The organism is Aeromonas sp. 600282 (genome assembly GCF_049175755.1).
Lineage (GTDB): Bacteria > Pseudomonadota > Gammaproteobacteria > Enterobacterales > Aeromonadaceae > Aeromonas > Aeromonas veronii_A.
This window is the reverse complement of the sequence record NZ_JAAKVR010000026.1, coordinates 1-53,598: the sequence shown is the minus strand read 5'-3', so window position 1 is coordinate 53,598 and position 53,598 is coordinate 1. Positions and strand designations below refer to the sequence as shown.

Below are 53,598 nucleotides of genomic sequence, written 5' to 3'. Positions count from 1 at the left end.
GGAGAAGGATTCGAACCTTCGAAGGCAGAGCCGTCAGATTTACAGTCTGATCCCTTTGGCCGCTCGGGAACCCCTCCCCAAGTGCGAGGCGCATACTATCAGATCCAGAGGCTTTGTGAACCCCTTGATGAGGCATCTGGCAGTAAAAAATGACTGTTCGTCGATTTTTTGATACATCAAGCTCAAAATTCAAGCTTATCAGCAAGTTGTGCGCTGCTTTTCTGCACAAAACAGCATCTGTGCAAGTTGGCGATCGCGCTGAAGACAAGGCAGATAGCAGAAGACCGCCAGCGTCGGCGGTCTTCTCGGGCATCACATCTAGCGCTGGAACGGGTAGATCGAACCCAGTTTCAGGATCTGGGTCAGCTCGTCCAGCGCACTGCGGGACTCCTGCACCAGTGCTGGGTCCCGCAGGTCATCGAGGGTCAGGCGGTCACGGTAGTGGCTATCGACCCAGCCATCGAGGCGGGCAAACTGGCTGTCGTTGATAAGGCAGGCCTGATTGACTGCGGCGAGTTCCTGATCGTTCATGGCAACCCGCAGTCGCAGGCAGGCGGGGCCGCCACCATTGCGCATGCTCTGTTTCACATCCATATAGTGCACCGTCTTGATCGGGGTCTCCTGCGTCAGCAGCTTGTTCAGGTACGCTGACACTGCCGGATTATCGCGGCACTCGGTGGGGGCGATGATTGCCATCTCACCGCTCGGCAGGGTGAGGATCTGGGTGTTGAACAGGTAGGATTTCACCGCATCCAGCACCGACACCTCGGCGGTCGGCACTTCGATAAAGTGCAAATCCCCCTCGCCAAACTTGCCGCTGATCTCAGTCAGTACCGCTTCGGTGTTGAGGAACGCTTGCTGGTGGAAGAAGAGCAGGTTCTGGTTGCCCACCGCGATCACGTCGTTATGGAATACCCCCTGATCGATCACCTCCGGGTTTTGCTGAATAAACACCACGCTCTCCTCGCCAAGGCCATGCAGGCGGGCGATGGCCTGGCTTGCCTCCAGAGTCTGGCGGGCCGGATAGCGCTTCGGCGCCGGGCGGGAGTAGTCAAAGGCGCTGCGGCCATAGACAAACAGCTCGACCCCCGCCTCGCCATAGGCACGGCAGAGCCGGGTGTGGTTGGCAGCCCCCTCGTCGCCGAAGTGGTCATTCTCTGGCAGATGGAGGTGGTGGCTGAAGTGGCGATCATTGTTGAACACGGCTCGCAGGATACGGCCCGTGACGTCCGGCTCCAGAGAGCGGTGAAACTTGTTGGTCAGGTTGGCGGGGGTGAAGTGAATGCGGCCATCCTGGGTATCGGCACTGGGAGAGACGGTGGCGGCGTTGGCGGTCCACATGCTGGAGGCCGAATAGCACGCGGCCAGTACGGCAGGAGCCTGTTTGGCGGCCTGCTCCAGCACCCGGGCATCGTTGCCGGTGAAGCCTAGGCGGCGCAGGGTGGCGAGATCGGGACGCTCTTGTGGCGCCAGTACCCCCTGGGTCATGCCAAGCTCGGTCAGCGCCTTCATCTTGCGCAGTCCCTGTTTGGCGGCCTCTTTCGGATTGGAAGCCTCCTGGGCATTGCTCTGGGAGGCAACGTTGCCGTAGGAGAGGCCAGCATAGTTATGAGTCGGGCCGACCAGACCGTCGAAATTGACCTCGAAGTGCTTCATTGAGTACATCCTTTCGATTTTTATGATGGGTAGCGGTTCCTTCCGCGCACAATGCGTCGGGGTTGGGCCATTATAAAGAGATTTTATGTTTTTGTAACAAGCCGGTAACCAGCAGACGTTTTTATGTCGTTTCAGATATAAAAAGAGGGGCGGTATGGCAGAAAATTGAAAAAGCGGTTGCGTCCGGCCTGTTGCCTTCGCATTAATAAATAAAGAAGCAATAAAAGAAGCCGTGTGGTTCGGGCTGGTCAGGCAAATTTGCTCACAAGATTGCTTTTTCGCGCCAAATCTCTTATACAGCCCCACAAAACCGCACACCAACCCCGTCGGGTGCAATGAGGATAATAGTTACAGCATGGGCAAATCACTGGTCATAGTGGAGTCTCCGGCCAAGGCCAAGACGATCAACAAATATCTGGGCAAGGACTACGTGGTGAAATCCAGCGTTGGTCATGTTCGCGATCTGCCCACCAGCGGCAGCGCCAGCACCGAGCCCAAGAAACCTGTCATTCGCGGCATCAAGTTGAGCGAAACCGAGAAGGCTGCCAAGGATCGCAAGGCCCTGTTTGCCCGGATGGGTATCAATCCGACCGCTGGCTGGCAGGCTAACTACCAGATTTTGCCCGGCAAGGAGAAGGTGGTCAGCGAGTTGCAAAGTCTGGCCGAGAAAGCCGACACCATCTATCTCGCAACCGACTTGGATAGAGAAGGAGAGGCGATCGCCTGGCACCTGCGCGAGATCATCGGTGGCGACGACAGCCGCTATAAGCGCGTGGTGTTTAACGAAATCACCAAGAGCGCCATCAAGGAGGCGTTCGCCCAGCCGTCCGAACTCAATATTGACCGCGTCAATGCCCAGCAGGCCCGTCGTTTCCTCGACCGCGTGGTGGGTTACATGGTCTCCCCGCTGCTGTGGAAAAAGCTGGCTCGTGGCCTCTCTGCCGGTCGAGTGCAGTCCGTTGCGGTGCGTCTCATCGTCGATAAAGAGCGCGAAATCAAGGCGTTCGTTCCGGTCGAGTTCTGGGATCTCAATGCCGATCTGCTGACCGGTGACAAGGCTGAGCTGCGGATGGAAGTGGTCAGCCGCAACGGGGCTGACTTCAAGCCGGTGACCCAGGCCGAGACCTTTGCCGCTGTCGCAGCCCTGGAAGGGGTCGACTACAAGGTGGTGAACCGGGAAGACAAGCCGACCGGCTCCAAACCGTCCGCGCCGTTTATCACCTCCACCCTGCAGCAGGCGGCCTCTACCCGGCTGAGCTTCGGGGTCAAGAAGACCATGATGATGGCCCAGCGTCTCTATGAAGCGGGTTACATCACCTATATGCGTACCGATTCCACCAACCTCAGCAAAGAGGCGGTTGAGGCGGTGCGTGAATATATCGGCGAGCAGTATGGCGCGGCCTATCTGCCAGCCGAGCCGAATTTGTATGGCGCCAAGGCCAATGCCCAGGAAGCGCACGAAGCGATCCGTCCCTCCAACGTACAGGTGACTGCCGAGATGCTGGAAGGGATGGAGCCGGATGCCATGCGTCTGTACGATCTCATCTGGCGTCAGTTCGTTGCTTGCCAGATGACCCCGGCTCAGTACGACTCCTCCACCCTGACCGTCAAGGCGGGTGAGTTCGAGCTCAAGGCCCGTGGCCGTACCCTGCGTTTCGCCGGTTGGACCAAGGCACTGCCGCCGATGGGTCGCAAGGGCGAAGATAGCCAGCTGCCGGCGGTGACCGTTGGCGAGGTGCTGAAACTGGTCAAGCTGGATCCGCGCCAGCACTTCACCAAGCCGCCTGCTCGTTTCACCGAAGCGGCGCTGGTGCGTGAGCTGGAAAAACGCGGCATCGGCCGTCCGTCTACCTACGCCTCCATCATCTCCACCATCGTTGATCGCGGTTATGTGCGGGTCGAGAGCCGCCGTTTCTTCGCCGAGAAGATGGGCGAGATTGTCACCGATCGTCTGGTGGAGAACTTTGTCGAGCTGATGAACTACGAGTTCACCGCCAAGATGGAAGACAAGCTCGATGGCATCGCCGAAGGGAGCCTGGAGTGGAAGAAGGTGCTGGACGCCTTCTACGCCGAGTTTACCCAGGAGCTGGAGAAGGCTGACAAGGCGCCCGAAGAGGGTGGCATGCGTGCCAACCAGATGGTGATGACTGACATCGATTGCCCGGATTGCGGCCGCAAGATGGGTATTCGTACTGCCACCACCGGCGTGTTCCTTGGTTGCTCCGGCTATGCCTTGCCGCCGAAAGAGCGCTGCAAGAAGACCATCAACCTGGTCTCTGCCGACGAGTTTGTCTCCGCCACTGACGGTGAAGAGGCGGAAACCGAAGCGCTGCGCGCCAAGCACCGCTGCGGCGTCTGTGGTACAGCGATGGATGCCTACATCATCGACGACAGCCGCAAGCTGCACGTCTGTGGTCGCAACCCGGACTGCGATGGCTACGAGATCGAGAAGGGCCAGTTCAAGCTCAAGGGTTACGAAGGGCCGAGCATCGAGTGCGACCGTTGCGGAGCCGAGATGCAGCTCAAGAATGGCCGTTTCGGCAAGTACATGGGTTGTACCAACGAGACCTGCAAGAACACCCGCAAGATCCTGAAAAACGGTGATATCGCGCCACCGAAGGAGGATCCGGTGCCGCTGCCGGAGCTCAAGTGCACCCAGTCCGATGCTCACTTTGTGCTGCGTGACGGGGCTGCCGGTCTGTTCCTGGCGGCCAGCAACTTCCCCAAATCCCGCGAGACCCGCGCGCCGCTGGTGGAAGAGCTCAAGCGCTTCAAGGATCGCATCTCCGCCAAGCACAAATATCTGGCGGGAGCCCCGCTCACTGATCCGGACGGCAACCCCGCCATCGTACGCTTCAGTCGCAAGACCAAGGAGCAGTACGTGATGAGCGAGGTCAACGGCAAGGCGACCGGTTGGACCGCTCACTACGACAACGGTACCTGGCAAGAGAGTTTGCCAAAGGCTAAAAAAGCCTGATGAAAAGAGGCCCCGACAAGGGGCCTCTTTGCTTATGGATAGCGGTATACTGAGACAGCTGCAAGGAGTGCAGCTGTCATCAATCGCGAAGTAGACAAGGAGGTTGAGATGGAGATTAACGAGATCCGGCCGGGCATGAGCTGTATGACCCGGGAAGGGGCGGCCTATGTGCTGGAGGTGGACCGGCAGAGCCTGCTGGTGCTGCTGCAGCGTGCGGATGAGACCATACCGGTGCAGGTGCGCAGCGACGAGATCCTGGCGCCGCTTGAGTGATCCGGCTGTGATCCCCTCAAAACGGCAGTAGAAAAAGCAGCTCGGCCAGATCGGGCTGCCATTGCCATTCCTTCATTCTGACCCGTCCACCGATCACCACGACCCCCTCCTGCTGCAGGCGTCCCGTCTGTTCGGCAAAGCCTGGCGATCCTTTCGGTAACGAGATGGTGCCCGCGGCGCCCAGTACCCGATGCCACGGCAGTACCTTGTCGGTTTCCCGCAGCACCTTGCCCACCAGTCTTGCCCGTCCGGGCAACCCCGCCAGATCGGCCACCTGACCGTAACTGACCACCCGGCCTGCCGGGATCAGGGCGATGATCGCTTCGATACGGGCTGTTTTGTTCAATGGGGATGGACTTGGTTCAATGGGGATGGACTTGGTTCAATGCTCATAGACCCGATTCGTCAAAAACAACAGAAGCGCCATTGTGGCGCTTCTGTCATGGGGCTGGCAATGATTCAGCCGAAGGTCTGGCTAAGCCCCTTCAGTTGCTTGGCCCGTTCCAGCAGAGCCTGACTTGAGTGATCGACATCCAGCATCTTCTGACTGTTGGCGTGGGAGTACTCGGAGATCTGGTGGATGCTGCGGCTGATCTCCTCCACGACCGCTTGTTGCTGCTCTGCAGCGGTGGCTATCTGGGTGGAGTGTTCGGTGACCAGCTCTATCTCTGCCAGCACGGTATGGAGGCTGCTGGCGCCCTGGCGGGTCATCTCGGCACATGCGCGGGTCTGTTGCAGGTTCTCCTGCATCATCCCCTTCCAGCGTCCCAGAGTGTGCTGGATCTGCTTGATGCTGACCTGGATCTGCTCGGTCGCCTTGTGGGTGCGGGTCGATAGAGTTCGCACCTCGTCTGCGACCACCGCAAAACCACGGCCCTGCTCCCCGGCGCGAGCCGCTTCGATGGCGGCGTTGAGGGCGAGCAGGTTAGTCTGCTCGGCGATGCCCTGGATCTCGCCCATGACACTGCCAATCCGTTCGGATTCGCTGGCGAGCTCCACTGCCGAGTTGAACGCCAGCTCAGCCTGTTTGGCGAGCTGTTCGATCTGCTGCTCGGTCTGGTTCAACTGCTGGTTGGTTTGTTCACAACGATTGCGAGCTTCGTTGACCTGACCGTTGGAGTCCTGAATGTTGCGGGCGATCTCGTGAGCTGTGTTGGCCATCTGAGTCATAGCCGTAGCCATCTGCTGGGTCTGGGCATCTTGCTCGTTGATATCGAGACAGGCTTGATGAGAGGCCTGCTTCAGATTGATGGCCAGGGTTTGCAGAGGTGCCGTGGCATCGTTGATCCGTCCCAACACGGTTCGGATGCGGGCTTGAAGCATCTTGATATGAAAATCGGCAATGGCGCCGGGGTTGTCACCGGAGTAGACCAGCCGGGTCAGACTGTCATATTCACGGCCCAGTTTCTGCAGATAGTGGGGCAGGGCAAAGAGCTCGCGCCAGTAGGCTCCGCCAATAAGCAACAGGGGCAGCAGCATCAGCAGGACGGTCATGGCCCCTTGACTGGCGAAGGTCCAGCCCATCAGGCCGAGCAGCAGCAGGGTAATGGCCGGGGTGCGTACTTTGGCAAGAGAGGGGAGGTTGCTGCTGTTGCCGCGCTCGGCCTTGAGCAGTGCCTGGTAGGTCTGAGCGGCGATGCGCTTGAATTGGGGTTCGGGCTTGCAGCGTACCGACTGGTAGCCGCTGATCCTGTTGCCTTCATAGATGGGGGTCACATAGGCATCTACCCAGTAGTAACGGCCATCCTTGCAGCGGTTTTTTACCATACCGCGCCAGGGTTTGCCCTCCTTGAGGCGGGCCCAGAGATCGGCGAAGGCGGCCTTGGGCATGTCGGGGTGGCGTACCAGATTGTGGTTGTGTCCCACCAGTTCATCGACCGTGTAGCCTGCGATGTCGCAAAAGGCCGGGTTGGCGTAGGTGATCACCCCGCGCAGGTCAGTGGTGGAGACCAGTTGTACGTCGGCAGGAAACTCCACTTCGCTATCTAGGGTATGGACGTCTCTGCGGGCCATAGGAATACGCTCCGATGTTCTTGTTGATAATGTTGTCGTTGTTATTGTGGCAGATCTGGAGGTGGCCGCAGGCTCGCGCCAGCAGGAGGCAGACCAGCTTCATTGGGGGCTGGATTTTGCCAATAATGGCGGATGAATGGTAGGGGGGAAGTTGATGTTTTGTTGGCTAATCGTAAAAAAGGCGGCCAATTGGCCGCCAAAGTAGAGACAACATTACCTCTGTGGCATCCGGTAGCGCACCTGCAACTGATCGAGGATCTGCAGCTGACCCGGCAGGCGGGCGGCGAAGTGCTCCCAGCCCTTGTGGGCGGGATCGCTCCAGGCCACCTCGGCCGTGGCCAGCATACGCGGGAACAACATGTAGTCGAGACGATCACGGCTGGTGATCAATTCTGACCACAAGGGGCTCAGCACCCCGAGGATGTTATCGTTGGCATGGAAATCGGCTGGGGCAGGATCGCAAGCATAAACCTGCTCCAGATTGAGGGTACCCGCCCAGTAGAGGCCGGGTTCATGAATATCGGCGCTCCAGGCGAGATCGAGATAGAGGAACTGGGCGGGCGCCATCACCACCGGATAACCGGCCGCGGCAGCATCCAGCCCCGCCTGAAAGCTGGTCCAGGCACAGATGGCCGCTTTGCGGCTCACCTTGTCGCCATGCAGGATCTCCTCCCAGCCGATCATCTGTTTGCCTCTGGCGGCCAGATAGCGCTGGCAGTGGCGCAGCAGATGGCCCTGCAACTCTCGGCAGTCGGCGTAGCCCTGCTCGACCATCAGCTGTTGGCATGCGGGGCTGTCGGTCCAGACCCCGGTCGGCACCTCGTCACCCCCCATGTGGATCTGCGGGCCGGGGAAGAGCTCGCATACATCGTCCAGCACCGCCTCCAGAAAGCGGTAGGTGCCGGGCAGGGCGGGGTTGAGCACGTTGTCATCGAAATGCTGAACCGAGCGGTAGCGGGAGTGATCCGCCGTTTCGATCAGCAACTCGGGCAGCGCCTTGATGGCGGCATGGCAGTGGCCCGGAATGTCGATCTCGGGAATGACGGTGATGCCGAGCTCACCGGCATAGCTCACCAGCTCCTTCACCTCGCTCTGGGTGTAGTAGCCGCCATAGGGTTCGGCACCGCCGCTGAGCTGGGGGCCGATCGCCAGATCGTGGCCGCGCCAGGCTCCCACGTCGGTCAGTGCCGGGAAGGCCTTGATCTCGAGTCGCCACCCCTCGTCATCGGTCAGATGCCAGTGGAAGCGGTTGAACTTGTAGAGGCTCATCAGCTTGAGCAGGCGCTTAATGGTGGCCGGCGTGTGGAAGTGGCGGGCGCAGTCGAGAAAAATGCCGCGAAAGCCAAAGCGCGGGGCATCCTCCAGGGTGACGCAGGGCAGGCTCTCGCCATGTTGCAGATACCACTGGGCCAGCGTGACCAGCCCGTGGCGCCAGCCCGTTTCGTCGGCGGCGGCAATTACCACCTCCTGCGGCGTGATGGTGAGTTGGTAGGCTTCGGGGGCCAGCTTGGCCTCGGTCAGCCGGATTTCAGCGTCGTGATCCTGCTCCAGCGCCAGCGACGTCAGCTCGTTAAAGTGGGCCAGCAATTTCGGTACATCGCGGGGAGCGCTGACATGAGCCCGCTCGGCCAGCCGGAAGTTCCCCTCCAGCAGTACCAGATGGGCCGGTTGCGGCACTATGCCGGGCAGGGACTCGACATCCGGCAGGTCGGGGCGGGTTACCGGCGGGTTCTCCAGTCCGAGATCCTGCGCCGCCAGCGTCACCGGTAGCAGCTGGGCACCCGTGGTCGCCTCCGGCAAGCTGAGGAAAAAGCCCTGCGGCATGTCGGAGAGCTTCTTGATGGGGGTCTGGCGGCAGCAAAAGCGCAGCTCGCAGCTGCCAGCGTTCGGGACAATCACCTTGTAGCTGCCGCTTTGGCGCTCCAGCTCCCCCCCTTGCAAGGAGTCGGGGTCGATATGGCGAGCCAGACAGAAGTGCAGCTTCCACTTGGTATCAGGCATGCGGGAGAGGGTGAAAGTGAACCAGACATCCTCGCCGTCACGTCGGGCTACCTGGGTGTGGATCAGGGGTGTAGACATGGAAAATCCTCTGATTGGGCAAACAGGATGGCGCCATCGAGCGCATCTGCCTGGGGGGGGATCAGGTTGAGCTGGCCGAGACGGGGAGCGAGGCGGGTGCCAATCCCACCCAGCAGGGCGATCTGTCTGGCACCCAGCTGGGTCATTCCCTCCAGCAGGATCCGCAGTTGTTCGCAAGTTTCGTCCAGCAGCTGATTGGCTAGCTCGTCGCCATCGCTGGCTGCATCAAATACCCAGGGGGCGAAGTGGCCATAGTCCGCCGGAATGGCGCGGGCGGCCCAGCGTACCACCTCGGCCTGATCCCGCTTGAAGCGGTCCATCAAGCGGATGGCGAGGGTGCTGGGGGGCAGAATGCCATCGTGGCAGAGCAGGGATTGCTGGATGGCGCGCAGCCCCAGCCAGGCGCCGCTGCCTATGTCTGAAATGGGGAAGCCGCGGCCGGAGCAGGTGCGGATCTGCCCCTCCTGATAGACCAGCCCCACCGAGCCGGTACCTGCGATCAGAATGGCCCCCTCACGGCCGCCAAAGGCGCCGAGGCAGGCACCGAAGGCATCGGAGGTGAGCCTGACGCTGGCAAAGGGGAAGGGCATCTCGAGCAGGGCGTGATAGCAGTCGGCCAGCTCGGCGGAGGCGAGCGCCAGCCCGACCCCCATCTGCTGTTCACTCTCGATAGCGATCCCGGCGGCAAGGCGGGCGCTGGCGATGGCAGCCAGCACATTGGCGTGGGCATGGGGGATGCCCAGCTCCAGATTGGATCCGGCTGCGCGCCCCTCTCCGAGCAGCTTGCCCGCCCGATCTCGAATGCGGGCGCGGGTGTGGGTGCCCCCACCATCGACGCCGACCCAGAACTCAATCATGGCGACCTCCATTTCCCTGCGCATTCAGCCAGGTGATGGCCAGGGCAAACCAGGCAGCGTGGGGGATCCACTGCTCGCCCCAGCGCCAGTTCTGATCCAGCCGATCCTTGTACTCCTCCGGAATAAAGGCCACCTCATTTTCGTCATCAAACCCTGAGGTGATGCCGTTGCAGATGCCCCCCTGCGCATTGGGATACCCGGCGGTATAGGCGGGGTTGTTGATGCCGTGGCCCGCCAGCATGCAGGCGTTGAAGGGGTTTTGCCCGAGGATCCAGTCGAGTTGGCGCTGACCGTAAGTGATGAGCGGCTGGCTCTGGCGGGGGAAGTGGCGGGCGCCAGCAAAGGCCATGGTCGCCAGCGAGGCCAAGCGGGCGTTCTCCCCCTGCCACCAGTAACCGGATTCGTTGTTGTGGGGCATAAAGAAGCTGACGTGCGGCGCTTCATCCACCCCTTTGACATATTGGCGGGCGAGGGAGAAGGGGTTGCCCGCCCGTGCGCAGAGCGCCAGCTCGGCGGCCAGCGCCTGCTCCACCACGGTTTGTACCCTAGCCTTGTATTCCTGATCCGGCTCTACGCCCAGATATTCCAGCAGCGCCAGCACCGGCAGACCCGCCTCAGCGGCGTGGTAGTAGGGGCGCGAGCCATCCTCGTTGGCCGACCAGTAGTGGCCCAGCTCAGGATGAGGGCGCTGGCGGGCGCAAAGCTTGCTGGCGCGAGCTCTCGCCTCATTCAGCCACTCGGCGCCGAAGGTGCCGGTCAGCTCTACCGCTGCCAGCAGGGCGCAGTAGTCGTCGATGATGTTCTCGACCCCGTCATCCAGATAGGAGAGGTTGTGTTCACGCAGATGCAGGTAGCCGCGTTTGGCGGCCTCGGCGTAGCGGCTGGCATCGAAGTCGCCGCTGACGCTCTCGCGGGCGGCGCGGGCCAGCGCGGCGATGGCCATGCCGCCCCCTTGGCGAAAACCTGCCTGCCAGTTGGCGGACTTGAGCCCCTGCTGGGTGGCATAGGCGCATAGCTCGCGCTGCTCCGGGTCCTTGCTCCACTTGTCGAACAGGGTCATGTAGAAGAAGCCCGACTCATCCTGCATCCGGCAGAGGAAATCGGCGCCGTGCAGCGCCTCGTCATTGAGCCGCTTGCAGAGGTTCACCCCGTCGATATCGCGGCGCGGGGCCAGCAGTTCCCGGCACTTGAGCAGAGCCCACACCACCATGGGGGTCTGCTGGGGGTTGAGGTAGTTGGCGTAGGAGAGGTGGCTCAGGTACTTGCTCATGTCGCCGCTGGCATCGAACCAGCCGCCGTGAACATCTTTGTGCTGGTCGGTGCCAAACAGGCGGGCGTTGCGGTCGGCCCGATCGAAGGTGCCGCTGGCGCGCTGCCCCTTGAAGTAGTGGATGACATCGGAGAGGCAGCGGCTGGCCAGCAGATCCTGGCCGATGGCAAAGCGGGTCGAGCGGACAATGCCTTGGGCAGTGATCGCCTCCAGCCGATAGTCGCCGGGCTCCTTGAAGGCGGAGAAGTCGGCACGCCAGTAAGCGCGCCCTTGCCAGCCTGGGACGCTGCCAGCCGGTTGCAGCGGGGTTTCAAACAGGATCTGGCCATCATCGAGGCGTTGCAGCCTGACATAGCCGCCGAGATCAGGGGCGGGGGAGGTTTGCAACAGGGCGATCTTGTGTCCGTCGCACTCGTAGCCCACCTGATTGATCAAGAGTTCCATCAAGGTATTACTCCTGTGGTTCACCGCCGGGCGGTGAGGCACATCACGGGGCTGTGGCCGCCCCGTATCGAGGCATGGCCGGACAGGGTTGTCCGGCCGGTATCGGGTTCACCTTCACTCGTAGAGATAGCAGCGCACGAAGTGGTTGTCGGCAAGCCTGGTGATGGGGGGCAGCGCCTCCTTGCAGCGGGGCATCGCCTGATTGCAGCGCCCGGCAAAGGGGCAACCGCAGGATTCCGGCGTCCAGAGCGGGATCTCCCCCTTGCGGCCCCCCTCCAGCTCGGCGTGGATACTCTTCTCGGGGTCGGGCACAGCCGAGATGAGCAGCTGGGTGTAGGGGTGCTGCGGGTGGTGCAGGATCTCATCCACCTCGCCCCACTCCACCATGTGTCCCACATACATGACTGCCAGATCTTCCGCCACATAGCGGGCGGTGGCGATGTCGTGGGTGATGTAGAGCATGGAGACGCCGAGCTCGTTCTTCATCTGCTCCATCAAGTTGAGGATGCCGATGCGAATGGAGACGTCGAGCATGGAGGTGGGTTCGTCCGCCAGCACCACTTCCGCCTCCACCGCCAGATTGCGGGCGATGTTGACCCGCTGGCGCTGGCCGCCGGAGAGCTGGTGCGGATACTTGGCCGCGGTCGCCTTGGCAGGAGTCAGGCCGACCTTCTCCAGCAGGGCGTAGACCATGTCGGGCAGCTCTTTCTTGTCGATCACCTTGCTGTGCAGCAGCAGGGGGCGGGCGATGTGGTGATAGATGGTGTGGGTCGGGTTGAGCGAACCGAACGGGTCTTGCCACACCATCTGCACGCTCTGGCGATAGTCCAGCAGGGCGGTGCCCTTGTTGAACTCCTCCAGATCGTGGCCGCGATAGAGAATGCGCCCGGCACTGAGCTTGTACATCTTGGCGATGATCTTGGCGATGGTGCTCTTGCCGGAGCCCGACTCCCCGACCACCGCCAGGGCGCGGCCCCGGTGCAGGTTGAAGGTGATGTCGGAGAGCGCCCGCATCTTGCCACTCTTGATGGCATTGGAGTTGATGGGGAAGTCCTTGTAGAGGTGCTGGACTTCGATGATGGGTGCATCGGTTTTGGCGATTTGCATGACAGACATCCTTAACAGCCAGCGGCCTTGTCCAGATAGATCACGGAATCTTGTTGCAGCCCCTGCTCCTCATAGAGGTGGCAGGCGGTCTGTTGCCCGGGGCGGATCTCGGCCAATTTGGTGTACTCCTGACGGCAGCGATCGTGCACCTTGCCGCAGCGGGCCTGAAAGCGGCAGCCGACCGGCACCTCCAGCAGGTTGAGCGGTGTGCCCGGGATCCCCTCCAGCACCTTCTTCGGCCCGTGCAGGGGCGGGAAGGAGTTGCCGAGCCCTCTGGTATAGGGGTGCAGCGGCGCGGTCAGGATCGCCTTGGAGGGGGCGACTTCCACCAGTTCACCGGCATACATGATGCCGATGCGATCGCAGAACTCCACCATCAGGGAGAGGTCGTGGGTGATGAACAGAATGGAGAAGTTGAACTTCTCTTTCAGGGCATAGACCTTCTGCAGGATCTCCCGCTGTACCACCACATCGAGCGCCGTGGTCGGCTCATCCATGATGAGCAGCTCGGGGTTGAGCGCCATGGCGATGGCAATCACCAGCCGCTGGCGCATGCCGCCGGAGAACTGGTGCGGGTAGTCCTTGAGCCGGCTCGGGTGGATATCGACGATGGTGAGCAGCTCCTGGGCGCGCTTGATCGCCTCGTAACGGGTCAGGCCGGGGTTGTGGGCCAGCAGCACGTCGCAGAACTGCTCCTCCATCCGCAGCACAGGGTTCAGGGCGTTCATGGCGGACTGGAACACCACCGACACCTGTTGCCAGCGATAGGAGCGCAGCCGCTCGTCGTTGTAATGGAGGATGTTCTCCCCCTTGAACAGGATCTCGCCACCGCTGATGTAGGCGGGCGGCTTGTGCAGCCGGGCCACCGAGAAGGCGACGGTGGATTTGCCGCAGCCTGACTCACCGGCGAGGCCGAAGATCTCGCCCTGTCTGATATCGAAGCTCACCGAGTTGACGGCGCGCACGTCGCCATTTTCGGTGATGTAGTCGACGCAAAGATTGCGTACTGACAGCAGGGGATGCTTGTTCATGCTGTCTTCTCCTGTGCTGTGGCAACCGGAGTGGTGACCGGCGCCGCGAGTTTCTTCCAGCGGCTCAGCCCTTTGTGGGAGCGCAGCTGCGGGTTGGCAATTTCGTCGATGGCGAAGTTGAGCAGGGCCAGACCGGCACCCAGAGTGGCGATGGCAAAGCAGGGAGCCAGGATCTCCCACCAGGCGCCGACCAGAATGGCACTGGAGGTCTGGGCGTTGTAGAGCATGATGCCCCAGCTCACCACGGTCGGGTCGCCAAGCCCCAGGAACTCCAGGGTCGCTTCGGTGACGATGGCGTAGATGATGGAGCCGATGAAGCTCACTCCGATGATGGAGATGAGGTTGGGCAGGATCTCCACCAGAATGATGCGCCAGGCCGGCTCGCCCAGCACTTCTGCGGCGATGACGAACTCCTTCTCGCGCAGGGCCAGGGTCTGGGCACGAATAACCCGCGCGCCATAGGCCCACGAGGTCAACCCTATTATCACGGCAATCACCGCCGGTGACGCCTCCCCGATAAAGCTTGCCAGCACCAGTAGCAAGGGGAGGTTGGGGATCACCAGAACCACGTTCATCAGGAAGGTGAGGCACTCATCCACCAGACCCCCGAAGTAACCGGCGGTGATGCCGATGGCGACGGCCAGGGTGCAGACCAGCAGGCCTGCGCTGAAGCCCACCAGCAGCGAGATACGGGCGCCGTTGGTGAACTGGGCCCAGATGTCGTGGCCCATGCGGGTTGAACCCATCACGAACTCGGCACTGGGCGGCTGATGCGGGCGAGCCACCCGTTTGGTCGGCTCGTTGCTGGCCAGAATGGGGGCAAAGAGGGCCATCAGTACGAAGGCAACCACGATGGCGAGGCCACAGGCAGCCTTCTTGTTGCCCAGCAGGATTTTGAGAATGGTCGGCATACGCATCTTATTTGCCTCCTGTACGCAGACGGGGATCCAGGAAGACGTAGAGCACGTCGGCCAGGAAGTTGAAGCTGAGCATGGTGATGGTCATGATGAGCAGCTGCCCCTGAATGAGCGGGTAGTCGCGGGCCAGAATGCCCTGATAGAGGGTCAGGCCCAGGCCGGGGTAGTTGAAGATCACCTCGGTGATGAGAGAGCCACCGATGACGAAACCGAGCGCCATGGAGAGGGCGGTGACGCTGGGCAGAATGGCGTTGCGTGCACCGTAGTTGAAGATCACCCGGTTGCTGGAGAGCCCCTTGGCCTTGGCCATGGTGATGTAATCCTCGCCCAGCAGGTTGATCATGTTGTTGCGCATGGTGATGAGAAAGCCCCCCACCTGTACCACGGCCAGGGTCAGCACCGGCATGATGGCGTGAGTCATGATGCTCTTGATGTGCTCCCAGCCCCAGTCAGCCTTGATCTCCGGGCTGTAGGCGTAGCCGATGGGCAGCCACTCGAGGCTGACTCCGAACAGGAACAGGGCGAGCAGGGAGACCACCACAGGCGGAATGGCCTGCATCACCAGGGTGAGCGGGGAGAGAATGCTGTCCATCCGGCCGCCGCGATACCAGGCGGCGAAGATGCCGACGATGGAACCGATGGAGAAGCTCAGGATGGTGGAGGTGCCGACCAGAAACAGGGTCCAGCCGATGGCACGGCCCAGCACGTCAGAGACCTGCTGCGGGTAGAAGCGCACCGAGGTGCCGAGATCCCAGGTGAAGACACTCTTCACATAGGTGAGAAACTGGGTGCCGATGGGGCCGTCGACAAAGCCGAAGGTGGCTTTGAGGGCTTCCAGGGCGGCGGGTTCCATCATGGCGCCAGCGCGGGCAAACATCACGGAGACAGGATCCCCTGGCATGGCACGGGGTAACAGGAAGTTGATGGTGGCGGCTACCAGAAAGGCAACCAGATAGAAGGAAAAGCGTCTCAGTATGAATCCCATGATAGTACCTTTTACTGCAAGTCTGCCCCGCGTCGGGTATAGCTACCCCAACCCCGGCAAAGCCGGGCAAGAAGGGGATTAACGGGGAAGATGGCCCCCCGCAGGGGGCCGGGATTGTTTAGCTGTTTGGCTTGAGGGACAACACGTGCAGCAGACGCTCAGGGGTGTCCGGGTGGAGCTGAGGTTTGGCTACCGGGTTATCAGCGCTGAACCAGCCGTTGAAGCGCTTGGTGCTGTACTCATACCAGGTCGGGTTGTTGAAGACCGGAATGATGGTCTGGTTGGCACCAACACGATCCTGGATGGCGAACATGATCTCCTTCTGCTTGGCCGCATCGGCGGTCTGGGTGAAGTCATCGATCAGCTTGTCGAGCTCGGGATCCTTGTAACGGGGTGCGGCGAAGCGGTTGCCGCGCTCACCCATGTTGCGGGAGTGGAATGCAGTCTCGAAGTACTTGTGCGGGTTGGCACCGGCAAAGTAACCCTGCAGGGCGACATCGAAGTCACCGGTGATCAGGTTCTCGGTCCAGACGGTTGCTTCCGGGGTGGCGGTCTTGGCGTTCAGGCCCAGTGCCTGCAGCCCTTCTACACCGATCTGTACTGTGTTGACCCAGTCGGTCCAGCCGTTCGGCACCAGAACCTTGAACTCGATCTTTTTGCAGCTCGGGGTGTCGAGGAACTTGTCGCCGTCACAATCCTTGTAGCCTGCCTCTTTCAGCAGGGCCTTGGCCCCTTCCAGATCGAACTTGTTGTACTTGCCGTACTTCTTATCCACTTCCGGGTTGTTCCAGGAGTCAAAGGCTTTGCCCAGACCTGACGGGTACTCGTTGACGGTGGGGTAGCCGTAGCCTGCGATATCCACCATGGACTGGCGGTCCATCGCCATGGAGAAGGCGCGGCGGAAGTTGATGTCGTTGAAGGCTTCGTTATTGCCCGGGTTCTTGGTCTGGAAGTTGACGTTGAACGCCACGGTACCGGAGGCCGGGAACCAGTATTTGTTGTTCTTCGGATCGTTGCCGACGTAGAGGCGCTCGATATCCGGCACGAAGGAGCCGAACCAGTCGATGTCACCCTTCATGACAGCCGCCAGCACCTGGTCGTTGGTGGCCATCTGCGGCATGCGGATACAGTCGATAGCGAGGTTGGCGTTATCCCAATAGTGCGGGTTGCGGCACTGGGTGTAGAGCTGGGCGGAGAAGTTGTCCACTTCGGTGAAGGGGCCAGTACCAACCGGCTTGTCGTTGGTGAAGGCAACCGGATCTTTCACCGATTTCCACTGATGCTCCGGCACTATAGGTACCAGCACCAGATCGTTCACCACGTTGGTGTTGACCTCGGTCAGGTCGAATTTGACCTTGTTGGGGGCCAGCTTCTCGACGCTCTTGATCTGGGTCCAGATTGAGCGCTCATCCAGCGCCTTGTTGGCCTTGACCAGATTGAAGGAGAAGATGATGTCATCGGCATCAAAGGCTTCGCCGTCAGACCACTTCACGCCGTCACGCAGATCGAAGGTGACGGATTTCAGGTCATCGCTGAACGCATAGTTGGTGGCCAGACGATAGACGGGTTTGCCCCCTTGCATATCGTTGAAGATCACCAGCGGTTCATAGATGAAGTGACGGGTGGTGTGCAGCAAGCCCGCTTGCAGGAAGGGGTTGAAGTTCTTGACCCAGGCAGTTTCCTGCTGTGCGACCATGGTCAGCACGGTTTTATTTTCTGCGGCCATGGCGTTACCGGCGGCACCGGCAAGCATCATGGTTCCCAGCATTACAGCGGTAGAGATTTTGGATACTTTGGCAAGCATATGTTTTCCTTTCTTATTTTTTGGCATTCCCGAGGGTTCGCCTTGTTTTGTGTGAGCACCGGTTTCGCATGCTGATGAAATCGGCCCTCTGTGTTGGTCAGGTGTCTAACCTTTGTCGTTCTGTTTTCCAACGCCCTAAGCAAACCAGAATTAACAGGAAAACAACAACTATTGATTTCGTTGTTTTCGTAAAAATTGACGGTGTTACGTCAATCTCGTCAAAATGATTTTTTATCTGTTTAGAATCATTAGTTTGTGTTATTTGCTTTCGCGTAAAAAGTGGCTGTGAAAATGGCGTATATGACAAATTTGTGAATTGGATCTGCTCTCGGTTTCGTGGTCGGGCGGGGCTTTGTTTTGCATAAAAAGAAACCAGATTGCCAATTGTGATCCGGCGCCCGTTTAGGGCGCCGTGTCACGGCTTGCGGTTGGCGAGTTGACGCAGGGTCTGGGCGCTGTGCTGCAACTGCTGGCGCTGGTGGTCATTGAGCGGGCAGTGGCCCAGCACATACTCGGTGGTGGCCACGACCGTCTTCCAGCGTGGCGACTTGGGCAGGGTGTCCAGACTCAGGTATTTGTCGAGGGTTCGGGTCTGCGGACTGGATCTGTCCATATAGACCCGCCACAGCTTGCTCTTCTCCGCCAGCACGATTTTGCCCTTGCCGGTCCCCTGCTGCCAGGCATCCAGGGTGAGCTGCATGGTCTCTACCAGCGCACGGCGCAGCGGCTCGTCATCCTGCTGGCGAATAAGGTCGTCGGCCAGCGAACGGAACTCGCCACCCAGGCGGCTCAACTCGCCCAGCAGCTGTTCATCTTCGATGATGGCTTGCCGCGAGAGGTTCTTGAGGGCGTTCTCCAGCGCCATTACCCGGTTCTCATCCTGACGCAGCTCGGTACTCAGAGTGAGGGCGAAAGCGGCCTGTCCTCCGAGCGCGATGGGCAGGGCACGGGCGTTGAGCACATCTTTTTGCCCGGCCACCAGAAACTCCAGATTGTGTTCCCGCTCGCTGGCTAGATCGGGCCACTGCTGTTGCAGCGGGGTGGCGAGCCACTCATTGAGGGGCTGCCCCTCCATGGCTTCCGGCTCCTGCCCCAGCAGGCGTGCCAACACCCTGGAGGCAAACAGCACTGTGCCCTGCTCGTCGATAAAGATCATGGGGTCGGCCCCTTCGCCGAGCAGGGCCAGCAGCCGCTGCTGATCCTGATGCAGCCGATCCTGCAGGGTGAGGCGATGTTCGATCTCCTGCTTCAATAGCCGGTTCTCTACCAGCGAGGCGCGTCCGGCCTTGGCTTCCAGCAGTGCCTTGACCCGGGCAAACAGCTCCTCCTTGCAGAAGGGTTTGACCAGATAGTCGTTGGCTCCGGCACCAAAGCCCTCCTCGATATCCTTGGGTTGGTTAAGGGCGGTGAGCAGCAGCACCGGCAGCATATCTTTCGGGTGTTGCTGGCGCAGGCGACGGCAGACGTCAAAACCGGAAAGGGTCGGCATCATCACATCGAGCAGGATGAGGTCCACCGGCTCCTCGGCCAGCTTGGCCAGCGCATCGTGGCCGTCACTGCTGGGCAGGATGCGGTAGCCGCAGGGCTGCAGCAGATGGCGCAGGATGTGCAGGTTGATGGGCTCGTCATCCACCACCAGAATGAGCGGCGCATCCTCGGGGGGAGGGGGCAGATCGTCGCTCTCCCAGTCAGGCAGGATCAGCGGTTGCTGGCGCACCAGCTGATGCTCGATCTGGCGGCTGTCTAGAGTCAGATTTGCCGCTTTGCCGGTGGCAAGGGGCAGGGTAAAGGCGAAGGTAGAGCCGACGCTCGGCTCGCTCTCGACAAACAGCTCGCCCCCCATCAGGTGCACCAGCTGGCGGGTGATGGAGAGGCCAAGGCCGGCCCCCTGCTTGCTTACCTCCGGGCTCATCTGCACCAGCGGCTCGAAGATATGTTCCAGATGGTCGGGGGCGATGCCGATGCCGGTATCCGTGACCTTGATGCGCAGGAAGTTGTTCTCGACGATGGCACTGAGCACCACCTTGCCCTGCGGCGTGTACTTGATGGCGTTGCCCACCAGGTTGTAGAGCACCTGTTCGAGCCGCTGCTCATCGGCCAGTACCGGCGGCAGTTCGGCCGGGCTGATATCCACCAGGGTGAGGGGTTTGGCCTGCACCAGATGCTGGCAGAGGTCCAGCACCAGCCGGATAACCCCCTTGGATGAGACGGGCTGGGAGTGGATCTCCAGCTGGCCGTAGCGCATCTGGTGGTAGTCCAGCAGATCGTCAACCAGACGGGCCAAGCCGTCTGCACTCTTGATGATGAGGCCGAGCTGCTTTTGCTGCCCTTCGGTCAAATCCTGCTGGCTGGCGAGCATCGACTCGGCCATCCCCTTGATGCCGTGAATGGGGGTACGCAGCTCGTGGGAGGTGTTGGCCAGCAGTTCATCCTTGAGCTTGTCCGCTTGCTGCAGGCTGAGGTTCTGCTTGTGGGTCAGCTTGACCTGCTGTTGCAGCTCCTGGGTCTGCTGTTCGATCAGTTCGATCTTGTCCTTCACCGAGCGCTGCATATGGCGAAACGCCTCGGCCAGCCGGTCGATATCATCGCCGGTGCGCTCGATGGCGATGGGGTGATCCAGCGCGCCGTCGGCCACCTGCTCGGCCGCTTCGGTCAGGGAGCGCAGCGGCGCCGTGATGGAGTGGGAGAGCCAGCGGGAGAAGAGGATCAGCAGTAGTACCGAGCCCGCCCCCAGCACAATTACCAGAGTTTCCAGCTGGCGGATCGGGGCATAGGCTTCCCGGGTGGAGATCTCGGCGATAAAGGCCCACTCGGTATCGAACACCTTCACCTGGGTGTAGGCGGCCAGCACCTCGTCATCCTGATAGGAGTGGAACAGCCCGACCCCCTGCTCGCCGGAGAGCGTCTTGGTGATGAGGGGCGTTTGCAGTGGACGGAAGTTGGGGCTGAAGCTGTTCTCGACGCTGAACTCCGGCGCCAGCCAGGCATCGGCGCGCATCCGCTTGTCCGGGCCGATCAGGATGGTCTCGCCGGTCTCGCCCAGCCCCTCCCGCTCCGCCATGATCTGGTTGAGCTTGTCCGGCAGCAGCTCGAAAATCACCACACCGCGCACATAGTCGTACTGCATCACGGGGGCTGCCATGTAGGCGACCACCTGCCCGGTCAGCTCGTTGCGGCCAAAATCGGTGAACTCGAAGATCTGCTGCGGCTTCTGGCCACCATCAAGGCGGCGTTTGATCTTGGCAAAGGTCTGGCCCAAGCCGCTGCCCTGATAAGGTCCTGAGAGCAGATTGGTGGCAAAGTTAGGGTGCTTGGTGACCGAATAGACCACATCACCGTTGAGGTCCACCAGAAAGATGTCGCTGTAGTTGGATTTGCGCACCATGTCGGCGTAGCCGCGATGAAAGCGCTGGTGCACCCGGCCATACATCTCGTCGGCGAGGATAAGCGCCGTGATGGAGGGTTCGATCTCCACCTGACTGTCCGGTTTGCGCAGTTGATCCCAGGAACCGGGCAGATAGCGGGCCTGGGCACGGCTGCGGGCCTCCTGCGGTGTGGTGCCCAACTTCTCGAAGGCGCCGGTAAAGCCATAGAAACGGCCGATACTGTTGCCGGCAAAATCCTGCTGGGAGAAGTTGATGATCTGCTCTTTGAGGTTGTTGAAGTAATCCTCGAGCTGACTCTTCTTGATATTACGGACGGAGACCAGATGGTTGGAGGTCTGGGTGGTGAGATCCTTGCCGTGGCTGTATAGGAAGAAGAGGGTGATGACCAAAAAGGGCACCATGCCCAACATGAAAAAAGCCAGCATTAACTGCGGCCTGAGCCCACGAAGCGTGAAGATCCATTTCATCTTGTGATTTTCAATTGAGAATCCGGTTATTAAGCCGCTCAAGTCTCGAACGAAAGCGTAATCATTTCAACGACTTTATCCCAAATTCGCTTGGTGGGTCACAGCTGGCTGGAGAAAAATGAAGCAAGGCGTTTAAACCATGAGCAAACAGTCTGCATCAGGGTTTAAATTGCGAAAAAGGGGTTGTGCTGGCGCTCGTGGTACGTATAATGCGCCTCGTTGTCAGGCAACTGGCACAAAAGCAGTAACGCGGGAATAGCTCAGTTGGTAGAGCACGACCTTGCCAAGGTCGGGGTCGCGAGTTCGAGTCTCGTTTCCCGCTCCAATTTTCCATCGCACCAACGATGGAACTCACTTTCAAGACAATCAGTCTTGTCAGCATGGCGCGTTAGCAAAGCGGTTATGCAGCGGATTGCAAATCCGTTTAGTCCGGTTCGACTCCGGAACGTGCCTCCATATTTTCTCTGTTTATCTCAATCATCACTCTTCGAGTCTGAGCTTTGGTCAGTATCCTTGCTGTACCAGTAACTGTTCGCAGCCAGCCTGTTTCCACTCGCGCTCGAGATAGTGGCTCACATCCGCCATGTTTTGCCCCCGATATTGAAACTGCACCTCGGCACTGTGCTGGTTGAGATCCGCGATCCGTTGCTTCAGCGTGCCACATTGCCACAGGCTGACGGTGGGCACGCCCCGTTCGGCCAGCACGATGGTATCTTCCCGATTCAGTTGCCATTCCTCCAGTTGTGCCCGTGTCAGGGCAACCATCAGCACCAGCAGTGCCACTTCCGGCAGTTTCATGCGTGTCTCCCTACTGCATGTTTTTCCCCTGATAACTGTGGCAAAGCGCACGATTTTCGCAAGTTTGTTAACTGTTGGTTAATGACGTAACCCGTTTTCAGTATTTCCCGTTTTTCACCATTTTTTTATAAAAAAATGCGTTGGTGATGTAGTAATCCTACATGGAGTGGGGTAATCTTTGCTCAGTGGTCTTACCAGTAAGGAGTTACATCATGTTTCATCCCTTTTCCCTGACTCAGATTATTCTTCGTCGTATTTATGTATTGCTGGTGGGCATTCTGGCTTTCCCCGTGATGCTGTTTCGCAGCGATCGTGCCCGCTTCTACAGCTATCTGCACCGGATCTGGAACAAAACCAGCACCAAACCGGTGTGGCTCAAAATGAGCGAGCGTGGCGAGCGGATCTTCTACTAAACCCCATTCGCACCATGTGCAAAAAGAGACAGCCAAAGCTGTCTCTTTTTTTATCTGTATGCCGCAACTCCTGCCTCCCAACACTACTCAGATTGTTTATTTCTTGTTTCTTTAAAGTTGCATCCAGCCCTGCCTGTTGGCGGGGATTTTTTATGTCTGACACATCTCTTTTGATGGAAGCAGTGAAGAAGATTAACGGGATGAAAGCACCATATGGCACTTTCCTCGTTCATTAATGGGTGGTCGTCGAGAAATTTTCAATGATGAAATAGTTGTTTAAAATCAATTCATTGAGTGTTTTCCTTTGGGTTTTTTAACTCTTTTTATGTTTTTTTTGAAAGGGAATATCCCGTTTGCCGGTTCTATTGCAGGTACCCGGTTGCGACAAATCGGGGATATCAGCAACATCCAACGACATCAAAAGGAACATGAACATGAATGTTAAAAAAAGCACTGCTATCGCCTCCGCCATGACCGGTCTGCTGGCGCTGGGCGCCCAATTTATCGCGGCACCAGCAATGGCTGCCGATGAAAAGGAGAAGTGCTACGGCGTGGTCAAGGCCAGCAAGAATGACTGTGCGACCAAGAGCAGCTCCTGCGCCGGTACCGCCAAGGAAGATGCTCAGGGTGATGCCTTTGTGGTGATGCCCAAAGGGCTGTGCGAGAAGCTGGTCGGCGGTTCGCTGCAACCCAAGTAAGAGACATCGGGCAGGGGATGGCCAATGGGTCGCCCCCTGCATCTTCTCTGATTGGCGAAAGCGAGTCTTGCGATGAACCCTTTGATTGGTATCGGATTACGCACTCCCCATTACGATGAGATCCGGCAAACCCTGCCGGCAGTCGGTTGGCTGGAGGTGCACAGTGAAAATTACTTCGAATGGCACAGTCACGGTTTTCAGGTGCTCGCCGAACTGGCGCAGCACTACCCCGTCAGTCTTCACGGCGTTGGCATGTCCCTCGGTTCTGCCGACCCGCTCGATCCGCACCATCTGCAGCAGTTGTCGACACTGGCCGCGGCGATCAAACCGGTACGGATCTCCGAACATCTCAGCTGGGGCAGCATTGGTGGGCGTTACTTCAACGATCTGCTGCCGGTGCCCTATACCCGAGCCTCCCTGCGCAACATGAGCGACAAGATCCAGCAGGTACAACAGACCCTGGGTTGCCGCATGTTGATTGAAAATCCCTCCTCCTATCTGCAACTGCCCGGGGAGATGAGCGAGTGGGAATTTCTGGCCGAGCTGCAGCAGCGCAGCGAATGTGGCATCCTGCTCGACCTCAACAATCTCTATGTCAGTGCCTTCAATCACGGTTTCTCTTGCGATGAGTATCTGGCGGCGATCGATCTCGCCACCGTCGGGGAGATCCATCTGGCCGGTTATACCGAGAAACAGCTGCCGGAAGGCTCCCTCTATATCGATACCCACAGCGTCCCTGTGGTGGAGCCGGTCTGGGAACTCTATCGCCAGATCTGCCGCAAGCAGGCCATTCCCACCCTGATTGAGTGGGACCTCGAGATCCCGCCGCTGTCGGTCTTGCTGGCAGAGGCGGCGAAGGCCGGCGCCATTCTGGATGAGGCGCGTGCCATGAGTGCACCACGGGAGGTGGCCCATGGCTGAACTGGCACAGCTGCAACAGCACTTTGCCGATGGTCTGCTGGGGGCGCCTGACGCCATTTCCCCTCACATCAGCTCCCGGCTCTTTTCTGCCGAATCTGTGCTGCAGGTCTATCGCAACCACTTCATCCTGAGCCTTGGCGAGGTGCTGGCGAGCAGTTATCCCGCCGTCAAGGCTATGGTCGGGGATGACTTTTTTGCAGCGGCGGCCCGTGGCTTCGTATTGGCCGAGCCGCTCAAGGAAGGGTGCGTCATGCATTATGGCGCCGGATTTGGCCAATGGTTGGCCCGCTTGCCGACTACAACCGGGCTGCCCTGGCTGGAGGCGCTGGCTCAGTTCGAATGGCAGCTTGAGCGTGCCAGTCTGCTGCCGCTGGAATCACGCTGCTGGCCAGCCGAGCGTCTGGCCGCATTATCGCCGCAACAATGGGAGCGGCTGCGGCTGTTGCCAGCCACGGATCTGCTGCTGGTTGCCAGCGATTATCCGGTGCTGGCCCTGTGGCAGATGGCGCTGCACTGTGGTGAAGCGGTGGAGGTGCTTGATGCCCCCGTCTGGTTGGCACTGAAGAAACAGCCGGATTGCCGGGTTGCCCCCTTGCCCCTGACGGCGGGTGAGTGGGCGCTGCTACAGGATTGTCTCGCCGGTACGGCGCTGGTCGATCTGCTTGCGGCCGACCCTGCGGCCAGTGAACATCTCACTCGCCTGATAACCCTTGGTCTGCTGGTGGATATGGAGGTAATGCCATGATGGCAAACAAATGGCTGGCGCTGGCCAGCTCGAGTGGTGATTTGCCGCGCTGGAGCAGTGCTGGTGTGCTGTTGTTGGCACGGCTTTGGGTCGCCTCGGTTTTTATCACTTCAGGCTGGCTCAAGCTGACGGCGTGGGATTCCACCCTCTATCTGTTTGAATCCGAGTATCAGGTGCCCCTGCTGCCCTGGTTGTGGGCTGCTTATCTGGGTACGGCGACCGAGCTGCTGTTGCCGCTCTTCCTGCTGGCGGGGCTTTTTACTCGCCCGGCCGCCTTGCTGCTGTTTGGCTTCAATATCATGGCGGTGATCTCCTACCCGACCCTCTGGGCGGGTGGCTTTTACGATCACCAGCTGTGGGGCTGGATGCTGCTGATCCTTATCATCTGGGGCGGCGGTGTGCTGAGCCTGGATCACTGGCTGACACGTCGCAGCCATTGATTTATCAGTGATTTCCCCAATGACAAAGAGCGCCACAAGGCGCTCTTTGTCATAATGACGGCCGGCGAAATTTCCCATGAGAGAAAAGGAGCAGCCAATGATCATTCGTCAGGCAAGGGCCGCAGATATTCCCACACTGGTGGCGCTGCGCATGGAGCTGTTTTGTGAGGTCGGTGAGTTGGTGACGCCGCAGGCAGACCCGGCCTTGTGGCAGGCCACCCTTGACTACTTTACCCGGGCGATGAGTGAAGAGAGGGCTCTATCCTGGCTGGCTGAGGCCGATACGCAGGAGGGCGGCAAACAGATCGTGGCGGCAGGGACGCTGGCATTGTTTGAACGGCCGCCCTATCCCGGCAATCTGGCGGGGATGGAGGGGTATCTGCTCAACATGTATACGCGGCCACAATGGCGCCAGCAGGGGATCGCCACGGCGCTGCTCGATGCCATAACGGCCTTTGCCAGATCGCGTCAGCTGGGAAAGGTGTGGCTCCATGCCAGCGAGCAGGGGCGTCCACTCTATGAGCGGATCGGCTTTGTCGCCAATCCGGCCTATCTGGAGTGGGATCTGGCACCTTAATCGATGGGACCCCGTTATCCCTCTGCTTTCTCGTCTAAAGTTCATGCAGATGTGATGTAGTTGTAAACAGGTAACAGAGGGGCAGGGCAAGATGTTCAACTTCAAACTCAAAGCGGAATTACAAGCGTGTCAAATGCAGTTGGCCCAGGCCCAGGCATTTATTGATGCAGTAAAAGTCGGTGTCGCTACCATCAGTTTCACACCAAGTGGCGAGATCCTCGAGGCGAACCCGCTGTTTCTGAGTGTGGTGGGCTATAGCGAGCAGGAGGTGATTGGTAAACACCACCGGATCTTTTGTGATGCCCACTACGCCCAGTCATCCTCCTATGCCCAGTTTTGGGAACAGTTGCGTCAGGGGCATTCCCACAGTGGCATCTACCAGCGCATTGACAAACATGGCAGGGAGTTGTGGCTGGAGGCTACCTACTTCCCGGTCAAGGTTGAGGGCAAGGTGGTCAGGGTCGTCAAGATAGCCTCCGATATCACCGAGAGTTATCAGCAGTTGAGTCGTCAGAAAGCGATCATCTCGGCACTCGATCGGGCACTCGCCATTGTCGAGTTCACCCCCAAGGGGGAGATTGTGACGGCCAATCAGAATTTCCTCTCCTGCGTCGGTTACTCCCTTTCGCAGCTCAAGGGGCAGCATCACAGGCTGTTTTGCGATGAGAGCTTCTATCGCGAGCAACCCCACTTCTGGGACGATCTGGCCCACGGCCAGCTCAAGTCGGGGCTGTTCAGTCGTCGTGACAGCCACGGCAACGAGATCTGGCTGGAGGCTACCTACAACCCCATCAAGGATGAGAGCGGCAAGGTGGTCAAGGTGATCAAGTTTGCCAGTGAGGTGACAGAGCGGATCAAGCGCGCCCAGGCAGTGAGCGAGGCGGCCAACATAGCCCAGACCATTTCGCAGGAGACCACCCGCTTTGCCGAAACCGGGTCTGAACTGCTGGCGGCATCGGTTGCCATCTCCAGCGCCATTTCCGAACAGGTGAGCCGCACTTCCGGTCTGATTGGCCAGCTCAATGAGCAGTCGAAAAGCATTGAAGCCATCGTATCTACCATCAGCAGTATTGCCGAGCAGACCAATCTGCTGGCCCTTAACGCCGCCATTGAGGCAGCCCGGGCCGGCGATCAGGGGCGCGGTTTTGCGGTGGTGGCCGACGAAGTACGTCAGCTGGCTGCGCGCACCTCCCTCTCGACCGGCGAGATCGCCAGCGTGGTTCAGAAAAACCGCGAACTGACGGCCCAGATCACCGGCAACATCAATGAGGTGGCCACCAGTGCCCAGCGTGGCAAGGAGCAGATCGGCGAGGTGAGTGGCGTGATGTCACAGATCGAGCAGGGCGCCATCAATGTGACCGAGACAGTCTCCAATCTGGCCATCGGCTCCTGACGGTTATTGGTTGTTGAACGAGGCACCGAATGGATGATTATTCCATCGGTGCTTATTTATTGCTCACTTGGTACGCCAATCTGAACCCCTCCTGTATCGTCCCGCCATTGTGAATTGTCCTCTTCTGGCCCCTTGATTAGGCTTGCCGCCTCATTTATTTCAGAGCAGGAACAGAACAAGATGGCATTACAACAGAAGGGGCGGGCAATGGCCCTGCTGGTTATGGTCGCGAGCATGGGTCTGGGCGGCTGTATGGGGCAGATGGGGCTTTCCGGCATGGTCACCAAGGGCAACCTGAGCGTGGTGGATAACCGCTACGCTCGTGCCGGGGTCTTTATGCTGCTCTCCCCTGTCTACGGTCTGGCCGCGACCGCTGACCTGTTCGTCTTCAATACCATCGAGTTCTGGTCTGGCAAGAACCCCATCACCGGCAAATCTCCGGCTGTGGTGGACATGAAAGCCGATCCGGTGATCAAGGTGAACCAGCATCTGGATCCGGCCCTCAAGACGGTGCCGCTGGCCATGCTGCCGCAAGGGGTACGCGAGGTGGAGATCAGCTACCCGGACGAGCATACCGCCCAGATGGAGGTGCACTATCTGGATGGTCGCAGCAGCATGATGCGCGGAGAAAAGCGTGGTGAGCTGATGGATATCTATTTTGATGGCAAGTTTGTTTCTACCCTGACCCGGTCAGAGCTGGAGCAGATGAGCGAGAACGCCCGCACGGCGACCTGATCATCAGTGCCTATGCCGACAAGAACGCCCCGCAACTGCGGGGCGTTTTGCATTGGGCCTAGTCCGGCTGCTTGCGATGGGGCGGGGTGAGGATCAGTCCCAGCAGGCGGCGCAGGTGGGTGAGCTGTTCGGTCAGCTGGACGTTGAGCCAGAGGTAGCCATTGATGGCTGCCTCTGCGTTGGGCGGCAGCGATACCTGGGTCGCCACCTCGTGCAGGCGGGCGATGGCGGCATCGGCCCCGCGACCGTCACCGGTTTGCATCATCAGGGCAAGCTGGTTGATCGCCTCCTCGGTGGCCAGATGGCAGGCTTGCAGCGCAGCCGTGCTCTGCATCAGGAAGTGGCTCTCCCGATCGTTCCAGTAGGTGTTGGCCAGCATCTCAAGAGTGCAGAGGGTGTTGCGCATGGTGACCTGCACCGCATCAAACAGGGCGACGCTGTGGCGTGTCTCCTTGGCCGCCGGGGCCAGCAGGGCCCGCAGTTTGCCGGTCTGTGCCAGCAGTTGGGAGAGATTGTGCTTGAGGCGCGGGCGCTCCAGCACATTGGGGGATAGGTGGGTGTGATAGAGCCGCCCCGACTGCTGCAAGATCTGGTGCAACTGCAGGCGCCAGTGGCTGTAGGCCCGCTGGGGATAGATGCTGCAAAAGAGCAGCGCCAGCAGGGAGCCCAGTATCACATCGGCACTGCGCCACAGCGCCGTCTCTATATCCCCCGGCATGGCCCCCATGGTGACTCCCAGGGTGATGCCGATCAGCAGCCCCACATAGGGGCGCTTGCCGAGGGCCAGATAGCCGCAGAGGAACATGATGCACCCGCACCAGATCAGGGTAAGTGGTAGCGAGTAGATCTCGAGATAGAGCGCCACCACCCCGCAACTGGCGCCGAAGATGGTGCCCACCACCCGCTGCAGGGCGCGGGAGAGCACATTGCCCCAAAACGAGATGGGGCCCATCACCACCACCAAGGTTATCAGCGGCCAGGTGCTCTCCGGCAGTTTCAGCTCGCGGGTCAGCAGAAAGGTGAGCATAAAGGCGAGCGCAATGCGCAGGCCATGGACGATCCGGTAGCGGCCATAGACCAGCAGATCGAGTCGGGAGAGGGGGGCATCAAGACGCACGGTCTGCCTCCTGTCAGGTGGGTGACGGGGCGCCGTGCATCCGGCCGACGCCCCGTCGGGATTTAGGCCAGTCGTCCCTGCAGGGGGTGGATCCAGACCCGCTCGCCAACGGCGATCCCGGGTTGATCCGGTACGATTTCAATCAGGCAGTTGGCATCGCTCATGGAGCTGAGAATGCCCGAGCCCTGTGGCCCTGTGGTGCGCACCCGCAGCTGGCCGTTACGGTCCTGATGAAAGATGCCGCGCAGAAACTCGGTGCGTCCCGGGCGGCTCTTCATCTTCTCGTCTGCCAGTGCCGAGAGGCGCAGCGGCTGCCACCGCTTGCCTTGCAAGCGGGCGATGGCGGGCTCGACAAACTGCAGCACGCAGATCATCGCCGCCACCGGATTGCCCGGCAGGCCGAAGAAGGGGGTCTGCCCCAGCTTGCCAAAGGCGAGCGGGCGGCCCGGCCGCATCTGGATGCGCCAGAAATCGATCTGGCCGAGCTCCGCCAGCACCAGCTTGATAAAGTCGGCATTGCCCACCGAGACCCCGCCCGAGCTCAGCACCAGATCGGCGCTGGCGGCGGCCTGCTCCAGCTGCTGGCGCAGAATGGTCTTGTCATCGGGAATGATGCCAAGGTCCATCACCTCGCAACCGGCGGCGCGAATAAGGGCCATCAGGGTGAAGCGGTTGCTGTCGAAGATATGGCCGGGGGCGAGCAGTTCGCCCGGGGCCTGTACCTCGTCGCCGGTACTGAACAGCGCCACTTTCAGCGGGGTGCGCACGCAGAGCGATGCCTGACCGAGTGATGCCGCCAGCCCCAGCTGGGGGGCGCCAAGCCAGGTACCGGCCGGGATGGCGACCGCACCTTTGGCGAGATCTTCCCCGGCGAGGCGCACATTCTGTCCCGCCTGGATCGGTGCGGTGACCGTAACCCACTCACCTTCAATCAGCGTCTCTTCACGCATCACCACGGTATCGACACCGGGGGGCAGCGGGGCGCCGGTCATGATCTGCACCGCCTGACCGGCCAGCACAGGCTCGTGGCGCTGCTGGCCTGCCAGCACTTCCCCCACCAGTTGCCAGCGGCCGGCGGCGAGATCGTCGCTACGAAGGCCAATGCCATCCATCGCCGAGTTGGCGTGGGGCGGCACATTGATAGGGCTTATCAGATCGGCGGCCAGCACGGCGCCGTGGCTCTGGGCCAGCGGTTTGTCGCTGCAGGCCGTGCTCGGGGTGAGGGCCGCCAGAATGGCGTTGCGGGCCGCCTCGACCGAGAGAAAGCCCTTGCCCGCCTCCGGCTCCTTGCTCTGGCAGCCGTCAAGCCAGCGGCAGACGAAGTCGGCAATGGCCGCCAGATCGTTGATATCGAGGCGAGGCAGGCTTGTCTGCTGTTGTTCGCCACTCTGTTGGGGCTGATCGCTGGCCAGCGCGATGATGTCGCTGTCTTCGGGGAAGAGCAGCGGCTTGCCAATCTCGGCGCGGTGCAGCTCGATTTTCGGGAAGTGTTCGTGCTTGAACCCCTCGACCAAGAGCAGATCGAGCTCTGTTTGATCGAAGCTGGCCAGCAGCTGGCGAAAGTCCGCTTCGGCCAGCTCGGTCTCGCCGTGCGTTGTTTCAGTAATGCGAGCATGACGACGACGGGAGGCGACCATCATCTGCTGGGCACCCGCCTTGCGCAGACGATAGCTGTCTTTGCCCGGCTGATCGATATCAAAGTCGTGGTGTGCGTGCTTGAGCACCCCGATGCGCAGGCCGCGATCCACCAGCAGGGGGATCAACTGCTCCAGCAAGGTGGTCTTGCCGGTGCCGCTCCAGGCGGCGAAGCCGAGCAGGGGAAGGGTGGGGGCCGGGGTCATGAGGTGACTCCTTGTTGGGGGTCGATAGCCGGGGCGAGCAGACGGGCCTCGTAGGCGGCCAGCTCGGCAGGGCTATTGAGATTGATAAAGGCATCCGGCTGATCGGCAAAGCTCACCACCGCCATATTGTGGCGGGCAAACCAGATATCGATTTTGCGCTCTCCCTCTGCCAACGCAGCGGTGAGGGAGGGGAGCAGGGATTTGTGCAGCAGGGCCACCACGGGTTGCAACCAGTCGCCATCGTGGGCCACTACCAGCTCGGTATCCGGGGTCAGGGCGGCGCGAAAGCGGCTCATCAGATCCAGCGGCAGGGCGGGGCCATCGCAAGGGACAAACAACACCCAGTCGTGACGGGCGGCAGCAAGACCTGCCTGCATGCCCGCCAGCGGGCCGAGATAGTCGTTGTTGTCATCGCTGATGACCGGGGCCAGCGCCTGATAGCGGGCCTGACTGCGGTTGGCGTTGATCAATACCTCATCTACCTGGGGGCGCAGGCGCGCCAAAACATGGTCGATAAGAGGGCGTCCCGCCAGTGCTACCCATCCCTTGTCTTCGCCCCCCATCCGGGTGGCGCGGCCTCCTGCCAGGATCACTGCTGATACGGCAACGGGATCAGAGTGGCTGTCGCTTTTTGAAGTCATGTCGCTCGATGATTTTTAAAGGGGTCGTCTCTTGCAGCTGGCCACGGGCGAGGGTCCATTGCCGCTCGCACAGGTCGGTCAGGGCATTGCTCTGGTGGCTGATGACTACCAGGCCGCTGCCATGTTCCCGTAGATCTTGCGCCAATGCGGCCATCAGGGCAACCGAATGTGTATCCAGATTGGCGGTGGGCTCATCCATCAGCAGAAAGGCCGGTTGCAGTGCCCAGGCACGGGCCATCGCCAGCCGTTGCCGTTCGCCACCGGACAAAATGCTGATGTGCTCCCGCGCCAACCCCTCCAGCTCGACCCGGCGCAGCGCCTCGAACACCCGGATCTCGCTGCCGAGCTGTTTATCGAGCGCCCAGGCCACGTTGTCGTGCACCGTGCGATCGAACAGATAGGGAGTCTGGTGCAGATAGGTAACCCGGCCCGGCCCCAGATCCCGCTTGAGCAACCGGTTGAGCCGCTGTTGCCAGCGCCCCGGCAGATTGGTGTGGCCGCGTGTGGGTGCCAGCAGCCCCGCCAGGATTTTGAGCAAGGTGGTCTTGCCCACCCCGTTGGCTCCATGCAGCCAGATGGCATCCCCCGGTGCGATGGCGAGCCGGTCAATCTCGAACAGCTGGCGTTCGCCAAAGCGCATCGTCAGCTGGTGGGCGGTCAGGGCCATGGGGTACTCCTGTTGGTACACAGTGGGGGCATGGTCAGTTCTTCAGATAGCTGTGGCCGCGACAGGCCGTCAGCAGCAGGTTGAGCAAGAGGGCGAGGGTGAGCAGCACTATGCCGAGCGCCACCCCTTGGGTGAAGGCCCCTTTCTGGGTCTCCAGCGCGATGGCGGTGGGGATATTGCGGGTAAAGTGCAGGATATTGCCCCCCACCATCATGGAGCAGCCCACCTCGGTGACGATGCGGCTGAAGGCGCCGATGATGGCGGCCAGCAGGCCAAAGCGGCACTCGTGCATCAGGCCGATCAGCGCCTTGGGCCAGGAGACCCCCAGGGTCAGGGCGGTCTCCCAGGCGCGCCGGTCGCTCTGGACAAACGCCGCGTGGGCCATGGTAGCGATCACCGGGAAGGCGATCAGCATCTGCCCCACCACCATCGCCTGCTGGGTAAAGAGCAGCTTCCAGTCGCCAAAGGGGCCGGCCCGCGACAGCAGCATGTAGAGCAAGAGGCCAATCACCACAGTCGGCACCGATTGCAGGGTATTGATGCAGGAGAGCCAGAGCCAGCGGCCGGGCAGCGGCAGATAGGCCAGGGCAAAGCCCAGCAGCAAGGCGGGCAGCAGCACCAACAGCAGGGCGATGCAGGAGACGGAGAAGGAGACCCCCACCACCTGCCACAGTTCGGTGTCACCACTGAACAGCAGGGCGAGGGCCGCTAATGTCGTGTCGATCAATGTCGGCATCAGGCGCCTCCCTCAGCGAACCGGGGGAGGGCCATCAATGTCAGTTTAGCGGTCAGCGTTGCCATTATTTCCCGTTGGCATCCGCTACAAACAGCGCCTGACCGGCTACCTTGAAGTCGCCGATCAGCTTCTGGCCATGCTCGGAGATCAGCCAGTTTTTCAGGGTGCGCGCCCCTTCAGTGTTGAGATCCGGGTAGCGCTTGGGGTTGACCAGGATCACCTGATAGGGGTTGAACAGGCGCTTGTCACCCTCCAGCAGTACGGCGAGATCCAGCTTGCTCTGGTAGGCGAGCCAGGTGCCGCGGTCGGTGAGGGTGTAGGCACCCAGCTCGGAGGCCATGGTCAGGGTCGGGCCCATCCCCTGGCCGATGGATTTGTAGCCGGCAAACTCGGGTTTGACGTCAGCGGCTTGCCACAGGGTCTTCTCCTTGATGTGGGTACCGGACTCGTCACCGCGGGAGATAAAGGTCTGGCCCTGCTCCTTGATGGCTTGCAGCCCCTTGGCCGCGTCGTGCAATTTGGCCAGACCCGCCGGGTCGTTGGCCGGGCCGACGATAACGAAGTCGTTGTACATCAGGTGCACTGGCTCGATGCCAAAGCCTGCGTCGACAAACTTCTTCTCGGCAGAGGGGGCGTGGGTCATCACCAGATCCGCGTCGCCGTTCTCACCCATCTTCAGGCTCTGGCCGGTACCGGCCGCCATTACCTGCACCGGATAACCAGTCTCCTTGGTGAACTGGGGCAGCAGCCAGCCCAGCAGACCGGACTGCTCGGTGCTGGTGGTGGTGGCGAGGCGGATCGGCGCTTTTGTGGCATTAGTATCAGCTTCGGCGTGGGCCGCACCGGCGATCAGCAGGCTGGTGGCGAGGGAGAGGGCAAAACGTTTGAGGCTGGTTTTTATCGTCATCGTGATGCAACTTTTTCAGGGTGGCTGAGGAGAGGGCAAGAGTAAGCAAGCAGGGTGCCAAACTGTTCCTTTGCCGCTGTATTCACGGTTTGCCGTTTAAAAACAGAAGCTTATTAGAATCAATTAGGTGAGCTTGTTATCGCTTTTAATAATTGGTGTTGGTGCTTTTGATACGGTAAGGACAAAATGTCCCACTAAGGTTCCGGTTATCGGGACATTCACCGACCGTACGTGCATCCGAGGTACTTTTTTCCATGACACTCCCTCCCAGCCGCTGGTCTGCCCTCTCCCTGCTTATCGTTGACGATGAGCCCGGCATGCGCAGCTTTCTGGCCAAGGCGCTGGCCAAGCGTTTTGCCCAGATTGAGACTGCCGCCAGCGTGGAGGAGGCGGAAGCCCTGCGCTGCCGCCTTCACTTTGACCTTATCATCGCCGACATCCGGCTGCCGGGGCGCTCCGGCATCGAGTGGCATGAGGCCATAGACCCCGCCACCCGCCGCAGCGACATCATCTTCATGACCGGTTTTGGCGATATGGAGACCGCCCTCAAGGCGCTGCGCCTCGGCGCCAGCGACTTTATCCTCAAGCCTTTCAACCTCGATCAGATGGTGCAGGCGGTGGACAGAGTCATCGAGCGCCGCCAGATGGAGCGGGAGAACCTGCTGCTGCGCCGGGAGGTGAGCAAGCTGTTCCCGCCCACCCTGATTGGCGACAGTGCCAAGACCCGCGAGCTCAAGACGCTCATCGCCAGAGTAGCCCCCTCCAATGCCGCCGTATTGGTGGAGGGGGAGTCCGGCACCGGCAAGGAGCTGGTGGCCCGCGCCCTGCATCAACTCTCTGGCCGGATGGGGGCCTTTGTGCCCCTCAACTGCGCCTCCATCGCGCCGGAGCTGCTGGAAAGCGAGCTGTTTGGTCACGTGCAGGGGGCCTTTACCGGCGCCCGCAAGGGGCGCGACGGCCTGTTCCGGGTCGCCCATCAGGGCACCCTGTTTCTCGACGAGATCGGCGAGATGCCGCTCGCCATGCAGGCTTCCCTGTTGCGGGCGTTGGAACAGAAGGCCATCCGCCCGGTGGGGGCCGAGCGCGAATTGGCGGTGGATGTACGCATCGTTGCCGCCACCAACCGCAACCTCAAGGCCGAGGTGGAGGCGGGCCGCTTTCGCGAAGATCTCTTCTATCGCCTTAACGTGGTGGCGCTGCCGGTCGCCCCGTTGCGCGAACGCATCGACGATATCCCCGCGCTGGTACACCACTTCACCCGCCAGCTCACCGCCGAGATGGGGATGGGTTCCTTGAGCTGGACCCACGAGGATGTGGTGGCGATGCAGGCCTACCCCTGGCCCGGCAACGTGCGGGAGCTGCGCAACCTTATCGAGCGCTGCCTGCTGCTGGGCAAGCCCCCGGCGGATTACTGGCAGAGCAGCAAGCCTGCCGAACAGGGCGCGAGCGAGGAGGGCTATCCGCTGGCGTGGCCGCTGGCGGAGGTAGAAAAAGCCCACATCCTGCAAGTGGTGGCCAGCCATGATGGCAACAAGTCGGCCGCCTCCCGGGTGCTCGGGGTGGCGCGCAAGACGCTGGATCGCAAGTTCAAGGAGTGGGCCATCGAATGAGGAAGGCTAACTGGATGGGGGGGCGATGAAACTGACCCTGCTCTCCCGCTGTATGCGCGCCCTGTTGCCCCGTTGCGTCCGCACCAAGGTGCGCTGGCGCCTGCTGCTGCTCACCTCGGTGCCCATCATGCTCACTCTGGTGGGCATGATAGCGCTCACCCTCTACTGGACCCTCACCTACAGCTGGCAGAACCTGCTCACTACGGTGCGCAGCGATCTCGGGGTGGCCCATCACGCCATCACGGTGCAGCAGCAGCGCCAGACCGAGCATCTGGAGCATCTGCGCGATGCCTGGGCCTTTCAGCTGCGGCTGCGGGAATCGCCGGATCAGCTGCATGACTGGGTAATGCCGCTGGCGGCCAGCTATGGCCTCGATTTTCTGCGCTTGCGCCGCGGCCCCGAGCTGGATCAGCTGACGGCGCAGGAGCGCGCCGCCCTCACGGCTGGGCGCAGCGTCAGTCACTTTGTGGTCTGGTCGCAGCAGGAGATGCTCGCCCTCTCCCCGCAACTGGCCAAACGGGCCGTGCTGTGGCAGCGGGATGGCACCAGGGTGGTGGAGGACAGGGGGCTGATCAGCCTGTCACTGACCCCTGTGATGGGCCGCGACGGCTCCCTTTGGGCCGTGCTGGAGGGGGGCGAGCTTGTCAACGGCAGCACCCGGCTGGTGGATGAGCTCAAGGGGCAGGTGTTTGCCAAAAATACCCTGCCGGATGGCAGCGTTGGCACCGTCACCCTGTTTCTCGACGATCTGCGGGTGAGCACCAATGTGCCGGTCAGCAGCAGCCGTCAGGTGGGCCGGGCGGTGGGTACCCGGGTCTCGCCGCCGGTGCGCGAGCAGGTGCTGGGACGGGGGGAGATGTGGGTTGACCGCGCCTTCGTCCACGACGCCTGGTATGTCTCGGGCTACGAGCCGCTGCTGGGAGCCAGGGGCGAGCGGATCGGTATGCTCTATGTCGGTTTTCTCGAGTGGCCCATTATCCGTACCTACCTCACCAATCTGGTGGAGCTGGGGTCCGGCGTAGTGCTGCTGTTGCTGCTCTCCGGCCTGCTGGTCTATCGCGGCGCGCGGGATCTCTTCTCCCCCATCGAGCGGATGCACAAGGTGGTGCGGCAGGTGCAGGCCGGGGAGTCGGCTCGCATCGGCCCGCTGGCCCTCGATCCCGATCACGAGCTGGCCCAGCTCGGTCGCCAGTTTGACGCCATGCTGGACAGGCAAGAAGCGCACCAGCAGCAGATGGCCCGCAGTGCCGACGAGCTGGAGCAGAAGGTGGCCGAGCGTACCCAAAGTCTCGAGCAGAAGACCGCCGAGCTGGAAGATCATATCCATATGCTGACCGAGGCGCGCCAGCAGTTGCTGATCAGCGAGAAGCTGGCAGCCCTCGGCGAGCTCTCCGCCGGGGTGGCCCACGAGATCAACAACCCCTTGGCGGTGATCCTCGGCAATGTGGAGCTGATGAAGCTGGAGCTGGGGGAGGCGGCCGAGCCGGTCAGCGAGGAGCTGGCACTGGTGCTGGCCCAGATCGAGCGCATTCGTGCCATCACCCGCAGCCTGCTGCAATACTCTCGCCCCGGCGACTATGAGACGGCGCCTGTGTGGCAGCACCTCAATCCCATCATCGAGGAGAGCCTGACCCTGGTGCGCTCCGCCCTGCGTCAGCAGCAGGTGGAGCTGGTGGCCGATCTCAGGGCCCAGCAGCCCATTGAGGCGGATCGCCAGCAGCTGTTGCAAGTGCTGATAAACCTCCTGGTCAACGCCAGCCACGCGCTGGGGGAGCAGGGGGAGATCCGGGTCGAGAGCCGCGACTGGGTCGATGAACTGGGTCAGCTGCGCGGGGCCGAGGTACGGGTGATCGACAACGGTAGCGGCATCGAGGCGGCCATTATCGACAAGATCTTCGACCCCTTCTTCACCACCCGCGCTACCGGCACCGGTCTGGGGCTGGCCCTGAGCCACCGCATCATCAGCCGCTGGGGTGGCGAGCTCTTGGTGGACTCTACCCCGGGGCAGGGGAGCTGCTTTACTGTGCGGCTGCGCAGCCACGCCCTGCTACCCAGCGGCAGCGAGCCCGCGAAACTGGAAGGGTGGCGCATCGCCCTCAATGCCGAGGGGCGTGAGACAAGCGATTGAGGCGGTTATAAAAAGGCCCGTGATAAAAACAGCCCGTCAACATGGTTGGCGGGCTGTTTTGTCGGTGGGTGAGTGGTTATTTACTGCGGGCTCCACACCAGCTTGCCGCTTTGGGTCAGGTCATAGCCGCCGAGGCGGGCCGCCAGCTCGCGCCCCTCTGGGGATTGCAGCCAGCCGATCAACTGCTGCAGCAGGGTGCGAAAGAAGACCCCCTGCGGCATCACCAGATCGAAGCACTCCTGCGACAAGGGCATAAAGCCGAGGCCAAACTCGGTGGCGGTGCTCCGGGCGCCGGGCCCGACATCCGCATCGCCGCGGCTGATGGCGGCGGCCAGCTCCCGCTCGCTATTGACCTCGAGGGTGCGCTCCAGCCGGGTCAGCGACTCGCCTTGCGTTTGCAGCCACTCCTGCAGGGCGCGCTGGCTGCCGGCCCCCTCCTGGCGCATGGCCCAGCGCCAGTCGAGCGCCTCTTTCGCCTCCTTGGGTTGCAGCCCTTGCCGCAGCACCAGCCCCTGCACCCGCCGAAATCCATGAACGATCACCCATTGCCGGTGGCCCTGATACTGCTGCACCAGCGCCGGGTGGCGCAGGTGCGCCTCCTCGGCCTGCCCCCAGTGGATGGCGCACAGATCCACATGGCCGCGCGCCAGCATCGCCAGCCCCTGTCGGGTGCCGCACGGGGTGTAGCCCACCAGTGCCTGGGTGCCGAGCTGCTGTGCCAGCCGGCTGCTGGCGTAGTGCAGCAGCACGTCGTCCGAGCCCGCCAGCAGCAGCCGGTCGTTCATCACCCCCTCGTGGCAACTGCCGAGAAGCCAGCGATCTAGCAGGGATCGCGGAAACAGCCACTTGCCGGTCGCCTTGGTGGCGGGGATGCGCGCCTCGTTGGCGAGCTGGTAGACCTTCTTCTCGTTGAGATCGAGGTATTCCGCCACCTGCTTGACGTTCATAAACTCGTTCATGGTTTAATCCCGCATCCCGCGACCAGCCGGACTGGGCGCCAGCACCGGCGGCTTCTCGTCCAGCTCGATATGGTCGTGGCCGCTGAATACCTCGAAATGGCGCCCCTTGGCGCGGGCAATCATGGTTATACCGAGCTGACGGGCCAGATCCAGCCCCATCTGGGTGACACCAGAGCGTGACAGCAGCACCGGAATGCCCATCTGCGCCACCTTGATCACCATCTCCGAGGTGAGCCGCCCGGTGGTGTAGAAGATCTTGTCGTGGCCAGCCTCGCCGCGCATCCAGAGCTCACCCGCCAGGGTATCCACCGCATTGTGGCGCCCCACATCCTCGACAAAGGAGAGGATTTCGCTGCCGCGACAGATGGCGCAGCCATGGACGGCACCGGCCATCTTGTAGGTTTCGTTATGGGCCGACAGCGCTTTGAGCAGGGCGTAGAGGGTGCTCTGTTTAAGCTCGGGCGCCGCCAAAACCACCCCTTCGAGCTTCTTCATCACGCTGCCATACATGGTGCCCTGACCGCAGCCGGAGGTGACCGTCTTCTTCTCCAAGGATTTGTCGAGATCGGCGGCCTGCTGACTGCTCACCACGGCGGCGGCCTCGCTCTCCCAGTCGACGATCACCGATTCTATGGCTGCAATGTCCTCGATAAAGCCCTGATTTTTCAGATAACCCAACACCAGCGCCTCGGGGCGGGCCCCCAGCGTCATCAGGGTTACTATCTCCTTCCAGTTGAGGTAGACCGTCAGTGGCCGCTCACAGGCGATTTGGCGGGTGTTCATTGTGCCCTGCTCATCCATCACCTCGACGGCCATGGTGAGCTGGGCGGCAGCATTGCTTTTGATAAAGGTCGGTGTCATGGGCCCCTCGCGACCGGTTGCCGGGATCTAAGGGGAGGGATACAGCAAGTTTTGTTCCAGATTATGTAAAAATAATGTTTGTAGTTATAAAGTGAGGGAGAGCTCTAAAGTTTTAATTATGAATTTATTGGATTAAAAGTATGCCTTGGACGAGTTGTATGACCTAAATCATAATGCTGACATTATTTCTGTGAGGACATGAGAAATGTCAGATGATGAAATTGAATATGGCGCTATTTTAGTCGATACATCAATTTTTGATGGTAATGGATTAAAACTGGAAAAAGGGTTGTTGGGAAAACTGTCACAATTCAAAAAAAGCCCTATAGAATACATTTTACCCGATGTGGTGAAAAATGAAGTTCAGCGGCACTTAGAAAGTAAAATTAGTGCTTCACGTGCAGCTTTAGAAAAAGCCCTCAATGAGGCTGGTGACCATCTCTTCTTTGATGGTAGTGAATTGAATGATGCAAAGAAAATGCTTGTTGACAGTAAAGAGGTTAATGGACTCGCTGAGAGTCGGATGAATAAATTTATAGATTCCACAGGCGCTTTGGTTCTGGAAACTGGGAGTTACGTTTCAGTTTCTGACTTACTTTCTAAATATTTTTCCAATGAGCCACCATTTGCAGAGACAGGGAAAAAGAAAAATGAATTTCCTGACGCTATAGTTCTTATGGCTGTTGAAGCTTGGGCTGATAAGAATAACAAATATGTTCTAGCTATTGCCAAAGATGGAGATTGGAAAAATTTTTGTCAGAATTCAACGAGAATAAACTATCAAGATGATTTTTCTCGCGGTTTGGAAGTTTTTAACCAAACCAATGCACCATATACGTTGTTAGCAAATCTTGAGACAGCTTTAAATTCAGGTTCAGCCACGAAGTTTCTTGCTGAAATAAATTCTCTTTTAGAATCTGCTTTGGATGGATTTACACCAGATCAAGAAGCTGATTCAGCGTTTTATTGGGAAGCTGATGGTAGTCATGGCTGGTTCAAAGATTTCTCATTGCTTGAGCATGAGTTTCGTATAGTTGATAAGGATGAAGACTGGGTCGTGTTAGAAGCCTCCGCTAATATTGTTGTCGAGGCAGAGGGTGATTTTTCATTATCTGTATATGACTCTATTGATAGAGATCATGTATCGATGGGAGGAGTAACTGTACGAGTGGAGCGTGAGTTCGAGTCGGAAATTTTAATTACAATTTCTGGTGACCTAAATGGCCCGGTTGATGAACTATCTATAGATGAGGTTGAAATTGTAAGTCCTATAAATACCATCGACTTTGGATATATAGAACCAGAGTATGATGATTACGAAGAATAGTTTTGTATCATGGGCCAAATCGTAGGTTGGTGCTGAACGAAGTGAAGCCCAACGTTTACCGTGAACAGCCATATAAAGGCAATAATCGGATAATTCGGCCTTATTTGATTATTGCCATTCCCTCGAACAAGCACTGACGGATTGGTTTTATGTCGCATGTTGGGCTTCGCTGCGCTCTGCACCAACCTACGCCCGCGCCACCCCCATCGGCCACCAAACCGGCCTTGGCCCCACTCTTGCTAAGTCTTATCCCATTGATGGCCGTGGCCGCCCTGAATGTTCCCTCTGTGATCCACCCCGAACGGGGTGGATTACGGGGGAGGGCGGCCCGGCAGAGACCTTCTGATGGGAGCCGTGACAGTGCAAGAGACAACCAATACCTTGCCCCCGCAGCGCTGGCTGCAACTGGAGTTAAAGGCCATCGACAGCCAGGTTGGCCGCTGGCAGAGCCGCCGTTTCGAGATTGCGGCGATCCATCCCGCCGAACCCGAGGCTGCCGGTGCCTTGCCCCTTACCCTGTTTCGTGATGAGCGGGGGGATTATCGCTTCAATTTGAGCTCCGGTTCGCCCCGCCTGTTTGTCACCGGAAGCCGCGTGGACAATGGCTTTGTGGCCGATGGCCTCACCCTGAGCCAGACCGTGGCCGCCGCCTATATGGATGGCGAGCGGCAGGTGCTCTCCTGCCCGCTGCCCGAGGCGCTGCAAGCCTGGGTGGAGGCCTTTATCGGTCGTCACGGCGAGCTGCTGGAGGCCCGTCGCAAGGGCAAGAAGGGCAAGGGGCGGGCGCAGGATCAGCTGGGTGTCGATAGCCAGGATCAAGCCAGCTGCGGCGCCGTTAAAGCCACCTACCCCGATGGCCGCGAGCGTGGCAGTGACGCCGTAACCTGTGCCGTAAACAAGGCCGGAAACAGCGCCCATGAGTGAGTTCCTCAAGCGCTGGTCGTCACGCAAGAGTGAGGCGCGCAAGCATCAGGCATTGCAGCCAAGGGAAGAGGTTAGCCCCGAGGCGGTTGCTGCCCCCATCGAAGGCAGTAGCGAAGCTGAAACTCCAGATGCTGCGCTGGATAGCCCCGTAGTCAGCACTGACAAGGGGAGTAGGGAACCCCTTGCCGTTGAGAGGCTGGAGAGTGGCGAGTCGCAGCTGAAAACTGCTCAGCCGGGCAAGGCCAAACTCCCCGACAGGGAGGCGCTGCGGGCCATGTTTCGCAGCCATAAGCCGGATGGGCTCGACGACTACACCCAGGATTTCAGCCAGCCCGAATTGCTGCCTGCGGCCCTGACCGCCGGGCTGCGCAACTGGCTGGTGGATCAGGTAACCGCCCCGGAGAGCGAATCGACCAATCCGGCCAGCGGATCCGCTGAACCGGTGGCGCTTGTCAGCGAACCTGCCGCCGAGCCGCCCGAGTTGGCTGATAACCATTCTCAAACCCACACCGACGATCGGGACATTTTGGTTTCCTCTGGTGGACAAAATGTCCCAACCAAAGGTGGGGGAATGGAACCCTCAGGATCCTGACTCCCTGTCAGTCACTTTTTTTCCGGGGGAGTTGGCTCGCCTCTTGCTCTCTCGGCTTACCAACAAGCGCCCATCCCATGAGGTGGCGCGCGCAGGAGTGTATGTGAGCACTGAACAAACATTGCCAAATCTGAGCCCAAATCTGGCCTCCAATCTTGCCCATGGGGCGGGGGCGGCCGAGCATAACGCGCGCGCTCGCGCCTATGCCCTGCAGCATACGGTCAAGACCGACAACCTGATCCCGGCCACTGTCTCTTACCAGAGCCAGGGGCGCCTGCTGCTGGTCGGCCCGGAGGATCGGATTCGCCGCGCCGCCAGCCGGCTGCCCGCCGGGGTGAAGCCCACCCTGCTGGTGAGCGAAGCGGTCCACGATGCCGAGGCGGCCGATCTTGAAGCCATTTTCGATGCCACCGTATCCCTCGTGGCCCTGACCCTGCGCGAACCGAGCCTGACAGGGTATCTCGGCCAGTTCCAGCTTACCGGCCTCAATGGGCAGGGTGAGCGGGTTAACCTAGCTGCGCTCTGTTTTCCACAACAAGCGACGGTGGGGAACGAACCGCGCTTTGATCTGGTGGCTGATCTGGGCCGCGCCCCGCTCTTTGCGCTGGAGCGCCCGCCGGTGGGCTATCTGCATCTGGCCGATGACGCTGACTTGGCCGAACGGCTTGCCGAGCTCTGTGCGCTGACCGGTATCTTCGACAAGCCGCGCTATTTTCGCCTCGACCCCGAGGCCTGCGCCTTTACCGCCCGTGGCGTGCCCGGTTGCAGCCGCTGCCTCGATGTTTGCCCGACCGATGCGCTCAAGCCCATCAATGGTCGCATCCAGATCGATCCCCATCTCTGTCAGGGCTTTGGTAGCTGCGCCTCGGCTTGTCCGACCGGGGCGATTGCCTATCACCAGCCTGATGCCAACACCTGCGGCGACTACCTGCTGCGATTGCTCAAGCATTATCGGGAGGCGGGCGGCGACGCGCCTCAGTTGCTGATCGCCGGTGAAAACGAGCGCGAATGGGTGGAAGCCGAACTCACCCGCCTGCCCGCCAACTGGCTGCCGCTCTGGGTGGAGGAGAGCGCGAGTTTGGGTATCGAGAGCTGGTTCGCCGCCCTTGCCTATGGCGCCAGCGCGGTGCGCATCGTGCTGGGCGATGATGCCCCCGCAAGCGTCCGTGCACTGGTTGAGCGGGAACTGGCGAGCGCCGCCGTGCTGCTGGTGGGCGCCGGTCTCGCTGCCGATCGCATCGCCCTGTTTAACCCGGATGCCGAGCAAGATAAGCCGATCTCCGGCCTGCCAACCGTTGCCCTGCTGGACAAGCCGCTGAAAGGGGATAAACGGGAGAATCTGTTTGCCGCCTTCGATGCCCTCTGGCAGGCCAACGAAGGGAGCCGCGAGCCGCTGGCGGTGCCCCACGGCGCCCCTTACGGCAGTGTGGAATTGAAAGAAGCTGACTGCACCCTCTGCATGGGCTGCGTGGCGGTCTGCCCGAGCCGAGCTCTGCATGCGGTGGGGCATGCGCCCGGCCTCAACTTTATCGAGCAGGACTGCATCCAGTGCGGCATGTGCGAAAAGGCGTGCCCCGAGCAGGCCATCGTACTGGTGCCCCGCCTGCAACCCGTGCCCGAGGCACGCCGCGCCGTGCAGAGCCTCAAAGCCGAAGAGGCTGCCTGCTGCATTCGCTGCGGCAAGCCGTTCGCGCCCGCCTCGATGATCCGCCGCATCCAGCAAAAACTGGCCGGTCACTCCCACTTCCAGAACGAGGCCGCCCAGCGGCTGCTGATGTGCGAGGACTGTCGGGTCAAGGATGTGTTTGCGGCGCTGGCGGCGGATCCCGTCTCCCAGCTCAAGTTGTGAGGGCCAGTGATGAGTGAACAACATAACGAAAAGGCTGGCGAACTGACCATGACCGAACTGGAACAGAGCAGCGCCGATCTCTACGCCCTGCTGGCAAGCCTCTGGCGCGCCGCTCCCCGTGGCGAACAGCTTGCCTGGCTGCAAGGGTTGCAGCCGATGCCGGGCCCCTTTGCCAGAGGGCTCGGACTGGTGCAGCTGGCGGCCAGCAGCCACCACGAAAACGAGCTTGCCGAGGAGTATCAGGATCTCTTTATCGGGCTGGGGCGCGGGGAAATCGTGCCGTTTGCCTCCTGGTATCTCACTGGCTCCCTGATGGAGCTGCCGCTGGCGGTGCTGCGCGCAGATCTGCAGTCCCTCGGTTTCGAGCGCCAGAGCGGAGTGTGCGAGCCGGAAGATCATCTCGCCGCCCTCTGTGAGGTGATGGCGGTACTGATTGGCGAGCAACACCCGGAGCGCAACCGCTTCTATGAGCGCCACCTTGCCCCCTGGGTACTCGCCTGCTGCCGCGATCAGCAACAGGCGAAAGGGGGCAGCTTCTACCGGGCGGTCGGCGCCCTTGCCGAAGATTTCTTCAAGCTGGAAAACGAATTGCGCCTGCCGTTTGGCGCCTGCGTGGTGCCGGGCTGAACGCCCTTATCTGCGCATAACAAGAGCTGCGCATAACACAACGAGCAGACGAGATATCCCATTGGACGCGAAGCTGGCGCGCAGGCGCCAGCAAGAACAACAACAGAGGTCACAAGAATGAGCGATGAACAGCTGAAAGACCCGTCCCGCCGCAATCTGATCAAGGGAGTTGGCGTGGTCGCCACCATAGGCGTGCTGGCCGGTGCCACCGGTCGGGTGGTGGGTAAAGAGGTGCTGACCCACGACACCGAGCCTGACAAGGGCTATCGGGAGACCCCCCATGTTCACGACTTTTATCGCACCCTGCGCGGCACCGACTGAGCCGGATCAGTGAAGGAGAACTCATGAAACTGACAAAACGTGCCGAGCAGCCCCAAGTGGGCGAGCAGGGCAATGAGGCCATTCGCGGTCAGGGGCTGACCCGCCGCGCCTTTATGGTCAACTCGGGTCTGGTGGCCGGTGGCGCCGTGGCCGCCGGTTGGCTGGCCCCTGCCATGATGCAGCGGGCCGAGGCCAAAACCGTGGCGGCCGACGTGCCGGTCGAGGTGAAGCGCACCATCTGCTCCCACTGCTCGGTGGGCTGTGGCGTCTATGCCGAGGTGCAGAACGGTGTCTGGACCGGTCAGGAGCCAGCATTCGATCACCCCTTCAACCTTGGCGGTCACTGCGCCAAAGGGGCGGCCCTGCGCGAGCACGGCCACGGTGAGCGTCGCCTCAAGTACCCGATGAAGCTGGTGGGCGGCAAGTGGCAACGCATCAGCTGGGATCAGGCCATCGAAGAGGTAGGCAATGAAGTGCTGCGCCTTCGCAAGGAGTCCGGCCCCGACAGCGTCTACTGGCTCGGTTCCGCCAAGCACTCCAACGAGCAGGCCTACCTGTTTCGCAAGATGGCCTCCCTGTGGGGCACCAACAACGTGGATCACCAGGCGCGGATCTGCCACTCCACCACGGTGGCCGGGGTAGCCAACACCTGGGGCTACGGCGCCATGACCAACAGCCTGAACGACATGCACAACAGCAAGTCGATCATGTTTATCGGCTCCAACCCGGCGGAGGCCCACCCGGTCGCCATGCAGCACATCCTGCTGGCGAAAGAGCGCAATGGCTGCAAGATCCTGGTGGTCGACCCGCGCCGTACCCGCACCGCCGCCAAGGCGGACATGTACCTCTCCCTGCGCCCGGGTACCGACGTCGCCTTTATCTGGGGCATGCTCTGGCACATCTTCAAGAACGGCTGGGAAGACAAAGAGTTCATCCGCACCCGCGTCTATGGCATGGACGAGGTGCAAAAAGAGGTGGCGCGCTGGACTCCGGCGGAAGTTGAGCGGGTTACCGGCCTCAACGAGCAGCAGGTCTATGGCGCAGCCAAGCTGCTGGCCGACAACCGTCCCGGCTGCGTGGTCTGGTGTATGGGCGGTACCCAGCACACCACAGGCAACAACAATACCCGCGCATACTGCATCCTCGAACTGGCCCTCGGCAACGTGGGCAAGAGCGGGGCGGGCACCAACATCTTCCGCGGTCACGACAACGTGCAGGGCGCCACCGACTTTGGCGTCACCTCAGACTCCCTGCCCGGCTACTACGGGCTGGAAGAGGGCTCCTGGAAGCACTGGGCCCGGGTGTGGGATGTGGATTACGAGTGGATCAAGGCGCGCTTCGACAACAAGGCCTACAACGGCAAGTTGCCGATGAACAATAACGGCATTCCGGTCTCCCGCTGGGTGGATGGGGTGCTGGAGAACGCCGATCTGATCGAGCAGGGCTCCAACATCCGCGCCATGTTCTACTGGGGCCATGCGGTCAACTCCCAGACTCGCGGCCCCGAGATGAAGAAGGCGATGCAAAAGCTCGACATGATGGTGATTGTCGACCCATATCCCACAGTCGCTGCCGTCATGAACGATCGTACCGACGGCGTCTACCTGCTGCCGGCCACCACCCAGTTCGAGACCTATGGTTCCGTCACCGCCACCAACCGCTCCATGCAGTGGCGTGACAAGGTGATAGAACCCCTGTTCGAATCCAAGGTCGACCACGAGATCATGTATCTGCTGAGCAAGAAGCTAGGTTTTGCCGACCAGCTGTTCAAGCACATCAAGGTGGAGAACAACCAGCCACTGCTGGAAGACATTACCCGCGAATACAACCGCGGCATGTGGAGTGTGGGCTACACCGGCCAGAGCCCGGAGCGGCTCAAGGCGCACCAGCAGAACTGGCACACCTTCCACAAGACCAACCTCAAGGCCGAAGGGGGCCCGGTCAGTGGCGAAGTGTATGGTCTGCCCTGGCCCTGCTGGGGTACCCCTGAGATGAAGCACCCCGGCAGCCACATTCTCTACGACACCAGCATTCCGGTGTCGGAAGGGGGCGGTGGTTTCCGCGCCCGTTTCGGCATCGAGTATCAGGGCGTCTCGCTGCTCGCCGAAGACTCCTGGCCGAAAGGGAGCGAGGTGGAAGACGGTTATCCCGAGATCACTGCCGACCTGATGAAACAGCTTGGCTGGTGGGATGAGCTGACCGAGGCCGAGAAGAAAGAGGCCGAGGGCAAGAACTGGAAGACCGATCTCTCCGGCGGTATCCAGCGGGTGGCCATCAAGCACGGCTTCGTGCCCTACGGCAACGCCAAGGCGCGCTGCGTGGTGTGGACTTTCCCGGATCAGGTGCCCAAGCACCGCGAGCCGCTCTATACCCCGCGCCGCGACTTGCTGGCTGACTACGCCACCTGGCCTGATTCGAAGAGTCTGTGGCGCTTGCCGACCCAGTATGCCTCGGTGCAGGAGAAGGATGTCAGCAAGGAGTTCCCGATCATCCTCACCTCCGGCCGTCTGGTGGAGTACGAGGGGGGCGGCGACGAGACCCGCTCCAACCCCTGGCTCGCCGAGCTGCAGCAGGAGATGTTCGTCGAGATGAACCCGGCGGATGCCAACGACGTCGGCGTGCGCGACGGTCAGGATGTGTGGGTTGAGGGGCCGGAAGGGGGCCGGGTCAAGGTCAAGGCGCTGGTGACCCCGCGGGTCAAGCCGGGGCTCGCCTTTATGCCGTTCCACTTCGGCGGCCACTTCGAGGGCAAGGATCTGCGATCCAAATATCCGGAAGGGTCTGACCCCTATGTGCTGGGGGAGTCGGTCAACATAGTCACCACCTATGGTTATGACCCGGTCACCCAGATGCAGGAGACCAAGGTCACCCTGTGCCGTTTTCGCAAAGTAGGAGCCTGATCCCATGGCCAGAATGAAATTCATGTGTGACACCAAGCGCTGCATCGAGTGCAACGGCTGTGTGACGGCGTGCAAGAACGAGAACGACGATGCCCTCGAGTGGGGCATCCAGCGCCGCCGGGTGGTGACCCTCAACGACGGCCTGCCGGGGGAGACCTCCATCTCGGTCGCCTGCATGCACTGCACCGACGCCCCCTGCATGGCGGTCTGCCCGGCCGACTGCTTCTATCACACCGACGACGGCATAGTGCTGCACAACAAGGATCTCTGCATCGGTTGCGGCTACTGCCTGTTTGCCTGCCCGTTCGGGGCGCCCCAGTTCCCGAAGACCGCCGCCTTTGGCGATCGGGGCAAGATGGACAAGTGCACCTTCTGCGCCGGTGGCCCGGAAGAGGATCACAGCGAAGCGGAGCGCCAGAAGTACGGTGCCAACCGCATCGCCGAGGGCAAGCTGCCCATGTGTGCCGAGCTCTGCTCCACCAAGGCACTGCTGGCAGGGGATGCGCAGGTGATCTCCGACATCTTCCGCGAGCGGGTTGCCTATCGCGGTGCCAAGGATGCCGCCTGGGGTAACGGCGATGAGCTGTTCCACGACGCCAGCAAGCTGAACAAGCAGGGAGGGGCAGCATGAAAACCTGGCTAATGGCCCTGTTTGCTGCCCTGCTGCTGGTGAGTACCGCAAGTTTCGCCGATGCCGAGAAAGAGACGGTCGGCTTTGCCGGCGCCGATTACTGGCGGGCGGTGAAGGATGGGCAGGAGGGGGTGACCACCTCCCGCTCGCCGGAGCACGGGGTGCTTATCTCGGTGCCGGGCCAGCTCTGGTTCGAGGTGAAGACCAAGTGGGTGTCGCCGCTGGGTGCCATCGCCATCTTCGGATCGCTTGCCATGTGCGGCCTGATGTACTGGGCGGTGGGGCCGACCAAGCTCTCCAAACCGCGTACCGGGCGCAAGCTCAAACGCTGGAGCCGGCTGGATCGGGCGCTGCACTGGACCACGGCGGCCATGTTCCTGACCCTCTCCGGGTCAGGGCTGGCCATCATCTATGGCAAGTACTTCATCAAGCCGGTGGTGAGCATGGGGGTGTGGGAGAACTGGATCTGGTTCGCCAAGGTGTTCCACAACTACGTGGGGCCGCTCTTCTTCCTCTGCTTGCTCGGTGTACTCATCAAGTGGTTCCGCCACAACATCGTCAACATGGTGGATGTGCAGTGGTTTATGAAGGCTGGCGGCATGCTGGGGCCCCACAAGGGGAGTCACCCCTCGGCGGGCTTCTCCAACGGCGGCGAGAAGGCGATCTTCTGGCTACTGATCTGGTTTGGCGGCATCGTCGTGGCGACCGGGCTGTTCCTCGACTTCCCCATCTTCGGCCAGCTGCGCCGTCAGATGGAGTGGGCCAGCTTTATCCATATCGTAGGCGCCTTGATCCTTATCTGCGGCTTTATCTTCCATATCTACATGGGTCTGTTCCAGCTGGAAGGGGCGCTGGAGGGGATGGTGACCGGCGAGGTGGACGAGACCTGGGCCAAGGAGCACCACGACCTCTGGTATGAAGAGGTGAAACACACTCTCGATGAGCCCAAGGCGGGCAAATCAAGCTGATGGTCGACAAAGAGTAAAGAGAAGGGGCGCTGCGGCGCCCCTTTTGATGGCGGGTCGATCGTGATGGTAAATTGATTGAGCGATGCCGCAAACGGCGATGGTTTTTTGGGCCACCTTGAGCAACAGTAACAGGGGTTCCATTCACACAAGGGATGACAAATGATGAGAAAAGCATGGCTGGCAGCGGTATGTGCATCTGCGCTATTCGGTGGTATTGCGGGCGTGGCGCAGGCGGCTGACGGGATCAAGACCCAGCAGGTGCAGTTCAAGAAGGGGGAGTCAGGGGCAACCATCAACGGCACCATTCAAGGTAGCCAGACCCTCGATTACAAGCTGACGGCCAACAAGGGCCAGAGCATGGTGGTGATCCTGACCGGCAAGCCCTACTTCAATATTCTGCCGCCGGGCAGCAAGGGGGAGGCGATGTTTATCGGCTCTACGGAAGGGAACAACTTTGAGGCAACCCTGCCCGCCAAGGGCACTTATACCATTCGGGTCTACCAGATGGGGGCGGCCGAGAGCAGCAAGGCCAAGACGCCGTTCAAGCTGGAAGTGGGCATCAGCGGCTAATGCCAGCAGCTGACAAGCATCACAGAGGTGGCGGCCACAAAGGGCCGCCACCGTTGTTTTATCCCCTCTGTTTTTGCCTCGCCAAGGTTAATAGCCCCCCCGGGCCAGCCGTTCGAAGTAGCGCTTATAACGTCCGCTGGCGATGGCCTGCTGCAACTGCTGATTGAACTGATCCCGCAGTTTGGCTGAATCCGGCATTTTGCGCGGGAACATCACGAAGCTGTCGTTGCGCAGAAAAGGGGTCTGACTGTGGGTGATGAGTGCCGCGCTGGCGGGGTCGAGCTGGCTCTGCAACTCGGCCAGACCGACTCGCAGCTCTTGCGGATAGAGGTCGATCCGCCCGCGCAGCAGCTTGCCGAAATTCTGTTTCACGTCGGTGACTTTCTGTTGGGTTACCTTGCCATCGACCACCATCTTGTCCAGATCTGGCCCGTAGCTATAGGCGATATCGCCCCCCAACCGCATGCCGATGATCTGCTCAAGGCGCTCGGCTTGCAGCTGCCGTGATTTGAGGGAGAAGAAGACAAACTGCTCCTGCAGCACCGCTTCGCTGAACAGAAAATCCTGCTCCCGCTCCGGTTTGTGCATCCAGACGGCGGTGGCGTCGTAGAGCTGGCTGTTGGCCGCCAGCGAATAGACCCGGCCCCAGGGGGCGAAGTGGAACTTCACCTCATAGCCCGCCTCCTTGAACAGATCGCTGATAAGGTGGGCCACGGGACCGTGCTGTTTTGACTGCTCGGAGACGAAAGGGGGCCATTCACCCACGATGATGTTCAGTTCTCTCCCTTGTGCGGCGAGAGCTGACTGGCAGGCAAGCAGTTGTGACAGGGCAAGGAGCAGTATCAGACGCATGGCGAGAGGAGGCAAAAGCTGGCTGAAAAAGTCGAGGGCATCAGGTCACTCCCGGCTGCTGCATGGTGAAACGTTGCGGAATTGATCGCAATGCTAGCATGAGTCTCATTCCTCTCCGTGGATATTTATCACTCGGGGAGCGAGATGAGCGGATTTTGGCCACAGGGTATGCCCAAGCTCACAAAACCGATCGAGTAAACGTCATATGATTGATTTCATTATGAGTCTTGCTCTCCTGCCGAACGGCAATTTCACGTAAATCAAAGAGAATGACTATGGCTACCGGACAATATCTGCTGTGGAAAGATGCACAGGGAGAGGATTTTCGCCCCGTTGCACTGACCGGCACTGATCTGCTTAACAATCGATACCTCAACAAGGGCACGGCCTTTACCGAACAGGAGCGGGCCGATTTTGATCTCGATGGTTTGCTGCCGCCTCAGGTACAAACCTTTGAAGCCCAGCTCGAGCGAGTGTATGAGGGGTTCAAGAGCGCTTGCAGCGATATCGAGAAGTACCAGAACCTGCGTGCTCTGCAGGATCGCAACGAGACTCTCTTCTATGCCCTGTTGTCACGCCATGTGGAGGAGATGACTCCCTACATCTATACCCCGACCGTGGGCAAGGCGTGCCAGGAGTTCAGCCACCGCTTCCAGAAGCCGCGCGGCCTCTACATCACCCCGGACAACGTAGATGATATGGGCAGTCAGGCCCGTCACTTCGATGCCAAATCGATCCGCATCATAGTCGTCACCGACAGCCAGGGCATTCTGGGGATCGGCGACCAGGGTGTTGGTGGCATGGGGATCCCCATCGGCAAGCTGGCGCTCTATACCCTTGGGGCCGGTATTCACCCCGCCTGCTGCATGCCCATCGCGCTGGATGTGGGCACCGACAACCAGAAACTGCTCGATGATCCCATGTATCTGGGCCGCCCCCACAAGCGTATTCGTGGCAAGGAGTACGAAGAGTTCATCGACAAGTTCGTGCAGGGGGTCAAGCGCCACTTCCCCAACGCCGTGCTGCAGTGGGAAGACTTCAGCAAATCCAACGCCTTCAACAATCTGGCCCGCTACCAGCAGGCACTGCCATCATTCAACGATGACATTCAGGGCACCGGTGCCGTGGTGCTGGCCGGTATCATAGGCGCGGTCAAGGTCAAGGGGGAGACCCTGGGCCAGCAGAACTATCTGGTCTATGGCGCTGGCGCTGGCGGGGTTGGTGTCGCGGATCAGGTCTGCGCGGGGATGATCCGTGAGGGGATGGATCCGCAGGCCGCGCGGGATCGCATCTACATCCTGGATACCCAGGGGCTGGTGTGCGACAACCGCGAGGGACTTGACGAGTACAAGCGTCGTTACGCCAAACCGGGGCTGCTGCTGGCAGGCTGGGACACCGAGGTGCCCGGCAAGGCCAATCTTGCCGATGTACTGCGTCATGTGCCCATTACCGTGTTGCTGGGTACCAGTGGCTCGGGCGGTGCCTTCCAGGAAGAACACATCCAGCTGATGCTGCAGCATTGCGAGCGCCCCATGGTGTTCCCGCTCTCCAACCCGACCGCCAACTGTGAAGCGCTGCCGGAGGATATCTACCGCTGGAGCAAGGGCAAGGCGATCGTGGCGACCGGTAGTCCCTTCAAGGACGTGAGCTACGAGGGGCAGGAGTTCCGGGTGGGGCAGGGCAACAACGTCTTTATCTTCCCCGGTGTAGGTCTGGCGGCCATCGTCAGCCAGATCCGCGAGATCAGCCCGGATATCTTCACCACCGCCGCCTTTGCGCTGGCCGAGTGCGTAAGCGAAGAGGATCTGGCCAAGGGAGCCGTCTATCCGCGTATTCGCGAACTGCGCAACATCTCGGTGCATGTGGCCACCGCCGTGCTCAAGGATATCGTGCGTCGGGATCCGTCCCACCCGCTGATCGGGCAGGATCTGCATCAGCATATCCTCAACCACATGTGGGAGCCGGTTTACCTGCCCTATCGTCGGGTATAACCGCGTATTCACCGCCCCGATAAAGGGTCGGTAAAGATGACAAGGGGGTAGCGCTGCTACCCCCTTTCGTTTACCCCGTGGCATTCACTAAGTTCGCAATGGTCGCCAGCGCCCTTGCTGATTGCGACAGGCGGTATCCTGCCACTGCTGACTGGCCTGGCCGATATAGAGTTGCTCGCGATAGTCGCGACACCACTCCCCGCTGGCATGGCGGAAGGTGCGTAGCGGCGTGACGCTGCCCGAGTGACGATTAGCCGGATTGAACCAGGTGAGGCTCTGCCCTTTGGTACGGGTTTCCAGCGCCTTGGCAAGGGCCTGATTGGCCAGTTGAACATCTGCCTTATCCATCTGATGGTAAAGCGGCGGAGTGTCGACCGTGGCGCAGCCAGTGAGGCCGAGCAGGAGGAGTGGTAACAGATATCGCATCATGGTTGCCCCTGTTGGCGAAAACCGTTGTTGAGCAGCACCCGCTCCTGCTCATCGGTAAGCACTTGCTGGCGATCATCGACCGTGCCGTCACCTCTTAGTTTGTTGCCGTTGGCATCGACAGCATCCACACCGTTGTCATCGACCGTGCCATCACCTCTTAGTTT

General features: G+C 60.5%; 46 protein-coding genes and 2 tRNA genes. 25 read left to right on the top strand and 23 right to left on the bottom strand.

Translation table 11 applies throughout. The features are described 5' to 3' along the window. Positions 1–318: 318 nt before the first annotated feature. The gene (gene astB / locus G5137_RS19650) at positions 319–1,656 is read right to left on the bottom strand and encodes an N-succinylarginine dihydrolase (RefSeq protein ID WP_421255848.1); all 1,338 of its coding nucleotides are present in this window, start codon (positions 1,654–1,656) and stop codon (positions 319–321) included. A gap of 355 nt (positions 1,657–2,011) precedes the next feature. Here astB and topA point away from each other — a divergent pair, with 355 nt between their 5' ends. Together topA and G5137_RS19640 are read left to right on the top strand one after the other, a co-directional pair. Then, positions 2,012–4,633 (top strand): type I DNA topoisomerase, encoded by a 2,622-nt coding sequence (gene topA, locus G5137_RS19645; protein WP_421255847.1) that lies wholly within the window; start codon positions 2,012–2,014, stop codon positions 4,631–4,633. A 108-nt stretch (positions 4,634–4,741) separates the two neighbouring features. Beyond that, entirely contained in the window at positions 4,742–4,906 is a 165-nt protein-coding gene (locus G5137_RS19640; protein ID WP_005334891.1) for a hypothetical protein, read from the top strand. Between the two features lie 16 nt (positions 4,907–4,922). Here G5137_RS19640 and G5137_RS19635 read toward each other — a convergent pair whose 3' ends face one another. From G5137_RS19635 to G5137_RS19585, 11 genes are all read right to left on the bottom strand, one after another. Further along, a complete protein-coding gene (locus tag G5137_RS19635) occupies positions 4,923–5,279 on the bottom strand; it encodes an MGMT family protein (RefSeq protein WP_421255850.1) in 357 nt (118 codons plus the stop codon). Positions 5,280–5,365: 86 nt separating this feature from the next. Beyond that, positions 5,366–6,919 (bottom strand): methyl-accepting chemotaxis protein, encoded by a 1,554-nt coding sequence (locus tag G5137_RS19630; protein ID WP_204381343.1) that lies wholly within the window; start codon positions 6,917–6,919, stop codon positions 5,366–5,368. 213 nt (positions 6,920–7,132) lie between these two features. Beyond that, the gene (locus tag G5137_RS19625) at positions 7,133–8,998 is read right to left on the bottom strand and encodes a beta-N-acetylhexosaminidase (protein ID WP_421255846.1); all 1,866 of its coding nucleotides are present in this window, start codon (positions 8,996–8,998) and stop codon (positions 7,133–7,135) included. Continuing rightward, the gene (locus tag G5137_RS19620; protein WP_005347722.1) at positions 8,983–9,855 is read right to left on the bottom strand and encodes a BadF/BadG/BcrA/BcrD ATPase family protein; all 873 of its coding nucleotides are present in this window, start codon (positions 9,853–9,855) and stop codon (positions 8,983–8,985) included. The genes G5137_RS19625 and G5137_RS19620 overlap by 16 nt, the downstream gene beginning before the upstream one ends. Next, positions 9,848–11,569: a glycoside hydrolase family 9 protein gene (locus G5137_RS19615; protein WP_203117187.1), complete on the bottom strand. Its 1,722-nt coding sequence runs from the start codon at positions 11,567–11,569 to the stop codon at positions 9,848–9,850. The genes G5137_RS19620 and G5137_RS19615 overlap by 8 nt, the downstream gene beginning before the upstream one ends. 114 nt (positions 11,570–11,683) lie before the next feature. Beyond that, positions 11,684–12,676 (bottom strand): ABC transporter ATP-binding protein, encoded by a 993-nt coding sequence (locus tag G5137_RS19610; RefSeq protein ID WP_139410701.1) that lies wholly within the window; start codon positions 12,674–12,676, stop codon positions 11,684–11,686. An 11-nt stretch (positions 12,677–12,687) separates the two neighbouring features. Continuing rightward, positions 12,688–13,707: an ABC transporter ATP-binding protein gene (locus G5137_RS19605; RefSeq protein WP_139731703.1), complete on the bottom strand. Its 1,020-nt coding sequence runs from the start codon at positions 13,705–13,707 to the stop codon at positions 12,688–12,690. Continuing rightward, positions 13,704–14,624, bottom strand: coding sequence for an ABC transporter permease (locus tag G5137_RS19600; protein WP_005347708.1), 921 nt, complete (start codon positions 14,622–14,624; stop codon positions 13,704–13,706). The genes G5137_RS19605 and G5137_RS19600 overlap by 4 nt, the downstream gene beginning before the upstream one ends. A 1-nt stretch (position 14,625) precedes the next feature. Then, entirely contained in the window at positions 14,626–15,609 is a 984-nt protein-coding gene (locus G5137_RS19595; RefSeq protein WP_005353818.1) for an ABC transporter permease, read from the bottom strand. Between the two features lie 118 nt (positions 15,610–15,727). Then, complete coding sequence (locus G5137_RS19590) at positions 15,728–17,413, bottom strand: ABC transporter substrate-binding protein (RefSeq protein ID WP_069554043.1); 1,686 nt, start codon at positions 17,411–17,413, stop codon at positions 15,728–15,730. A gap of 415 nt (positions 17,414–17,828) precedes the next feature. After that, positions 17,829–21,266, bottom strand: coding sequence for an ATP-binding protein (locus G5137_RS19585; RefSeq protein ID WP_043822397.1), 3,438 nt, complete (start codon positions 21,264–21,266; stop codon positions 17,829–17,831). Between the two features lie 249 nt (positions 21,267–21,515). On the opposite strand from G5137_RS19585, the gene G5137_RS19580 reads away from it, so the two are divergent. Both G5137_RS19580 and G5137_RS19575 read left to right on the top strand, forming a co-directional pair. Beyond that, a tRNA-Gly gene (locus G5137_RS19580) sits at positions 21,516–21,591 on the top strand. 57 nt (positions 21,592–21,648) lie between these two features. Continuing rightward, positions 21,649–21,722 (top strand) — tRNA-Cys (locus G5137_RS19575). Positions 21,723–21,770: 48 nt separating this feature from the next. On the opposite strand, the gene G5137_RS19570 is transcribed toward G5137_RS19575, so the two are convergent. Beyond that, a complete protein-coding gene (locus G5137_RS19570) occupies positions 21,771–22,064 on the bottom strand; it encodes a hypothetical protein (RefSeq protein ID WP_323911541.1) in 294 nt (97 codons plus the stop codon). 212 nt (positions 22,065–22,276) lie between these two features. Here G5137_RS19570 and G5137_RS19565 point away from each other — a divergent pair, with 212 nt between their 5' ends. The 8 genes from G5137_RS19565 to G5137_RS19530 all read left to right on the top strand — a co-directional run bounded on the left by G5137_RS19565 (position 22,277) and on the right by G5137_RS19530 (position 27,986). After that, on the top strand, positions 22,277–22,477 hold the full coding sequence (locus tag G5137_RS19565; RefSeq protein ID WP_005334863.1) for a YbfA family protein: 201 nt from the start codon (positions 22,277–22,279) through the stop codon (positions 22,475–22,477). A gap of 434 nt (positions 22,478–22,911) precedes the next feature. Next, entirely contained in the window at positions 22,912–23,175 is a 264-nt protein-coding gene (locus G5137_RS19560; protein WP_005334862.1) for a DUF2282 domain-containing protein, read from the top strand. 72 nt (positions 23,176–23,247) lie between these two features. Further along, positions 23,248–24,096 (top strand): DUF692 domain-containing protein, encoded by an 849-nt coding sequence (locus G5137_RS19555; RefSeq protein ID WP_216978272.1) that lies wholly within the window; start codon positions 23,248–23,250, stop codon positions 24,094–24,096. Next, positions 24,089–24,841, top strand: coding sequence for a putative DNA-binding domain-containing protein (locus G5137_RS19550; protein ID WP_421255845.1), 753 nt, complete (start codon positions 24,089–24,091; stop codon positions 24,839–24,841). Before G5137_RS19555 ends, G5137_RS19550 begins: the two co-directional genes overlap by 8 nt. Further along, on the top strand, positions 24,838–25,281 hold the full coding sequence (locus G5137_RS19545; RefSeq protein ID WP_158112124.1) for a DoxX family protein: 444 nt from the start codon (positions 24,838–24,840) through the stop codon (positions 25,279–25,281). The genes G5137_RS19550 and G5137_RS19545 overlap by 4 nt, the downstream gene beginning before the upstream one ends. A 97-nt stretch (positions 25,282–25,378) precedes the next feature. Next, the gene (locus G5137_RS19540; protein ID WP_216978274.1) at positions 25,379–25,858 is read left to right on the top strand and encodes a GNAT family N-acetyltransferase; all 480 of its coding nucleotides are present in this window, start codon (positions 25,379–25,381) and stop codon (positions 25,856–25,858) included. A gap of 91 nt (positions 25,859–25,949) precedes the next feature. Continuing rightward, positions 25,950–27,251 carry a methyl-accepting chemotaxis protein gene (locus G5137_RS19535; protein ID WP_421255844.1) on the top strand — a complete coding sequence of 434 codons (1,302 nt, stop codon included), beginning with the start codon at positions 25,950–25,952 and terminating at the stop codon, positions 27,249–27,251. 180 nt (positions 27,252–27,431) lie between these two features. Then, the gene (locus tag G5137_RS19530) at positions 27,432–27,986 is read left to right on the top strand and encodes a DUF3332 domain-containing protein (protein ID WP_421255843.1); all 555 of its coding nucleotides are present in this window, start codon (positions 27,432–27,434) and stop codon (positions 27,984–27,986) included. Positions 27,987–28,044: 58 nt separating this feature from the next. On the opposite strand, the gene G5137_RS19525 is transcribed toward G5137_RS19530, so the two are convergent. From G5137_RS19525 to G5137_RS19500, 6 genes are all read right to left on the bottom strand, one after another. Further along, positions 28,045–29,103 (bottom strand): FUSC family protein, encoded by a 1,059-nt coding sequence (locus tag G5137_RS19525; RefSeq protein ID WP_042054492.1) that lies wholly within the window; start codon positions 29,101–29,103, stop codon positions 28,045–28,047. Positions 29,104–29,165: 62 nt separating this feature from the next. Then, positions 29,166–30,944 carry a bifunctional molybdopterin-guanine dinucleotide biosynthesis adaptor protein MobB/molybdopterin molybdotransferase MoeA gene (locus G5137_RS19520; RefSeq protein WP_421255842.1) on the bottom strand — a complete coding sequence of 593 codons (1,779 nt, stop codon included), beginning with the start codon at positions 30,942–30,944 and terminating at the stop codon, positions 29,166–29,168. Beyond that, a complete protein-coding gene (gene mobA, locus G5137_RS19515) occupies positions 30,941–31,585 on the bottom strand; it encodes a molybdenum cofactor guanylyltransferase MobA (RefSeq protein ID WP_111900511.1) in 645 nt (214 codons plus the stop codon). The genes G5137_RS19520 and mobA overlap by 4 nt, the downstream gene beginning before the upstream one ends. After that, entirely contained in the window at positions 31,557–32,252 is a 696-nt protein-coding gene (locus G5137_RS19510; RefSeq protein WP_005362120.1) for an energy-coupling factor ABC transporter ATP-binding protein, read from the bottom strand. The genes mobA and G5137_RS19510 overlap by 29 nt, the downstream gene beginning before the upstream one ends. 34 nt (positions 32,253–32,286) lie before the next feature. Beyond that, positions 32,287–32,988, bottom strand: a complete 702-nt coding sequence (locus G5137_RS19505) for an ABC transporter permease (RefSeq protein WP_019446238.1) — start codon at positions 32,986–32,988, stop codon at positions 32,287–32,289. Between the two features lie 64 nt (positions 32,989–33,052). Next, a complete protein-coding gene (locus G5137_RS19500) occupies positions 33,053–33,895 on the bottom strand; it encodes a substrate-binding domain-containing protein (protein ID WP_421255841.1) in 843 nt (280 codons plus the stop codon). A gap of 254 nt (positions 33,896–34,149) precedes the next feature. Here G5137_RS19500 and G5137_RS19495 point away from each other — a divergent pair, with 254 nt between their 5' ends. Together G5137_RS19495 and G5137_RS19490 are read left to right on the top strand one after the other, a co-directional pair. Next, complete coding sequence (locus tag G5137_RS19495) at positions 34,150–35,505, top strand: sigma-54-dependent transcriptional regulator (protein ID WP_058055711.1); 1,356 nt, start codon at positions 34,150–34,152, stop codon at positions 35,503–35,505. A gap of 25 nt (positions 35,506–35,530) precedes the next feature. Next, positions 35,531–37,633: a sensor histidine kinase gene (locus tag G5137_RS19490; RefSeq protein ID WP_421255840.1), complete on the top strand. Its 2,103-nt coding sequence runs from the start codon at positions 35,531–35,533 to the stop codon at positions 37,631–37,633. 80 nt (positions 37,634–37,713) lie between these two features. Here the strand turns inward: G5137_RS19490 and G5137_RS19485 are convergent, their stop codons facing one another. Both G5137_RS19485 and G5137_RS19480 read right to left on the bottom strand, forming a co-directional pair. Beyond that, a complete protein-coding gene (locus G5137_RS19485; RefSeq protein ID WP_421255849.1) occupies positions 37,714–38,580 on the bottom strand; it encodes a substrate-binding domain-containing protein in 867 nt (288 codons plus the stop codon). 15 nt (positions 38,581–38,595) lie between these two features. Then, positions 38,596–39,453, bottom strand: a complete 858-nt coding sequence (locus G5137_RS19480) for a formate dehydrogenase accessory sulfurtransferase FdhD (RefSeq protein ID WP_236271236.1) — start codon at positions 39,451–39,453, stop codon at positions 38,596–38,598. A 205-nt stretch (positions 39,454–39,658) separates the two neighbouring features. Here G5137_RS19480 and G5137_RS19475 point away from each other — a divergent pair, with 205 nt between their 5' ends. The 10 genes from G5137_RS19475 to G5137_RS19430 all read left to right on the top strand — a co-directional run bounded on the left by G5137_RS19475 (position 39,659) and on the right by G5137_RS19430 (position 50,162). Next, on the top strand, positions 39,659–40,780 hold the full coding sequence (locus tag G5137_RS19475; RefSeq protein WP_236271237.1) for a PIN domain-containing protein: 1,122 nt from the start codon (positions 39,659–39,661) through the stop codon (positions 40,778–40,780). A gap of 345 nt (positions 40,781–41,125) precedes the next feature. Further along, complete coding sequence (locus G5137_RS19470) at positions 41,126–41,704, top strand: DUF3305 domain-containing protein (protein ID WP_421255839.1); 579 nt, start codon at positions 41,126–41,128, stop codon at positions 41,702–41,704. Next, positions 41,697–42,296, top strand: coding sequence for a DUF3306 domain-containing protein (locus tag G5137_RS19465; RefSeq protein ID WP_421255838.1), 600 nt, complete (start codon positions 41,697–41,699; stop codon positions 42,294–42,296). The genes G5137_RS19470 and G5137_RS19465 overlap by 8 nt, the downstream gene beginning before the upstream one ends. Before the next feature lie 103 nt (positions 42,297–42,399). Continuing rightward, entirely contained in the window at positions 42,400–44,145 is a 1,746-nt protein-coding gene (locus G5137_RS19460; protein ID WP_216953127.1) for a 4Fe-4S dicluster domain-containing protein, read from the top strand. A gap of 9 nt (positions 44,146–44,154) precedes the next feature. Then, positions 44,155–44,772: a TorD/DmsD family molecular chaperone gene (locus G5137_RS19455; RefSeq protein WP_058058400.1), complete on the top strand. Its 618-nt coding sequence runs from the start codon at positions 44,155–44,157 to the stop codon at positions 44,770–44,772. Positions 44,773–44,889: 117 nt separating this feature from the next. Continuing rightward, the gene (locus tag G5137_RS19450; protein ID WP_005303194.1) at positions 44,890–45,093 is read left to right on the top strand and encodes a transcriptional initiation protein Tat; all 204 of its coding nucleotides are present in this window, start codon (positions 44,890–44,892) and stop codon (positions 45,091–45,093) included. Positions 45,094–45,116: 23 nt separating this feature from the next. Continuing rightward, positions 45,117–47,993, top strand: a complete 2,877-nt coding sequence (locus G5137_RS19445; RefSeq protein WP_421255837.1) for a formate dehydrogenase subunit alpha — start codon at positions 45,117–45,119, stop codon at positions 47,991–47,993. A 4-nt stretch (positions 47,994–47,997) separates the two neighbouring features. Then, positions 47,998–48,624, top strand: a complete 627-nt coding sequence (gene fdh3B / locus G5137_RS19440) for a formate dehydrogenase FDH3 subunit beta (protein ID WP_005334799.1) — start codon at positions 47,998–48,000, stop codon at positions 48,622–48,624. Then, positions 48,621–49,592, top strand: coding sequence for a formate dehydrogenase subunit gamma (locus tag G5137_RS19435; RefSeq protein ID WP_421255836.1), 972 nt, complete (start codon positions 48,621–48,623; stop codon positions 49,590–49,592). The genes fdh3B and G5137_RS19435 overlap by 4 nt, the downstream gene beginning before the upstream one ends. A gap of 159 nt (positions 49,593–49,751) precedes the next feature. Then, positions 49,752–50,162: a hypothetical protein gene (locus G5137_RS19430; protein WP_013723543.1), complete on the top strand. Its 411-nt coding sequence runs from the start codon at positions 49,752–49,754 to the stop codon at positions 50,160–50,162. A gap of 87 nt (positions 50,163–50,249) precedes the next feature. Here G5137_RS19430 and G5137_RS19425 read toward each other — a convergent pair whose 3' ends face one another. Continuing rightward, the gene (locus G5137_RS19425) at positions 50,250–50,927 is read right to left on the bottom strand and encodes a substrate-binding periplasmic protein (RefSeq protein WP_421255835.1); all 678 of its coding nucleotides are present in this window, start codon (positions 50,925–50,927) and stop codon (positions 50,250–50,252) included. Between the two features lie 362 nt (positions 50,928–51,289). Here G5137_RS19425 and G5137_RS19420 point away from each other — a divergent pair, with 362 nt between their 5' ends. Next, the gene (locus G5137_RS19420) at positions 51,290–53,005 is read left to right on the top strand and encodes an NAD-dependent malic enzyme (RefSeq protein ID WP_421255834.1); all 1,716 of its coding nucleotides are present in this window, start codon (positions 51,290–51,292) and stop codon (positions 53,003–53,005) included. 87 nt (positions 53,006–53,092) lie between these two features. Here G5137_RS19420 and G5137_RS19415 read toward each other — a convergent pair whose 3' ends face one another. After that, positions 53,093–53,434: an RT0821/Lpp0805 family surface protein gene (locus G5137_RS19415; protein ID WP_216953134.1), complete on the bottom strand. Its 342-nt coding sequence runs from the start codon at positions 53,432–53,434 to the stop codon at positions 53,093–53,095. Positions 53,435–53,598: the final 164 nt, after the last annotated feature.

What these genes read in the sequence shown, in the direction of transcription:
- G5137_RS19455 (WP_058058400.1), top strand. Translation starts at nt 44,155, where the DNA reads ATGAGTGAACAACATAACGAAAAGGCTGGCGAACTGACCATGACCGAA.
- G5137_RS19500 (WP_421255841.1), bottom strand. Translation starts at nt 33,895, where the DNA reads ATGACGATAAAAACCAGCCTCAAACGTTTTGCCCTCTCCCTCGCCACC.
- G5137_RS19435 (WP_421255836.1), top strand. Translation starts at nt 48,621, where the DNA reads ATGAAAACCTGGCTAATGGCCCTGTTTGCTGCCCTGCTGCTGGTGAGT.
- topA (WP_421255847.1), top strand. Translation starts at nt 2,012, where the DNA reads ATGGGCAAATCACTGGTCATAGTGGAGTCTCCGGCCAAGGCCAAGACG.
- G5137_RS19545 (WP_158112124.1), top strand. Translation starts at nt 24,838, where the DNA reads ATGATGGCAAACAAATGGCTGGCGCTGGCCAGCTCGAGTGGTGATTTG.
- G5137_RS19475 (WP_236271237.1), top strand. Translation starts at nt 39,659, where the DNA reads ATGTCAGATGATGAAATTGAATATGGCGCTATTTTAGTCGATACATCA.
- G5137_RS19640 (WP_005334891.1), top strand. Translation starts at nt 4,742, where the DNA reads ATGGAGATTAACGAGATCCGGCCGGGCATGAGCTGTATGACCCGGGAA.
- G5137_RS19570 (WP_323911541.1), bottom strand. Translation starts at nt 22,064, where the DNA reads ATGAAACTGCCGGAAGTGGCACTGCTGGTGCTGATGGTTGCCCTGACA.
- G5137_RS19565 (WP_005334863.1), top strand. Translation starts at nt 22,277, where the DNA reads ATGTTTCATCCCTTTTCCCTGACTCAGATTATTCTTCGTCGTATTTAT.
- G5137_RS19470 (WP_421255839.1), top strand. Translation starts at nt 41,126, where the DNA reads ATGGGAGCCGTGACAGTGCAAGAGACAACCAATACCTTGCCCCCGCAG.
- G5137_RS19420 (WP_421255834.1), top strand. Translation starts at nt 51,290, where the DNA reads ATGGCTACCGGACAATATCTGCTGTGGAAAGATGCACAGGGAGAGGAT.
- G5137_RS19540 (WP_216978274.1), top strand. Translation starts at nt 25,379, where the DNA reads ATGATCATTCGTCAGGCAAGGGCCGCAGATATTCCCACACTGGTGGCG.
- G5137_RS19530 (WP_421255843.1), top strand. Translation starts at nt 27,432, where the DNA reads ATGGCATTACAACAGAAGGGGCGGGCAATGGCCCTGCTGGTTATGGTC.
- mobA (WP_111900511.1), bottom strand. Translation starts at nt 31,585, where the DNA reads ATGACTTCAAAAAGCGACAGCCACTCTGATCCCGTTGCCGTATCAGCA.
- G5137_RS19615 (WP_203117187.1), bottom strand. Translation starts at nt 11,569, where the DNA reads ATGGAACTCTTGATCAATCAGGTGGGCTACGAGTGCGACGGACACAAG.
- G5137_RS19430 (WP_013723543.1), top strand. Translation starts at nt 49,752, where the DNA reads ATGATGAGAAAAGCATGGCTGGCAGCGGTATGTGCATCTGCGCTATTC.
- G5137_RS19485 (WP_421255849.1), bottom strand. Translation starts at nt 38,580, where the DNA reads ATGAACGTCAAGCAGGTGGCGGAATACCTCGATCTCAACGAGAAGAAG.
- G5137_RS19625 (WP_421255846.1), bottom strand. Translation starts at nt 8,998, where the DNA reads ATGTCTACACCCCTGATCCACACCCAGGTAGCCCGACGTGACGGCGAG.
- G5137_RS19560 (WP_005334862.1), top strand. Translation starts at nt 22,912, where the DNA reads ATGAATGTTAAAAAAAGCACTGCTATCGCCTCCGCCATGACCGGTCTG.
- G5137_RS19450 (WP_005303194.1), top strand. Translation starts at nt 44,890, where the DNA reads ATGAGCGATGAACAGCTGAAAGACCCGTCCCGCCGCAATCTGATCAAG.
- G5137_RS19415 (WP_216953134.1), bottom strand. Translation starts at nt 53,434, where the DNA reads ATGATGCGATATCTGTTACCACTCCTCCTGCTCGGCCTCACTGGCTGC.
- G5137_RS19445 (WP_421255837.1), top strand. Translation starts at nt 45,117, where the DNA reads ATGAAACTGACAAAACGTGCCGAGCAGCCCCAAGTGGGCGAGCAGGGC.
- G5137_RS19465 (WP_421255838.1), top strand. Translation starts at nt 41,697, where the DNA reads ATGAGTGAGTTCCTCAAGCGCTGGTCGTCACGCAAGAGTGAGGCGCGC.
- G5137_RS19595 (WP_005353818.1), bottom strand. Translation starts at nt 15,609, where the DNA reads ATGGGATTCATACTGAGACGCTTTTCCTTCTATCTGGTTGCCTTTCTG.
- G5137_RS19520 (WP_421255842.1), bottom strand. Translation starts at nt 30,944, where the DNA reads ATGACCCCGGCCCCCACCCTTCCCCTGCTCGGCTTCGCCGCCTGGAGC.
- G5137_RS19605 (WP_139731703.1), bottom strand. Translation starts at nt 13,707, where the DNA reads ATGAACAAGCATCCCCTGCTGTCAGTACGCAATCTTTGCGTCGACTAC.
- astB (WP_421255848.1), bottom strand. Translation starts at nt 1,656, where the DNA reads ATGAAGCACTTCGAGGTCAATTTCGACGGTCTGGTCGGCCCGACTCAT.
- G5137_RS19550 (WP_421255845.1), top strand. Translation starts at nt 24,089, where the DNA reads ATGGCTGAACTGGCACAGCTGCAACAGCACTTTGCCGATGGTCTGCTG.
- G5137_RS19505 (WP_019446238.1), bottom strand. Translation starts at nt 32,988, where the DNA reads ATGCCGACATTGATCGACACGACATTAGCGGCCCTCGCCCTGCTGTTC.
- G5137_RS19535 (WP_421255844.1), top strand. Translation starts at nt 25,950, where the DNA reads ATGTTCAACTTCAAACTCAAAGCGGAATTACAAGCGTGTCAAATGCAG.
- G5137_RS19620 (WP_005347722.1), bottom strand. Translation starts at nt 9,855, where the DNA reads ATGATTGAGTTCTGGGTCGGCGTCGATGGTGGGGGCACCCACACCCGC.
- G5137_RS19610 (WP_139410701.1), bottom strand. Translation starts at nt 12,676, where the DNA reads ATGCAAATCGCCAAAACCGATGCACCCATCATCGAAGTCCAGCACCTC.
- G5137_RS19585 (WP_043822397.1), bottom strand. Translation starts at nt 21,266, where the DNA reads ATGAAATGGATCTTCACGCTTCGTGGGCTCAGGCCGCAGTTAATGCTG.
- fdh3B (WP_005334799.1), top strand. Translation starts at nt 47,998, where the DNA reads ATGGCCAGAATGAAATTCATGTGTGACACCAAGCGCTGCATCGAGTGC.
- G5137_RS19480 (WP_236271236.1), bottom strand. Translation starts at nt 39,453, where the DNA reads ATGACACCGACCTTTATCAAAAGCAATGCTGCCGCCCAGCTCACCATG.
- G5137_RS19510 (WP_005362120.1), bottom strand. Translation starts at nt 32,252, where the DNA reads ATGGCCCTGACCGCCCACCAGCTGACGATGCGCTTTGGCGAACGCCAG.
- G5137_RS19590 (WP_069554043.1), bottom strand. Translation starts at nt 17,413, where the DNA reads ATGCTTGCCAAAGTATCCAAAATCTCTACCGCTGTAATGCTGGGAACC.
- G5137_RS19555 (WP_216978272.1), top strand. Translation starts at nt 23,248, where the DNA reads ATGAACCCTTTGATTGGTATCGGATTACGCACTCCCCATTACGATGAG.
- G5137_RS19495 (WP_058055711.1), top strand. Translation starts at nt 34,150, where the DNA reads ATGACACTCCCTCCCAGCCGCTGGTCTGCCCTCTCCCTGCTTATCGTT.
- G5137_RS19630 (WP_204381343.1), bottom strand. Translation starts at nt 6,919, where the DNA reads ATGGCCCGCAGAGACGTCCATACCCTAGATAGCGAAGTGGAGTTTCCT.
- G5137_RS19490 (WP_421255840.1), top strand. Translation starts at nt 35,531, where the DNA reads ATGAAACTGACCCTGCTCTCCCGCTGTATGCGCGCCCTGTTGCCCCGT.
- G5137_RS19600 (WP_005347708.1), bottom strand. Translation starts at nt 14,624, where the DNA reads ATGCGTATGCCGACCATTCTCAAAATCCTGCTGGGCAACAAGAAGGCT.